This is a genomic window from Bradyrhizobium sp. Arg816, from assembly GCF_029989365.1.
Taxonomy (GTDB): domain Bacteria; phylum Pseudomonadota; class Alphaproteobacteria; order Rhizobiales; family Xanthobacteraceae; genus Bradyrhizobium.
The window spans coordinates 1-55,606 of sequence record NZ_JAPRAQ010000026.1; the positions used below are offsets into that span (position 1 = coordinate 1).

The following is a 55,606-nucleotide window of genomic DNA, read 5'->3' on the forward strand; positions in this document are numbered from 1 at the left end:
TCCCATACAGGCCCGCAGCTCCATCGCTGCATCAGAGGCCGGACAGATGGCAGCATCCGACTACGTGCCAATCTTCCTCAAAAACCGCTTGCATCTGGCGGGGCGTCCACAGATGAGTACACGCCCTGGTTCAAAGGCCCGCACGTCAACGAAGCAATCTGACCTGATGCATTGAAGGTGAGGATCGCGCTCACGACGCCATCGCGCGCGATATAGGAAATGGCTGCTCCATCCTCCGACGGATGGAGATCGTCCAGATGCGAAGCGGGATAATCCCTGAGACGGTCGACCCAATAGGCACGCAGGCCTTGCCGGGTCGAAATCGTCTTCATGCCGCCGCAGGCGCAATGGACGATCGCATCATCGGCATACGTTTTCAAAATGGTTTCGATGTCGCCGGCGCGATAGGCATCAAGCCAGTCAACCGCAGCGGCCATCGGGTCAAAGGACATGTTTCCTACCTACGTGCCGTCAGAGCCCGAGGTTTAGGGCTGGCGACATGAACTCGAGGTGAAGATCACCTTTCGTTTGTTCATGATTTATTTCTATATCCCCGTCGGCGCCTTCGCGGGGTGTCAAAGCAAAGGGCCGCTGTCTTGGACAGCGGCCCCTCATGCTTCCGGGTTTCAATAATTCCGAAATGAAATGCCTCGACCAGCTCCCCGGGTTGCCATCTTTTCCCGGTTAACAAATCCTTACCATAACAAATGTGGACCAGACCGGTGAATTTCCCAGTTTCCTGATCTGCCAGCCATCCGCGGTGAGGAAGGCGGTCAGGCAGGTGGGCAGCGGCTGAAGAAAGTGAAGAAGAGGCTGCGAAGTTGCCGGTCCACTTTAGGAACTTCCAGCTCCAAACTCCATTTGGGATTATGGCCGGCACACCGCCGATCGCCGGCCGGAAATGGCGGCTCCGGCGCCCCCAGCCCCCCGTCCCGCGCCGGGGCCGTTTTCACGAGTTCGGGCTGATCGGACAAACACCGGCAGAACGGCATCATCACCCATCATCGAAAGGTCTGGAGATCGTTTTCGGTCCCGACGAAACACGCCTGAAACATTGCTGAAACCCGATTGTCCTGAACGCCGCGCCCGTTGGCCCCGACCAACGGAGCGTGAAGGAGACAAGTCATGATCCAGGTCGGTTCGAAGGAAGAAATCGCGTTTCTGCTGGCGCTGTTCGGCACGCACACCCAGACGGTCAAGCGACCGAAGCCGAAATCGCAGCAACGCTGAAGGCTGAGCCATGCCCGGTTTGGCCGATTGCCAGAGCCTCTTGCGTCTCTTGATCGCAAGGGGCGATCCGAGGGCCATTCCGCTCGCCAAAGGCGCCATCGATCAATATTTGAACACCGCGCCGGCCAGCCTGCGCGGGCGCGGCCTGCGCGTGCTCCAGCGCGACGCGCTCGACCAGCACGGTGCCGCGGTCGGGGTGCAGCGCTCCTTCGCCGAGACGGTGGACGCCTATATCGAGCGCAAGCTTGCGGAGGAGTGACACCTTCCGGTGCGGCGGCTCAGGTGCGTGGCTGCCGGTCAGGCTGCGACGGGCGGCGTGGCTTGCGTCAACAGCCCGATCTTCCGGTCGAGATGCCAGACCTCGACGTTGCCCCGGCGCGTGAACTGTTGTGCGACGCGAAGCGCGGCCACATCGGAGTCAGCCTCGAACGCTTCGGCGGAGAGAAACACGCCGTTCTCGCCGACCAGATACGCGCGGTATTGCCGGGTCATGTCGGCGGCCTCAGGCCGGGCGAATGCAGCCAGGACTCGATCTGGATGGCCGTCTCGTCCTGTCGCGCCCGGCGCAGCAGGATCTCGCGGCGCCGCCCCGGCGCAAGCGCCTGGGCCTCGTCGCGAAGGCGTGCGGCCTCGTCTGCGAGCCGCTCGTGGAGAGTTTTGGACTGTTTGAAACGACGCCGCCTCAGCATGACGCTGCTCCCTCGTTCGAGTGGGGCGGGAGCGCAACTGGCGTTCTCATCACCGACCGATGCCACGTGCCGCGCGGTGATGGCTGACTGTATGCCTGTCCCCGGCAGGCGTCTGCAACATTTGATACATTCCTCCGGAAATCTCGAGCGTCCGTCGCGGCGAGGTTCTAGTCCCTTGATCCGGGGGCCGTCAGCCCCGACAAGTCGAGCGCGAACACGCTGCCAGGCCGCGAGCTCGCATGCATGGGCTTTCGCACATCGCTCGGAACAGCAAAAGCGTGGAGTACGGGGCGAGCATGCGTTGACATCGTTCTCGTTATGTTCTAGTTGAGGTCAACTCAACCTATGAGCGAGCCGTGATTGATGGTCACGCTTCGAAACTTACCTGAGGCGGCCGAATGAGTAAGTCGTTTCTTGCCTTGGTCTTGTTGGAGACGCCTGCAACTCCGGACATGGCCGCGCTTGCCGAGGCTATTCGGGCGCGACATCCCGAACTGCCGATGGAGGTGGAAGGAGGCGGCGAGGGGAGCGGTCGCCAGGGTTCGCCGCTCCTTCGCTGTGGCAACGAACTCGTTGCGGTCATGTCGATGCCGGCGGCCATTCCAGAAGATCCCGGCCTGTGGTCGCGCGCTTCCGCGACATGGCCGCAGGGCAAGGCGATCGCTGCGCGGCACCGAGGGCATCTGATCGTTTCGGTGCTTGGCCAAAACCAGCGACCTTTGCCCACAGCTCGTCTGACGACTGCAGTCATCGGCGCGTTGATCGCGACCATGCCGCAATGCTGCGCTGTGGTCTGGAATGGCAAGGTCGCGCGACCTGCCGATCTATGGTTGGACTTTTCGACCCGATCGTTTGCGCCGTTTCCCGACTGCCCTTCCTCGCTGTGGGTCGACATATTGCCGTTCCGATCAGACGCAGGCATCGGCGCGGTAACGATGGGGCTGTCGGCATTTGCCGAGCGTGAAATTGAGTTCGAGACTCGCAAGCTGGCGCTTGCCACCTTGATCGAAAAAGTGGATGGCCTAGCCGTCTATCTGGTCGAGCACGGACTTGTGGTCAAAGACGGTGATACGTTTGGTGGCAGCGCGCGTGAGCGCTTCACAGTTCGCTACAAGAACTCCGATCAATTCGGCGGTTTGCCTGTGTTGTTCTGTAGCGACGGTTCGGCACGATAGAGAGAGTTGATACGAAAGGAGTTGCGATCGCGCCGTTTGAGATCGGTCGTTTGACACGTCGGGCAAAACACTGGCAGAATGGCATCATCGAGATGAGTTTGGATCGAGCCCGCGGGGGTACCGCGGGCTTTTTTGTTGGCAGTTGATGGTAGTTCTACGCCGCGTCTCGACGCGCATGATGGTCATGGGTACGAAACGACGACCCAACGCGCGAAAGCAGCGCTACTACGAAGTCGATTGCTTTTGTCTTCCGTACCGACGGTTTGGCGTAATGAGTGTGAGGAGCCGAGCGCATATTCGCAGGGAGGAATGATTCATGGCTGCGTCCCCTACTGAACGACGAAAGCCGAAGGCGCCGAAACTCTATCGTGTCGGGCTGGATTTCAGAATTCACTCGCCCCCCGGTTTGCAAATGGAAAATATCGTGGTCCTGAGCGGAAACCGCCCGCTGATGTCACCGCGAGGCAAACGATGCTTTCCTCCGCTGTCCGAGCCGCCACGATTGCTTATCGATAAATCTCTCGGGCGGCCGCCGGTCGATTGGGAGCTATTTCACGACCTTTGGCTCGTATCAGATCGGATGAAGAGCGTTCTGGAGGCCGTGGATAGAGAGGGTGTGGCGTTCTTGAAGTGCGAAACGCGGTCACTGAATGGAGCTGCGCCGGTTTATTGGCTTGGCGATATCGTGCGCCAACTCGATGTCATCGACGAGGAAAAGTCGAACGTCGAAATCCTGGATGATGGGACAGATTTCAGGCGGTACAGTAACGTGGCGATTTCCAGCTTTGTCTTCAGAGAGGAGGCCATCGGTTCTGCTCATATTTTCCGGCCACGCTTTCTGGAGACGAGGATTATTTGCGACCAAGCAATGAAGGACGCCTGCAAGGCTGCCGGTCTTAGAGGCCTACGCTTCGGAGATCCCTACGGCAATTAAAAGAACCTTCGTCCCTAGTGTCTTCACGTCGAGATTCGTGGAAGATCTGGCTTTGTCTGTTGCTTCGGCCGGAGTGAAGGCGTCGAAGTCCTAGGCGCACCACGCGAGGTCGTTTGACACGTCGGGCAACACACTGGCAGAATGGCATCATCGAGATGAGTTCGGATCAAGCCCGCGGAATCCCGCGGGCTTTGTTTGTATGGCGTCTCTGACGTTCGTGCGCTACGCCACAGCCGGCGGTCCAAACCAGGTCGTCAGGGCGTCCGCAAGTCCGCGTTGGCTCTCATCTCCGACCCACGCCACATGCCCGTCGGGCCGCACGAGCACGGCTTTGGGGGCGGTGACCTGTCCGATGGCCGGAAGCTCCCATGCGCCGTTGTAGTCGGCGTCGACTGTTCCGACGCGATCTGCCCAGGGCGCGATGTTGACGCTGCCGGGCTTGCCAAAATTGAGCAACACAGCCTGTGCGCTGTGCAGCAGCGCGAAGAGTTTTCGGGGGCAGCCATCGACCGTGAGGTCGAGATCGGGGACGCGACGCCCGAGCAGTTCGTGTCCTTCGCCGAGATCATAGCGGATATCGAGTCCGCTCATCATCGCGCCAAAACGTTTGCGCGGCTCGTCCATGGCGAGCAGGTCGGACACCACATCGCGCGCAGCCTTTAGGCCGGCCTCGCCGCGGCGGAGCAGGGCGATTTGCGCCATGGTGTTGCGCAAGACGCATGCGGCGACGGGATGCCGTTCGGCGTGGTAGGTGTCGAGCAGGCCGTCGGGCGAAATGCCCCTGACCACCTGCGCCAGCTTCCAGCCGAGATTGACCGCGTCCTGCACGCCGGTGTTGAGGCCTTGTCCGCCGACGGAGTGATGGATATGCGCGGCATCGCCGGCGAGCAGCACGCGCTCCCGGCGATAGGACACGGCCTGGCGCGCCGCATCGGTGAAGCGGGAGATCCAGGCGGGATTTTGGACCCCGAAGTCGGTGCCATACACGGCGACGAGCGCATCGCTGAGATCGCGCAAGCCGGGTTCGCCGGTGCGGTCGAGCGTCGCTTCCGTCACGACGACCAGCACGCGACCGCTCTCCGCTTTGCTGAGACCATGAAAGCCGATGGCGTCGTGGCGGAGGCCCCACGCCGGCTCGTCGCGCATCTCGACTTCGGCCATGAGATTGCTGAGCGTCGGATCGGAGCCCACGAAATCGATGCCGGCCTTCTTACGCACCAGGCTGCGACCGCCGTCGCAGCCGACGAGATAGCTTGCGCGCAATGTCTTGCCGCCGGAGAGCGCAACGTCGATACCGGTCGCGTCCTGAACGAAGCCCGTTACCTCGGAGTTTCGATAGATCGGCACCGCGAGCTCCTCGACCCAGTCGGCCAAGATGCGCTCGATGTGGCTCTGCCGCAGCGCGAGGCCATAAGCGTGCCGGGTGGGGAGATCGCCGATGTCGAGCCTGGTCCAGGCGAAGCCCGCGAGCTGGGTGACTTGCCCCTCCCGCAGGAAGCGCTCCGCGATGCCGCGCTGATCGAGGATTTCGATGGTACGCGCGTGCAATCCGCCGGCCCGCGTGCCGACGAGCTCCTGATCCGCGCGCCGCTCGACCACCGCGACGTCGACATCCGCCAGCGCCAGCTCGGCGGCCAGCATCAACCCGGTCGGGCCGCCGCCGGCGATCACCACGGCATGGTGGCTCGCGCGGATGGCGCCGGCCCGCTCGGAACGGCCGCGCGGCCGGGACGACGGAAGCAATACAGGCATGTGGACCCCCTCGAGTTGCTGCTTTGGATGGTCATTGGGTCGGGGGTTCTACGGCAGGGCGGGGGGCTTGAAGCAAGCCCCTTGCGCACCACATATCAAAGTGGGAGGGAGGGCTCCTTCTTCCGCGTTCGCCGCGTTGACACGTCGGGCAAAACACCGGCAGAATGGCATCATCGACATGAGTTTGGTTCGACCCGCGCGGGAGCCCCCGCCGCGGGTTTTCTTCTGGGCATCTTGCGTTCAGCGAACGCCGATGGTTCGCTGCATGGTGTCGGCGAGCTCCTCGAACGAAAACGGTTTTCTGATCATTGGCAGGCCCCCGCGCCGCGGTTCGCGCCCCGATAATTGCAGGATATTCAATCCCGGGCGTAGCCGCTTCGCCAGTTCGGCCAGTTCGTGACCATCCATGCCCGGCATATTGATGTCCGTGATGAGGATGGAGATGTTCTCGTTCTGCCCGAGCCGATCGAGCGCATCCCGCCCGCTTTGGGCGCTTGTCACCTCGCAGCCGAGATCTTCCAGCATGCCCACGATGACGTCGAGGACGCCGGGATCGTCGTCAACAACCAGTACGGTGTGGCTCATCGCATGCACGTTCCTTTGACTGAAGGAATAAACGCGCCGCTCTTCGGGTAAGTTCCGGCACGGTGCGGTCGAACGAGGATGTTTGACACGTCGGGCAAAACACTGGCAGAATGGCATCATCGAAAGACGTTTGGTTCGGCCCGCGCGGATCCGCAGCGGGCTTTTTTGTTTCTGTTTGGCGTGACGATCTCACTCAAGACAAGGTTTGACACGTCGGGCAAAACACCGGCAGAATGACATCATCGAGACGAGTTTGGTTCACCCGCGCCGGAAGCATCCGCCGCGGGTTTTTTCGTCTCGATTTCAGATCGGACGGTGGCCGCGCATCCGGCCACGCACTCGCTAGATCACGTTAAGGGAGCGCCGATTGGCGCGCCGCCGTCCGTACCATTGCTGGCCGTGCACGCGCGAACGTGCCGGTCCGCGGCGCCGGGCCTGTTGCTCGCGCCGCTGCGGTCTCCGGACACGGAGATAGGGTTCGCGCCCGAAACGATCGCGGCTTCGTCACGCGATCTGCCGCGCATTTTCTTTTTTCGTGGAGAGACGATGACCGCCCATCTGATATCGCTCGCACTTGGGAGCCGGACAAGTTGATGGGTTACTGCGTCGCTCTCTACTTTGCGAAGCTCCTGATCTTCGACAAGGTTCTCGGCCTCGGAACGACGGACCCTCTGGCGGGATTTGCGGCGATCACGGCCAATCTGGTGGTCTCCTTCTACTTCGCCAAGCGTGGTTTCGAGAACGTTGCAAGGATCATCAAGCGGTGAAGATGCCAGATGAAGAAATCAGGGCGATAGTTGCCGAGACACTGGCAGAGCAACACAGGCTGCAACAGGAGAGTGTCGATGCAATCGTTTTGAAGGCCGTCGCATCGGTGCTGGCTTCCTTCGGAATCGAAGATGACGATCGAAAGGAACTAAGGGCCGATTTCCAGCATCTGCGGAGGTGGCGAAAGAGCGTGGAGCAGGCGCAGAGCTACACCTTCAAGGCCGTTATCACGGTGATCGCGACCGGACTGATGGGCGCCGTCTGGCTAGGCGTTAAGGTCGTACTGGGCAAGTGAGCCGCCACGGCGACGACATGGCTGCACTTGCACTCACGCTATTTCCCGCAAACGGGCCGTCTCATGTACAGAATTCGTATCGTCGATGCATCCGATGACGACCTCGTCGACACGTTGGCTGATCTGCATCAGCTGACGTTCTTCGATGCGGCGGCCATGCCGCAATTCGAGTTGGGAGCGTGGTGGCTTGCCTATCATGGCGATGAGGCGGTCGCCTTTGCCGGCGTCATGCCGTCGACGCACGTTCGAAACGGCGGCTACTTCTCCAGGGTCGGCGTGTTGCAACGGCATTGGGGGCGCGGCCTTCAGCGCAGGTTGATGCGTGTGGTCGAGGCGAGGGGACGGCGTATCGGATGGGACAGCGTCGTCTCTGACACGACGGACAATCCAGTCTCTGCGAATAACTTCATCCAGGCGGGTTATCGTCTCTTCGAACCTGAGGCTCCTTGGGCCTGGGCGCATACGCTTTATTGGCGAAAGTGGCTTCGCTGAGCAGGGTTTCCCGTCGTGCGGAACGTGTTTTAAATGGCCAGCGCTAGACGTCGCACGACCTTGTACATGCGGAATGTCCGACGGCCCGGCAGCTTGACGGCTGCCGGGCCCTTTTTGCGTATTGAAGCGATGCGGCTGAGGCACTTGCGAAGTCGGAGGCGCCGGGCTTTAAGTTTGGTCTTGCAGGAAATTCGGCGACCATAAGCCGATGCAAGGGAGCGCCGTCGATGCCCACCAAGCCTCAATTACCGGAACGTTCGTCGCGGGCGACGGGCGCGCCTACCGCGCTCGACGGTCTCTTGGTCGTCGATTTCACGCGCATAGTGGCGGGGCCGGCCTGCACGCAGACGCTTGCCGATTTCGGTGCACGCGTCATCAAGATCGAGAATCCCGATGGCGGCGACGATACGCGCGCTTATGAACACGCCGAAATCGGCGGCGAAAGCGCCGCTTATCTGAGCTTGAATCGCAACAAGCGCGGTATCGCGCTCGACCTGACCGTGCCGCAGGCCCGCGAGATCGCACTGGACCTGATCAGGAAGGCGGATGTGGTCGTGGAGAATTTTTCGAGCGGGGTCATGAAGAAATTCGGCCTCGACTACGAGGCGGTCGCGCCGCTCAACCCGCGGCTGGTCTATTGCTCGATTTCCGCTTACGGACGCACCGGACCGTTCGCTTCGCGGCCTGGCTTCGATCCCATCACGCAGGCGGAAAGCGGCTTCATGTCGCTCAATGGGTTTGCCGATGGGCCGGCGGTTCGTACCGGCCCGCCGATCGTGGACATGGCGACGGGGATGTCCGCCTGCAACGCCATCCTGCTGGCGCTATTGGCGCGCGATCGGCTCGGCCGTGGGCAGCATGTCGAGGTCGCCCTGTTCGACGTCGCCATGGGCATGACCGGCTTTTACGGCATGGCCTATCTGATCAACGGCGAAAACCCTGGCCGGTTCGGCAATTCGCCGAGCGGGTCCCCCACTGTCGGTGTCTATGAAGCTTCCGATGGGCCGCTTTACATGGCCTGCGCCAATGACCGGCTCTATCGCCGGCTGGTGGTCGAGGTGCTGAACCGGCCCGATTTGATCGCTGATCCGCAGTTCGCGTCACGCAAAGCGCGCTCCGAGAACAAGGAGCTCCTGCGGGCAGCCATTGCAGAGGTCTTCGCGAGCGATACCCTCGAGAATTGGATGGCAAGGATGAAGCTGGCCAATATTCCGGTCGGCTATCTCCGAACGGTCGAAGAGGGGTTCAATGCGCCCGAGGCTCGCCAGCGCCATCGCCTGAACAGAATTCCGCACCGTACGGCAGAGTGGATCCCCAATATCGAACCTCCGATCAATATGAGCCTGACGGGAGCGATTGATCCCGTCGCTGCGCCCCTGTTAGGCGAGCATACCGAAGACGTCCTGCGTGATACGCTCGGTTACGACGAGCGCCGGATTTCGGAGTTCACTCAGAAGGGCGTCTTTGGATCAGGCAAGCCATCGACCTCAGGCTAAGCCTGAGCGGTCGGCTCCGTGGAGCCAGGCATCGCAAAGCTTGCGGAAGGCTGCTTCGAGAAGACGGTATACGCGACATCGCATTCCTGCGGACAGCCGGGGTGCAGAGCGACCACGCAACGTTAATCCTGCCCAGCTTGATTTGGCGAAGTTCCCGCCGCATAACTATGTGAAAGCGAGGGACTCGAATGGCGCCTGGTCAAGAGCCGAGCATGGGCCAGCCGACGGGGCGGGAAGCCGGCGAACATGCCTATGCGGCAATGATCGCGAGGACCCGGGCGCTGGTGCCGCGGCTGCGAGAGCGGGCTGCCCGCACGGAGGAACTGCGGCATCTTCCGACGGAAACCGAGAAGGATCTCCACGACGCCGGCCTGTTCCGCATGCTGCAGCCGAAGCGCATCGGCGGTGCCGAGCTTGACTATGTCGCTCTTGTCGACTGCGCCGAACTGCTGGGAATGGCGGATGCGTCAGTGGCGTGGAATCTCGCTAACCTGGCAAGCCACCATTGGATGCTCGGCATGTTCGCGCAAAAGGCGCAGGATTTAGTCTGGGACCCCGATCCGGACGCGCTGATTGCGTCCTCGTTCATTTTTCCTGCCGGACGCGCCACGAGGGTCGAGGGCGGCTACCGGTTGCACGGCAGCTGGCCGTTCTCCTCCGGCGTTGCCTCCTGCGAATGGAACATGCTTGCAAGCGTCGTTTACTCCGACGACGAGGCGGACGGCATCGAGTATCGAATCTTTCTGCTGCCGAAGGGCGATTACAAGGTGTTGGACACCTGGAATGTCGCGGGCCTGCGCGGGACGGGGTCCTGCGACGTCGAAGTCAGGGACGCTTTCGTGCCCGACTTTATGACGGTCGCGGTTGGCGATCTTGCGGGCGGCCCGACGCCGGGAAGCAAGGTCAATCCCAATCCGCTGTATGCGCTACCCGTGTTCTCGCTGTTTCCCTACGTCCTCTCCGGCGTCGCGCTGGGGAACGCGCAAGTATGCCTCGACGATTATGCGGAGGTCGCGCGTCATCGCATCTCGACCTACAACCGTGCCAAGCTCAGCGACTTTCAAAGCACGCAAATCAAGATCGCGGAGGCTTCGGCCAAGATCGACGCTGCGCGCCTGATCATGCGTTCGGCCTGCGTCAATGCAATGGAGGATGCAAGGCGCGGTCGTATTCCTGATATGGCGACCAAGACCAGATATCGTCGCGATGGAGCATTTTCGGTGAATCTGTGCACCGACGCGGTCTCGATGCTGTTTGCGGCGAGCGGAGCGCGCGGTCTGTTCACGACGGGCGTGCTGCAGCGGCATTTCCGCGATGCGCACGCGATCAACTCGCATCTTGCGTTCAATTTTGATGCGGCCGGAACCAACTACGGACGGGTGGCTTTGGGCCTGCCGTCCGAGAATCTCACGCTGTGAGGCCGGCCGATGAATGATCTGCCGAAGCAGCCGGCCGCTCCCGACCCAGCCAATGAGCTCGCCAGCGACAGCTCGCCGATCGATCCCCGCGATTTTCGCAACGCGCTCGGTACATATGGAACGGGCGTAACGATCATCACAGCCATGGCCCCAGACGGAAAGCCCTATGGCATCACCTGCAATTCGTTCGCGTCAGTCTCTCTGAATCCCCCTCTGGTCCTCTGGAGCCTCGGATTCTATTCCTCAAGCCTCCCCGTGTTTCAGAACGCCAGCCATTTCGCCGTTCACATACTCGGCACGTCGCAGCAGGCGCTTGCGAATAAATTTGCAAAATCGTCCGAGGACAAGTTCGCCGGGATCGACTGGACCCCGGGCCTCGGGAGTGCTCCGGTGCTTGCGGAGAGTGTCGCCAACTTTCAATGCAGATCGGTTAATCGCTATTATGGCGGTGACCACGTGATCTTTCTCGGCGCGGTCGAGGCTTATGCCTACAGCGCCAAGGAGCCCCTGCTGTTTGCGCGCGGGGTGTATGGCCGGTTCCTGGCTGATGATGAACGCAAGAAGTCGCCATAAGGCGATTCAAGGACGCTCGTCGGCTCAGCGGCCTGTGGCCGAGAGCTTGTAGATTTCCAAAGCGTCCGCGTCCGCGCCGCGGGCAGCTTTGGCCAGCCTGAATATCTGTCCCGCGAGGGTCGCCATCGGCACCGGCGTTGACGTCGCCTGGGCGACATCGGCGACCGTGTCGAGATCCTTGAGCATTGTCGCGATATGGCCAAGCGGCGGCGAGTGGATGCCTTGGACCATGCGCGGCACGAAGAGCTGAAGCGGGATGGAATCCGCAAAGCCGCCGGCGAGGGCCTCGGGCAGCCGGCCTGCGTCAATTCCTGCATTCGAGGCAAGGCGCGTTGCTTCCGCCAAAACGGCCATCGCGCATCCGACGATCACCTGGTTGCAGAGTTTTGTGGTTTGGCCAGCCCCGATCGGGCCCATGTGGGTGAACCTGCGTGCCATGTGCAGCACATAGGGCCGTGCCCGCTCGATGTCAGCAGCTTCTCCGCCGGCCATGATGGCGAGCGTGCCTTCCTCTGCGCCCTTGGTGCCGCCGGACACCGGCGCATCTATCCAGCCCGCGCCATTCGCGTCCTTCAGCCGCGCTGCAAGATCGCGCGCGGCGTCGGGATGGATTGACGAGAAGTCGACGACGAGCTTGCCTGCGCCGGAAGCCGCTGCAAGACCTTCGGGTCCGAAGATCACCTTTTCGACGGCGGCGGCATCGGTCACGCACATGAAGACGATATCCGCGTTCGCCAACATGTCGCGGGGCGTGGCTGCGCGCCTGGCGCCGGCCGCGACGATCGGAGCGACCTTGCCCTCCGAACGATTCCAGACAGCGACCTGATGGCCGGCTTTGAGCAGGCGCCGGGTCATCGGCGTTCCCATCAGTCCAAGGCCGAGATAGCCGAGCCTCTCGACGCCCTGCGGGTTTGTCTTGCTCGCATCAGCCATAGGTTGCCTCCTTCTGTCGCAGCGCAAACGCCGCCTTACCATACATTGCGGGTCGGACGGCGAAACCGTCCGGCTCGCATGGCTTGCCTGATTGTTTGAACCATGAAACATTTGAGGCGGTCGGGTTGGGCGGCGCCGGTCGGCGCCGGAGCAGCGGAGTGGGCACGATGCGAACCGTTTCGAAGTGGATCCTGGCTTTGGGAGCGGCCGCGGCTGCGAGCGCGGGGGCAGGCCCGTCATGGGCACAGCAGACCATTCGCGTTGGCTGGACCATCCCGGCCGAGGAATCCAAGTACTGGATGATGCGCAGGCCAGCTGAGTTTCCCAATATCGGCAAGGCCTACAACATCGAATGGACCCAATTTCAGGGCACCGCGCCGATGACGCAGGCATTGGCGGCCGGCGCGCTGGATTGCGCGACGCAAGCGCCGCTGTCGCTCGCCAACGGTGTGGTCGGCGGCAATCTCAAGGCCTACATCGTGGCGCAGCACGTCTTCGAGAAGCCCGGCGGTTTCTCGGTCTATTGGGCGGTGATGGATGACTCGCCTATCAAGACGATCGCCGATCTCAAGGGCAAGACGGTCGGCATTTCCGTGATTGGTGGCGGCACGCAAGGCCCGTTCAACCTGTTGCTCAAGCAGAATGGCGTCGATCCGGCCAAGGATATCAAGCTGGTCGAGGTCGGCTTTGCCGTCTCCGAAGATGCGCTGCGCCAGGGCCGTGTCGACGCGGTCAACATGAACCAGCCGTTTGCCGCACGTGCGGAGGCGAAGGGTGGCACAAGAAAGCTGTTCTCGTTGTCGCAGGCGATGCCGAACATCGTGCACATCCTGGAAGCCTGCCGCGCTGATTTCGTCGACAAGAACCCCGACTTGGTGAAGGCCTACGTGCGTGACATTACCTCAGGCATGAAGAAAGCGCTGGCCAACCGCGAAGAGACGCTAAAGGTCGTCAATGAGGTTCTGAAGGCGCCTATTCCGGTGCTCGAGACCTATCTGCTCAAGGACAACGATTTCGGCCGGGATCCAGGCGCTGCGCCGAACTTCCCCGCGATCCAGAAGATGCTGGACATCTACGCGGAGACCGGAATGCTGCCGAAGCTGGATGCCACGCAGTTCAAGCACGCGACGATCGTCGCGCCGCTGGAATAGGCGCGGGGCGCGAATTATCGAACGACGAGATCGCGGCGCCGCGGATCATCCGGGACGTTGCCTGAAGAAGATGCGCGTATGAAGAAGTTGCGATCACGGGTCACGACTGACGGCCTCGACCGGGCCCCGCACCGCGCTTTCATGCGCGCAATGGGGCTTGACGACGCAGCGATCGCCAAACCGATGGTGGGCGTCGTCAGCATGAAGGGCGAGCAGACGCCCTGTAATATGACCCACGACTTCCAGGTGGCCGCGGCCAAGACGGGAATCGAGGAGGCTGGCGGCACGCCGCGCGAATTCTCGACCGTGTCGGTCTCCGACGGCATCAGCATGAATCACGAGGGAATGAAGTTTTCTCTCTTTTCGCGCGAGCTGATTGCGGATTCGATCGAAGCCGTCGTTCATGGTCTCGCCTATGACGCGCTGATCGGGTACGGCGGATGCGACAAGACGCTTCCCGGAGTGATGATGGGCATGGTTCGTTGCAACGTACCGTCCATTTTCATCTACGGCGGCAGCTCGTTGCCAGGCCGGGTGGACGGACGGACTCTCACGGTGCTCGACTCCTATGAAGCCGTCGGCAGCTTCATGACCGGAGAGATCGACGGCGCCACGCTCGAGCGGATCGAGCGCGCCTGCCTACCGACCATTGGTGCGTGCGCCGGCCAGTTTACCGCGAACACGATGGGGATGGTGTCGGAGGCGATGGGGCTGACCATTCCCAACGTCTCGATGGTGCCCGGTGTCTATGCCGAACGTGCACAGATATCGCGCCGCGCCGGGCGACTGGTGATGGAGATGCTGGAACGTGGCGGCCCGCTGCCGCGAGACCTCGTGACTCGGAAATCCCTCGAGAACGGTGCGGCGATTGTGGCCGCCACGGGCGGCTCGACCAACGCAGCGCTGCATCTGCCGGCGATCGCGAATGAGGCCGGGATCGCATTCACGATCGATGACGTCGGCCAGGTCTTTGCCAGGACGCCGCTGATCGGAAACTTGCGGCCGGGTGGCAAATACACGGCGAAGGATGTCTATGACATCGGCGGCGCGGCCGTCGTGATCCGCGAGCTGATCCAGAGCGGGCACATCGATGGGAGCTGCTTGTCCGTGACCGGGCGCACGCTCGCTGAAGAATATGGCGCGGCCAACGCTCCCGATGGTGAAGTCGTTTACGCGTCTCGCGCGCCGATCATGCCTGATGGTGGCGTGGCGGTTCTGAAGGGCAATCTCTGTCCAGACGGTGCGGTGATCAAGGTCGCAGGTTTGAAGAGTCATCACTTCGAGGGCGTTGCGCGTGTCTTCGAAGATGAGGAGGCATGTGTCAAAGCGGTCCGTGACCGCGCCTACACGGCGGGCGAGGTGCTGGTGATCCGCAATGAAGGGCCAGTCGGCGGCCCGGGCATGCGCGAGATGCTCGGCGTTACCGCGCTGATCTACGGCCAGGGTATGGGCGAGAAGGTGGCCCTGATCACCGATGGACGGTTCTCCGGCGCCACTCGCGGCATGTGCATCGGCTACGTGTCCCCCGAAGCGTTTGTCGGCGGTCCGTTGGCGCTTGTTCGCGACGGCGACAGGATCCGGATCGATGCCGCAAACCGGCGGATGGATATGCTGGTCGACGAGCAGGAACTCACGGCGCGCCGACGCGATTGGAAGCCACGGCCACCCCGCCACCGTGCAGGTGCGCTCGCAAAGTATGCGCGGCTGGTCGGACAGGCGCCGGGCGGAGCCGTCACACATGAGGGCCCTGCAGAATGGCCTTGGTTCGAATGACGCGCCGCTTCCGTGCGAGATTGACCGCCCGTCTGGCAAGTTTCTTGCTAAGCTCGATCAGCTGATGGAGGACATCAGCGGATCGATTGCGTGACGTTCGCGCGTGAGTCAAGCGAGAGACGGGATGAGGGTAGTGCCTTCGAGATCGAGCGAATGGGTGAATCCGGTGACGTCGCAAAGGCCGGCTTCTGCGATCATCGAGATCGACCGCGTCTCCCAGGTTTTCCAGACCTCGGCGCGTAAGGATCATTTGGCGCTATCGGACATCTCGCTGACGATCGAGGAAGGAGCCTTCGTCTCGATCCTTGGTCCGTCCGGCTGTGGCAAGTCGACACTGCTTTATATCGTCGGCGGCTTCGTCAACCCGACCAGCGGCGTGGCGAGGATGAAGGGACAGACGATCACGGGGCCGGGTCCGGATCGCGGACCAGTGTTTCAAGAGTTCGCTCTGTTTCCCTGGAAGACCGTGTTGGGCAATGTGATGTATGGCCTGCGCCAGCAAGGTGTGCCTGCCACCGAGGCCGGAGCACAGAGCCAGGCCTTGATCGAGATGGTCGGCCTCAAAGGCTATGAGAACTTTTATCCCAAGGAGCTCTCGGGTGGCATGAAGCAGCGCGTCGCGCTGGCCCGGACATTGGCTTACCACCCTGAAGTTCTGCTGATGGACGAGCCGTTCGGCGCGCTCGACGCGCACACCCGTACACGTCTCCAGAATGATCTCCTGAACATCTGGGAGCGTGACCGCAAGACGGTGCTGTTTGTGACCCATTCGGTCGACGAGGCCGTCTTCCTGTCGGACAAGGTCGTGATGATGTCGAAATCTCCCGGCCGCATTCGGCAGGTGATCGACATCGATCTGCCTCGGCCGCGTCGCCGCAGCGAGCTGTTGCTCGATCCGCGCTACCAGAAATACGTCGTCGACATCGAGCGGATGTTCGACGAGGTCGACGAGACCGGATCGCCGTCATGACATCTCTGGGTGCCGCCGTCAGACGTGCCGCACCGGTGTTCGCTTGCATCGGGCTGCTGGCGGTGTGGCAGGTCGCGTCGCTCGCGCTGAAGAATGACAGCTTTCCGACGGCGATCGAGGCGATCCGCGCAATCCCGGACATCCTTGGCGACAAGGAGTCCCTGATCAATATCCTGGCCTCGCTTCGCCGCATGGCGATCGGGTTCAGTGTAGCCGTGCTCGTTTCGATCCCGCTGGGTCTGTTGATGGGGCGTAGCCGCGCCGTCGCGGCCTTCTTCAACCCGTTTCTGATGGTGATCTATCCGGTGCCGAAAGCGGCGCTGATGCCGATCATCATGCTTTGGCTGGGCGTCGGCGACATCACGAAGACGCTGGTGATCTTCCTCGGCGTCAGCCTCCCTGTGATCTATCACAGCTTTGAGGGAGCCCAAGCCGTCGAAGAGAAGATGCTGTGGTCGGGCGCTGCGATGGGACTTTCGCCGCTGCAACGGCTGGTGCGGATCGTGCTGCCGGCGGCGCTGCCGGAGATCTTGACCGGATGTCGCACGGGTCTCGTGCTGGCGCTGATCACGATGATCACCAGCGAGATGATCGCCCGCCAGTCCGGCGCAGGCAACATTCTGTTCAACGCTTTGGACATGGGCCAATACGACACCGTCTTCGCGATGATCATCATCGTGGGGGCGATGGGAATTTGCCTCGATGCGATTTTTGAGCGGGTCCGCGCACGGCTGGTGCGCTGGTCCGAACCTCAGTTCGACATGCCGCTGAGCTTCTCATGACATCGCGTATTCTCTCAGCAAACGTCGTTCTAGGGCTCGCGCCAATTGTGCTCGTGATCGCGGTGTGGCAAAGCCTCGTATCGTTCGGCTTTGCGCCTGCGGTCTTGCTGCCGCCGCCGGGATACATCTTCAGCAGGTTGCTCCAGCAACTCGTGACGTGGACGTTTCAGCAGGAGATCGCCGCGACCCTGATCCGGCTGTTTGCCGGCTTTGCGATTGCGGTCGTGCTCGGTGTAAGTATCGGCATTGCCGCGGCCGCCAATCCAGCGATCAACGCCGTGGTTCGGCCAATCGTGCGCGTATTGGCGCCGTTGCCTAAAGTCGCACTCTATCCGGCGCTGTTGCTTCTGCTCGGCTTCGGCCACGGATCGAAAATCACGCTGGTGGCGGCCGACGCACTCTTTCCCATTTTGCTGTCCACCTATTACGGCGCATCAACCGTCGAGCAGAAGCTGATCTGGTCGGCCATGGCGGCGGGAACGCCGCGCTATGGAATCTTGTTCAAGGTGGTCTTGCCGGCAGCGATGCCCTCGATCCTGACCGGCTGCCGGATCGGCCTTGTCATTTCCTGCATCGTGGTGTTTCTGGCCGAGATGATCACGTCGACGGACGGGTTGGGGCATGTGCTGGTGACGGCGGCCCGAACTTTTCAGGCCGTCGACATGTTCGTGCCGCTGATCACGATCTCGCTGCTGGGGTTGATCCTGAACGGCTTGCTGGGCGCCTTGCGATCGTATCTCTTGCGGGGCTTCCCCGAAGCGTGATCTGACTGAACAAAGAAACCAGAAGACCGGGAGTGAACCATGCTGGCGGATCGCATCGAGGCAAAATGGATCGACGCGTTTTGCGAGATCTTTGAGCGCTGCGCTGTCAAGGCCGGCGACACCGCGGCGATCCTCTCGGAAACCCAATCGCGTGCGCTGAACGTTCATTTGGCGGAGCTCGCCCTGCTGCGGATGGGCGCGCGGCCGTTTCATGTGGTGATGCCGACGCCGCGTAACCGGAATATCGTGCCGGTTCGCTCGACCGGGGCAAGCGAGGCAATCCAGCGGCTTGGTCCGGTCATCACCGCACTCCAGCAGGCCGGCTTTGTGGTGGATTGCACCATCGAGGGCTTGATGCATGCGGTGGAAACGCCGGAAATCCTCAAGGCCGGCGCGCGGATATTGGTGATCTCCAACGAACACCCGGAAGCGCTGGAGCGGATGGTGCCGGATCCCGCACTCGAGAAGCGTGTTCGCGCGGCGGCGAAGTTGTTGCGTGGGACGAAGCGGATGCGCGTGACATCGAAAGCCGGCACGACGCTCGACGTTGACATGGTCGGTGCGTCCACGGTCGGCGTGTGGGGCTGGACCGACAAGCCCGGCACGCTGGCGCACTGGCCGGGTGGCATTGTGGTCAGCTTTCCCAAGAGCGGAACGATCAACGGGACGTTGGTGATGGCCCCCGGTGACATCAATCTGACCTTCAAGCGCTACCTGGCGTCCCCGGTGAAAATGACGCTGAAGGACGATTATGTTGTCGAGCTGGAGGGCGAGGGCACGGATGCGGCGATGATGCGCGCCTATCTCGCGGCGTGGGGCGATCGCGAGGCCTATGCGGTCTCGCATGTCGGTTTCGGCATGAATCCGGGGGCCCGCTACGAAGCCCTCTCGATGTATGACCAGCGCGACACCAACGGCACTGAAATTCGTGCCGTCTCCGGCAATTTCCTTTTCTCGACCGGCGCGAACGAATTTGCCGGCCGCTACACGGCGGGCCACTTTGATTTGCCGATGATGGGAACGACGATCGAACTCGACGGCGTCGCGGTCGTTCGTGAAGGCGTGCTGCAGGACGTCTTCGGCTAGCTGCGGTCGAGGACCGGTGGGCGCGCCAGGCCGAAATGCCGGAGCAGGTCGACCATGGCCTGAAGCCGCTTCACGCGATAGGCATCGACGTCCATGCCTGAATAATCGAGGAAGCCGGCACCCGTTCGCAAGCCGATGCGGCCCTCTCGCATATTGCGGGAAATGACGTCCGGCGCGCGATAGCGGTCGCTGCCGAGCGCGCCTTCGAGATACCGGCTGGCATAGTACAAGATATCGCCGCCGCCCCAGTCGATGAACTCGAGCAGTCCGAGCACGGCATAGCGGAAGCCAAAGCCGTAACGGATCGCTTTGTCGATCTCCTCGGCGCTGGCGACGCCTTCCTCGACCATGCGTGCGGCCTCGTTCATCGCCAGCGCCTGGATGCGCGGGACGATGAAGCCAGGCGTCGCCGCGCACATCACGGGGACCTTTCCGATGGCTTCGAGCAGCGCCTTGACCTCATCGATGATGGCGAGATCGGTGGCTTTGCCGGGTGAAACCTCGACCAGCGGGATCAGATAGGCTGGATTGAGCCAGTGCACATTGAGGAAGCGGCGAGGGTTCACGATCGCCCCAGCGAGATCGTCGACGAGGATGGTCGACGTGGTCGAAGCGATGATCGTATCCGGGCCGACTTGCTTTGAGGCCGCCCCCAGCACCTCGCGCTTGAGCTCGACGACCTCGGGAACGCCCTCGAAGACCATCCCGGCTTCGGCCAGCGCTGCGCTGCTTCGGCTGGCCGGCACCACCGAAACCCGTGCGATAAGCGGATCGACATCTGCCTCGGTCAGCAGTCCCAGCTTCGACAGGCTGGCAAAGGTCTTCCCGACTTCGTCGAGCGCGTCCGCCTCCAGCCTGGCGAAATCGTCCGCGGAACGGCCCTTGATATCGATCATCGTGACCGTATGCCCTGCGTAGGCGAACGCGACGGCGATGCCGCGCCCCATGCGGCCGGCCCCGAGGCAGACAATGTTGGCGCGGCGGGTCATCGGTTAAAACCCCGTACGGAGAATCGTCTGTAGTTCGGCCTTGCCGAGATTGCCTAGTCCGAGCGTCTCGAGCGTTCGGCCGCCTTGCGCAAAATCCTCACCGCACACAGCGCCGCCGATGGAGAGGAATGCTCTGGCCAGCGGCGTGGATACACCCGCGATGCCGGCAACGGAGACCAGCAGCGATAGCCCAAGCCGCAAATCCTCGCGCATATAGCGGTGCTCGGTCAGCACGATCCGCTCACGCCAGTCGCCGGAATCGGTCAGCCGGTCGTGCGAGCCACGGCCATACATCCAGATCTCGCCTTCTTTGGCGTAGTGGTGGGCCAGCGGGAAATGCGGAGCGCCATAGCCAAGCGCTTCGCGTACGGCGATCCGTTCTGCGTCGAGCGCGTCGGTCACCCGGCGGATCGCGGCTTGCGTTCCTTCCTTGTGGATGTCCCATCGTTCGAAATGCTCGATCGGGCCGGCGTTCATCACGATCAGCGGCGGGTGAATGATGGGCCCAGCATTCATCAGCGCGCCGGAGAGCGCATCGCCGCAGGGCTCGATCGCATCAGGGAAAGCGCGTCCGATCACTTCGAGTGCATGCGCGGCCTGATCGAGCGGAAACACGCCGACCGGCAGCCGCTTGGCACGGATGGTGATTGCGACCTCGAACGGCCCGTGCTTGCGGGTCAGCCAAGGCAGCGTGCCGGTCTCGGCAAAGCTTGCCTTGGCGTGGTTTCCGGCATCCCGCGCGGCTTGGGCGAAGATCATCGAGCCGAACGTGGCGGGCGGCAGGAACACGACCTGGCCGTCCCGCAAATGCGGAGCGAGCAAACGAGCAATGTCCGGCTGCGCGAAGGCAGGGGCGGGGCACAGAATCAGCTCGGTGCCATCAATTGCTTGGGCGATGTCGGTCGTCACCAGCGCGAGCTTCACATCGTGCCGGCCATTATGATCCTTGACCAGGATGTGCGAGCCGGCCGCGCGATGCTCCGTCACCTGATCGGTGTCGCGGCGCCAGAGCCGGACCTCATGCCCCGACAGCGCAAAATCGCCCGCGGCCGCGAAAGAGCCGTTTCCCCCACCCAGAACTGCAATCTTCAAGATGCTTCTCCTTGCGCGCGCGACTGCGCATCAAGCTGCTTCAGCAGGAAATGCTGGACCTTGCCAAGCGCCGTGCGCGGCAGGTCGTTGACGAAGACGATGTCGCGCGGAACCTTGTAACGGGCGAGCTGCGTCTGAAGATGCGCTCTCAGCTCCTCCGCTTCGAGCCGGCAGCCGGACCGCCCGATGACGTAGGCGATCGGCACCTCGTCCCAGCGCGGGTCCGGCCGGCCGATCACGGCGCATTCGCTGACATCGGGATGTTCGAGCAGGACGCGCTCGACCTCGGCCGGATAGACGTTCTCGCCGCCGGAAATGATCACATTCTTCTTGCGGTCGCGGACCCAGAAATACCCGTCGGCATCGCACAGGCCGATATCGCCGGTGCGATACCAACCGTCGTGCAGCGCATCGTGCGTGGCATCCGCATTGCCCCAATATTCGAAGAACACGTTGGGCCCTCGTACGGCGATTTCGCCCGGCGCACCCGCAGGGACCTCATTGCCGGCCTGATCGATCACCTTCGCTTCGCAGCACAGGCCGGCAAGTCCGGTCGATCCCGCGCGCGAAAGATCGCCGCCAAGCCGGGTGTAGACTGCGATGGGGCAGGTTTCCGTCGATCCATAGACCTGAAGCACCGGAACATCGCGCGCCACGAAGCGGTCGATCAGGTGCGGTGGCACGATGGTCGAGCCGGTCGAGACGGCTTTGAGCGACGAGAGATCAGTCGTTGTCCAGGCGGGATGCTCGCTCACGGCCTGGAGGATTGCAGGCACCATCACTGTCAGGGTCGGTCGTTCCCGTTCAATGGCCGCGAGCGCAGTATCCGGCATGAAGCGGGCGTGGATCGTGACGGTCGCGCCAAGCTGCAGCGCCGGCGTGGTCTGGATGTTGAGGCCGCCGACATGGAAGAACGGCAGTACCGTCAGCACGTGATCACCCGAGACCATGTTGTGCATGTGCTGGCTCATGACGCCGTTCCAGAACAAGGCTTCTTGCCGCAGAACAGCGCCCTTCGGCCGTCCCGTCGTTCCAGACGTGTAGACGACGAGCAGCGGGCAGGAGAGATCGGTGTGCGAATTGCGGCCGCTGCCTTCGCTGCGAGCCAGCAGGTCTTCGAATGTCACGCCCCGCGACGGCGCGAAATCGAGGCCGATGACGGCCGTCCCCGGCGCAAGCTCCGGGAGAACTCCCGCAAATGCCTGCTCGAGCACCAGGACCTTTGCGCCCGCATCGGTGAGAATGAAGCGCTGCTCGGCAACCGCCAGCCGCCAGTTCAGCGGCACCAGCATCGCACCCAGTCGCGCGCATGCGTAGAGCAGAACCAGGTAGTCCGGCCGGTTCAGGCTCAGGATTGCGACGCGGTCGCCTCGGCCGACGCCGAGCTCCTGCTTCAACGCCGTGGCGGTGCGCTCGATGCGCGCGGCGAGGGAGGCGTAGCTCAGCCGCTCACCTTCGAAGGCGATCGCCGTCTTGTCTGGCGCGAACGCCGCGTTGCGATCGATCAGACTACAGAGGTCCACGGTCAGTCGTCCGTTTCACCGGCCTCGTACAGCGCCTCGCGCCCGATGCGGTCGAGGCAGAGCTCGGCTGTCCAGGGCAGCATCAGCGAGCCGCAGCGGCTGTCGCGATAGATGCGCTCCAGCGGGAGCGAGCGGAGCATGGCCTGACCGCCGCAGGTGCGGATCGCGAGCGCGGCGAGCTCATTGGCGCCCTCCATCACCGAATATTGCGCGGCATAGGCGCGCAGCACCTGCTCCTTGCTTGGATTGGCGTGGGCCTCGGTGACCGCCTGGAACCAGATCGCCTTGATCTGCTCGAGCTTGATCTGCATCTGCGCGACCGCGATCTGCTTGGTCGGGTACATCCGGCGCTTGACCGGCGGCATGCCCGGCACCTCGCCGCGAAGATAGCGCACGGTGAAATCATAGGCGGCTTGCGCCAGGCCCATATAGGTCGGCGACAGCGTCAGGAACATATGAGGCCAGCGCATCGCCGCCTGGAAATAAACGCCGCGCGGCATCAGCGCGGATTCCTCAGGGACGAACACATCCTTGAACAGCAGCGTGCGAGAGACTGTGCCGCGCATGCCGAGCGGATCCCAGTCGCCGACCACCGAGACACCGTCCGATTTCGCGGCGATCGCGAGGTAAAGGGTGTTGCGGCGCGAGGCTTTTTCGCCCTCCTCGATCTCGGTGCAGAGCACGCCGTAGTAGTCGGCATGACCGGACAGCGATGCAAAGATCTTCTTGCCGTTGACGATCCAACCGCCCTTCACGGGCTTTGCTTCTGTGCCGAACGCGACGCCGCCCGCCGCGGCCGCTCCGCCCTCGGAAAAGGGCTGCGAGTAGATCGCGCCATCCTCGACGATACGCTTGTAATGAACCGCGCGCCTTCGTTCGTGCTCGGCGCGGGTCTCCGCATCCATGTCGAGATCGTCGGCGAGCGGACCTGACCACAGGGTCGAGCAGACGTGCATGTTCCAGGTGAGGGCGGTCGCGCCGCAATAGCGGCCGATTTCGGCTGCCGCCAGCGCGTAGGTTTGATAGTTCGCGCCGAGCCCGCCATGCTTCTTGGGAACCGCGATGCCGAGCAGGCCGACGCGATGCAGGTCGCGATAGTTCTCAGTCGGGAAGATCGCTTCGCGATCGTAAGTCGCCGCGCGACCAGCGAACACGCTCTGGCCGATCTCGCGGGCGCGCGCGATGATGCCGGCCTGCTCGTCGCTCAGGCGGAATGCGACGGGATCGAAGATCGGAGCATCCAGCGCGACCTTGTCGGTTGCGCCGATGTTCTTTCTGACTTGCATGGTCATTGCGCAGCCACCCTACGTTTTGGTCGCGACGGAATTCAGGAACCGGCCGAGCGCTTCGTCGAACGCGTCAGGGCGTTCAAGGTTGGCGAGATGGCCGACACCAGCCAGCTCGACATATTCGGCGGTGGGAATGAATGTTGCCGTCTTTGCCATCATGGGGGCAGGCGCGTTGTTGTCCTTGGAGCCGGACAACAACAGCGTCGGGACGGAAATGTCCTTGAGCGTGCTGCGTTGATCGAAACCCATCAAAGCCAGCATCATGGCGCGATAGCTCGCCTCGGGCACGCTTGCCATGCACTCGCGCGCAAGCTCCATTCCCTTCGGATCAGGATCGTCGCCGACAAGCTCCTTCACCAGGGAGGGAGCCAGCGACTTCATGGTCTCGCCGCGATCGAGCGGCCAAAGCCGCGCCGCGATGAACGATTGCTGCCAATCGCCATCGGCCTTGCCGAAGGCCGGGCTGGTCTGCGCGAGGACGATCGCGCGGGCCAGTTTCGGAGATTGCGCCAGCCATTTCTGCACGATCATGCCACCGATCGAATGGCCGACCAGAATTGGCGTTGTCGCACCAAGCTGCTCAATGAATTGCTGGAGCGCATCGGCAAGGGCCGCAATGCTGACGCTGGCGAGCGGAGCCGATCTGCCGTAGCCCGGCATGTCCCATGCAATTGCGCGGAACTGGGTGCTGAATCTGGTAAGCTGCTGCCGCCAAGCCCGTGCCGCGCCGCCAATGCCATGCAGGAAGATCAGGGGTGTCGCGTCCGGATCGCCCGCGGCTTCATAGGCGAAGCGGCCGTCTTTTGTTATCATTGGCGCAGGCTGCGACACGCGACATCCTTTTGCTCGGCCGGGCGATGCTAACAGGCCTGTGGGGGATGGGAAGCGATAATTTTATACTTAAAGCAATTTTCGGGCCGGTCTCTCGTGCGAAGGCGTTCGCGGCGCTACGGCAGCTTCGTTGCAAAAACTTGAAGGTTAAAATATATCGAGGAACGATCAGCAGAGCCAAGGAGCCAGCGCATGTCCGGATTACCGCACTCGCCGCACGCGCTCGTGACCGGTGGCGGTCGCGGCATCGGCCGCGCCATCGCAGCCTCTCTTGTCGGGGCAGGCGCAACCGTGACGGTGCTCGGCCGGAACGCCGCTGTTCTAGAAGAGGCGGTCAGCGCAGGTGCCGCGCATTTTGCTGCGATCGCCGACGTCTCGAACGAATTATCACTGAAAGCCGCTATCGCTGAAGCGAGCGCGCGAAAGCCGATCGACATCCTGATCGCCAACGCGGGAAGTGCAGAAACCGCGCCGTTCGCGAAATCGGACGCTGCCCTGTTTGCGCGCATGATGGACGTCAATTTCATGGGCGTCGTCCATGCCATCCAGGGCGTTCTGCCGGGCATGAAGGAGCGCCCCTATGGCCGCATTGTCGCAATTGCATCGACGGCCGGGCTCAAGGGCTATGCTTATGTCAGTGCCTACACGGCCGCCAAGCACGCCGTGGTCGGTCTCGTACGTTCGCTTGCGCTCGAGATGGCCGGAAGCAACGTGACCGTCAACGCGGTCTGCCCGGGGTTCACCGATACCGATCTTGTCGCCGGCAGCATCGAGAACATCATCAAGAAGACCGGGAGAAGCCGCGAGCAGGCGATCGCCGAACTCGCGAAGCACAATCCGCAAGGGCGGCTGATCACGCCTCAAGAGGTGGCTGACGCAGTGCTTTGGTTGTGCGGCGAAGGCGCTGGTGCGATCACCGGGCAGGCGATTGCAGTCGCAGGCGGCGAAATCTAGTAGCGCGGAACAAACATAGTTAGGAGATCGCATGAGCAGACCAGCTAATCCTGTGACCGTGCCGCTCGCGGATTATTCGCCGCAGCACTTCCTGCTGGCGGTGGTCGACGGCGTTGCCACGGTGACGCTCAACCGTCCCGAGCGGAAGAATCCACTGACCTTCGAGAGCTATCGGGAACTGACGGATTTCTTCCGCGCCTGCGCTTTCGATGATGCAGTCAAGGCCATCATCGTCACCGGCGCCGGCGGTAACTTCTCGTCCGGCGGCGATGTGTTCGAGATCATCGGCCCGCTCGTGAAGATGGACACCAAGGGGCTGACCGCTTTCACGCGGATGACCGGCGACCTCGTCAAAGCGATGCGGGCCTGCCCTCAACCCATCGTGGCAGCGGTCGAGGGCATCTGCGCTGGCGCCGGCGCGATCATCGCGATGGCATCGGATATGCGGCTCGCGGCGAGCGGTGCGAAGGTCGCGTTCCTCTTCAATAAGGTCGGCCTTGGCGGCTGCGACATGGGCGCCTGCGCGATCCTGCCGCGGATCATCGGACAGTCCCGCGCCTCCGAGCTGCTCTACACCGGCCGGTTCATGACGGCGGAAGAGGGCGAGCGCTGGGGCTTTTTCAGCCGCATCGTCACGCCCGAGCAGGTGCTGCCCCAGGCGCAGTTGCTGGCCAAGCAGGTCGCGGAAGGGCCGACCTTCGGCAACACCATGACCAAGCGGATGCTGGCGATGGAATGGGCGATGTCGATTGAAGAGGCGATCGAAGCGGAAGCCGTTGCCCAGGCGCTGTGCATGACCACGGCGGATTTCGAGCGCGCCTTCGAAGCGTTCGCCAACAAGGTCAAGCCGGTCTTCAGGGGCGACTGAGCCCCGGACTTGCTGCGGGAGGCTAGCAATGGGGATTTGCGCCGCAGTACTTGCACAGAACAGATCAGATTTTCCGCAACAACGTGCGCGACCGGCGGGATCTCGAGGAGCTGAGAATTAAGGCTAAGCCCAAGACCCGGGCCGAGCTCAAGGCGGAGGCGACAAAGCCGCTTGCGGCGGAGTGACCGCCCGTGCGACTTTAGCCCCATTGCCTGGCGTATTTTCGAGTGGAGTAAGGGCGATGAAGGCGATTATCGTCGGTGGCGGTATCGGTGGTCTCACCACGGCATTGATGCTGCGCTCGCGCGGCATCGGGTGCGAGATTTTCGAGCAGGCCGACACGATCCGCGAGCTCGGCGTCGGCATCAACACGCTGCCGCATGCGATGCGGGAGCTTGCCGGTCTCGGTCTCCTCCAGCAGCTCGACGACGTCGCGATCCGCACCGACCAGCTCTATTACCTCAATCGCCACGGCCAGGAGGTCTGGCGCGAAGCCCGCGGCATCGACGCCGGCCATGACGTGCCGCAATTCTCGATTCACCGCGGCCGCCTTCAGGGCGTCATCCATCGCGCCGTCGAGGAGCGGCTCGGACCGGAGGCAATTCACACCGGCTGCCGCCTCGGCGCCTTCACGCAGGACGAGGGCGGCGTCACCGCTTATTTCTTCGACCGCTCGGGCGCGCACATTCATACTGCGCGCGGCGATATCCTGATCGGCGCTGACGGCATCCATTCACGCGTTCGCGACACGCTGTTCCCGAACGAGGGGCCGCCGTGCTGGAACGGCCTGATGCTATGGCGCGGTGCACGCGATTGGCCGCTGTTCCTCACCGGCAAGTCGATGATCGTGGCCGGCGGCCTCAACGCCAAGGTGGTGATCTATCCGATCGCAGAGGGATCGAGCCCGGCGAGCCGTCTCACCAACTGGGCGGTGCTGGTGAAGGTCGGCGAAGGCAATGCCCCGCCGCCCCGGAAGGAAGACTGGTCGCGGCCCGGCCGGCGCGAGGAGTTGATGCCGCATGTCGCGCGCTTCTCGGTGCCCTATATCGACGTCAAGAGCCTGATCTCGGCAACGCCGGAATTCTACGAATATCCGACCTGCGACCGCGATCCCTTGCCTTACTGGTCGTCCGGGCGCGTTACGCTGCTCGGCGATGCCGCGCATCCCATGTATCCGGTCGGCTCCAACGGCGCATCTCAGGCGATCCTCGACGCGCGCTGCCTTGCCGATGCGCTGGTGCGCGCCGAGCATCCGCGTCAGGCTTTGCTTGAATATGAGAAGAAGCGGCTGCCGATGACCGCTGACATCGTCCGCTCCAACCGGCGCGGCGGCCCCGAGGGCGTCATCGACGCCGTCGAGCAGCTTGCGCCCGATGGCTTCGACAACGTCGACAACGTGCTGAGCTATTCCCAGCGCGAGGCGATCGTGCGCGGCTACGCCACCAAGGCCGGCTTCGCCGCCGTGCCGGGACTTGCGGCGGTGCGCGCTTGAGACTCGCTGCTAGCCGCCGGGCGGCGGCGGCGGCAGGAAGTGGATGTTGAACTCGGCGGCCATCGCCACCACGTCCTCGGGCTTCTGTTCCTTCATGTTGTGAAGGCCCCAGAACAAGTCGAACAGCTTTCGGGTCGGCGACACCCAGAACAGCACCTTTGCAGTCTGCTCCGACTTGTTGAAGATGCCGTGCGGCACGCCCATGCCGAGGCGGATCAGATCGCCCGCGGTCGCCTGCGACTCCGAATTGCCGAGCACGAAGTCGAGCTTGCCCTCGAGCATGTAGAGATACTCATCTTGGTCGGGATGGATGTGCGGCGGCACGAATGTGCCCGGCGGCAATGTCGCGTGCCAGGAGAAGCTGTGCTCGGTATTGCTCTTCGGCACATAGGTCTGGCCGAGGATGTTCCAGGAAATGCCCTGGATCCCTTCATTGGCCCGTGTGATGCCGGTGATCTCGCTCTTCATTGCAGTCCTCCCGTAACGCGATGCAGCTTAGTTTGCCGCCTTGCAGTCCTTGGCATAGCGGTCGCCATAGTTCTCGAAGACCTTCTCAACGATCTCGGTCTGGAACTTGCCGTCCGCACGCTTGGCGACCTTGGTCAGATAGAAATCCTGGATCGGATAGCCGTTGGTGTTGAACTTGAACGCGCCGCGCAGAGAGGTGAAGTCGGCCTTCTTCAGCGCAGCCCCAACCGCATCCTTGTTCGAGAGATCGCCTTTCACGGCCTTGACTGCGCTGTCGATCAGCATCGCGGCGTCATAGGCCTGGAAAGCGTAGGTGCCGGGCACGACGTTGTAGGCGGCTTCATAGGCCGCGACGAACTTCTTGTTCTGGGGATTGTCGAGATTGGGCGCCCAGTTCGCGCCGCCGAACATGCCGACGGCCGCATCCTGCTGCGCCGGCAAGGTCGATTCATCCACCGTGAAAGCCGAGAGCACCGGAATGCTGTCGGCAAGGCCGGCCTGCCGGTATTGCTTGACGAGATTGACGCCGAGGCCGCCCGGCATGAACGTGAACAGCGCATCGGGCTTCTGCGACGAGATCTTGGAAATTTCCGGCTGGAAGTCCAGCGTGTTCAGCGGCATGTAGGATTCTTCGACGATCTCGCCCTTGTAGTCGAGCTTGAAGCCCGCCACTGAATCCTTGCCGGCCTGATAGTTCGGCACCATCAGATACATGCGCTTGTAGCCGCGATCCTGCGCGACCTTGCCGAGGATCTCGTGGACCTGGTCGTTCTGGTACGATGTCACATAGAAGAACGGGTTGCAGTCCTTGCCGGCGAAGGTCGATGGGCCGGCGTTGGGGCTGATCAGGAACGTCTTGGACTCCGTAATGGGGCGGTGGATCGCCTGGAGGATGTTGGAGAAGATCGGGCCGACCACGAAGTCGACCTTGTCGCGCTCCAGTAGGCCCTTGACCTTCGTGACCGCCGCGTCGGGCTTCAACTCGTCATCGGCGACGATCACCTCGACATCTCGGCCGCCCATCTTGCCGCCGAGATCTTTCACGGCGAGCGCAAAGCCGTCGCGGACCTGCTGGCCAAGCGCGGCGGCGGGGCCCGACAGGGTCACGACCACGCCCAGCTTGATCTTCTCCTGGGCGAGGGAAGGGCTCACCGCGGTGCCGAGCAGCAGGGCGGCAGCGGCAAAGGTCATTTGCGTCTTCATGATGTGTCCCCCGTGACGATCGGGCTTGCGCAGCAAGCCGCGTATTCCAATCCAAGCTTATGCCGATGATGGCGGCCGCGGCAAGCAAGCTCAAGGCGTGGCCATCCTGCGGGCAGTGGCGTATGCAAGCGGCGCGCCAGTTATTTGAAGCCTAAAGAAATTCGGTGCGGTCGATTGTTGCAGCTTTGGGCTTGCAGCCGGGGCCGATTTATTTGAAGCTCAAAACGTTGGGGAATCCGTGCTGGCGCCAAGGCCGGCCATGAGTGACTGCATCGAGATGCTCGATTCCGAGACCAAGGCCGTCGAGACGCCGGAGGACCACGCCGAAGAGCTTCGGCTGTGGCTGCGTCTGCTCACCTGCACGACGCTGATCGAAGGTGAAGTCCGCGGCCGCCTGCGGCAGCGCTTCGACGTCACGCTGCCCCGGTTCGACCTGATGGCGCAGCTCGACAAGGCGCCCGACGGCATGACGCTGTCCGACGTCTCCAAGCGCATGATGGTGTCCAACGGCAACGTCACCGGCCTCGTCGAACGGCTGGTGGAATCGGGCCATCTCGACCGGCGCACCTCGGAGACGGACCGCCGCGTCCAGGTGATCCGCCTCACAAAGCTGGGCCGCGCCGAGTTTCGCAGGATGGCTGCTGAGCACGAGACCTGGATTGCCGATCTGTTCGCCGACCTGACCCCGAAGGATGTCCGCGAATTGATGCGGCTCCTGGCCAAGACAAAGGCATCGGCGCAGAAATCGGCCGGTCGCCGCCGGCCGTAGTCCGCCAGTCCCACCTTGCCGCAGGAAAATGCATGGGATGCCCAAAATCCGCTATTGCGCCGAATTGTTTTAAGCCTAAAATGTTTTCCAGATGATGCTGCCGGGTGCTTTCCATGCTGAAAGGAGCGTGCGATGGCCAACGCCGCTAAGGCTCAAGAGTCGGGTTCGTATGACGGCAACGCCGCGACGGCCCACGTCGATACATTCGCACGGCAGCATCTGCCGCCGCGAGAGTTCTGGCCCGAATTCATCTTCACGCGGCCGGAGCTGCACTATCCGCCGCGATTGAACTGCGTCAGCTATTTTCTCGACCGCTGGGTCGAGCAGGGCCACGGTGACGCGTCCTGCGTCATCAGTCCGGCCGTCAGCTACACCTATCGCGAGCTGCAAGCGCTCGTGAACCGCATCGCCAACGTGCTGGTTCGCAAGCTTGGTCTCGTAACCGGCGGACGCGTGCTGCTGCGCTCCGCCAACAACCCGATGATGGTTGCGACCTATCTCGCTGTGATCAAGGCTGGCGGCATCGTCGTGGCGACTATGCCTCTGCTGCGCGCCAAGGAACTATCTTATCCGATTCAGAAGGCGGAGATTGCACTCGCGCTCTGCGACGGAAAACTCTCGGAGGAGATGGAGAAGGCGAAAGCGGCAGCGCCCGGCCTCAAGCACGTGGTCTATTGGGGCAACGGCGCGTCGGACTCGCTCGAGGCGCTGATTGCTGATGCGAGCCCGGAGTTCAAGGCGGCCGATACCGCCGCCGATGACATCTGCCTGATTGCCTTCACGTCGGGCACGACGGGCGATCCCAAGGGCACCATGCATTTCCATCGGGATATGCTGGCGGTCTGCGACGGTTATGCGCACAACATCTTGAGGGCGGAGCAGAAGGATCGCTTCGTCGGTTCAGCGCCGCTCGCCTTTACCTTCGGCTTCGGCGGCGTGTTGTTTCCGATGCATATCGGCGCTTCCTTCGTCGTGCTGGACAAGACGACGCCGGACGACATGCTAACGGCGATCGAGCAATACAAGACCTCGGTCTGCTTCACCGCGCCGACCGCCTATCGCGCCATGATCGGCAAGCTCGCGGGTCGCGACATCTCTTCGCTGCGCAAGTGCATTTCTGCCGGCGAGACCCTTCCCAAGCCGACATTCGATGCCTGGCTCAAGGCCACCGGCATCAAGCTGATGGACGGCATCGGTTCGACCGAGCTGCTGCACATCTTCATCAGCGCGACCGAGGACGAGATCCGTCCCGGCGCAACCGGCAAACCCGTGCCGGGTTACGAAGCAAAAATCGTCGATGACGACGGCAATGACCTGCCGCCGGGCACGATGGGGCGGCTCGCGGTGCGCGGCCCGACCGGCTGCCGCTATCTCGCCGACGAGCGGCAGCGCAAATACGTCCAGAACGGCTGGAATATCACCGGCGATACCTATCTGATGGATAGCGACGGCTACTTCTGGTACCAGTCGCGCTCCGACGACATGATCGTGTCGGCCGGGTACAACATCGCGGGCACGGATGTGGAGGCGGCGCTGCTGACGCATCCATCCGTAGCCGAGTGCGGCGTCGTCGGTGCGCCGGACGAGGCGCGTGGCATGATCGTAAAGGCTTATATCATCGCCGCCTCCGGTGTGACGCCGGACGCTCAACTCGCAGCGGAGTTGCAGGAGCATGTCAAACGTGAGATTGCGCCTTATAAGTATCCGCGCGCGATCGAGTTCGTGGCGCAACTGCCGAAGACCGAGACCGGCAAGTTGAAGCGATTTGCCCTGCGGCAGTTGGCGCAGGCTGCAGCGACGTCCTCTGGCGTTGCGGCGGAATAAGAGAAGGATGAAGAATTGTCCGTGACGACGCCGAAAGGCCCGCACCTCGCGGTGCTGCCGACAGCAGCCGAGGGCGAAACCGGCTCCAGGGCGCAGGTGCTCCAACCGTCCGGCTGGCCGCTACCGAAAGGCTATGCCAACGGCATGGCCGCCGAGGGACGCATCGTCGTCACCGGCGGCGTGATCGGTTGGGACGCCGAAGAGCGTCTCGCGGACGGCTTTGTCGCACAGGTGCGCCAAGCCCTGAGCAACGTCGCCGAGATATTAGCCGAGGCGGGTGCGCGGCCCGAGCACCTCGTGCGGCTGACCTGGTACGTCGTCGACATGGACGAATACCTGGCGAACCTGAGGGAGCTCGGCAAGAGCTACCGTGCCACCTTCGGTGCGCACTATCCTGCGATGGCGCTGGTGCAGGTCGTCCGCCTCGTCGAGAAGGCGGCGCGCGTCGAGATCGAAGCCACCGCCGTCATTCCCCGCTAAGCGCCTAGCTGGCCCTGGCGAGATCGTCGTCCTCGGGCGAATTCAGATAGACGCCCGATACGGTGTCGACCCAGCACAGATGGTCGTGCACCTTCTTGACGCCCTCGACGTTCTCCGCCGCAACGACGGCAGCCTGACGCGCGCGTTCCTCAGTGATGACACCGCTGAGATGAACGATGCCGTCCCGGACGATGACGTTCAGTCCGAACGGGCACCAGTCATTTTTCTCCATGGTGTCGATGATGCGGCCGCGAATGTGATCGTCGTCGGCCGTCGGATCCGGTACCTCGCGGGCGAGCCCCGCCACCGCCTGCAATAGATTGGCGCGCGAGACGATGCCGACGACCTTGTCGCCGCGCACCACCGGCAGCCGCTTCACGTTGTTCCGTTCCATGAGATCGACGATCTCCGCGAGCGCCGTATCCTCGGTGATGGTCACGACCGAGGCGGTCATCACCTCCGAGACCTTGCGGCCATGCTCGTGGACGAAATCGCTGGCGGAGTTACCGGGGCCGAGGATGAACCGCAGCCAGCGGCCTCGCTTGCGCCCGGTGCCGATTTCGCTGCGGCGGACGAAATCCCCCTCTGAGACCACGCCGACCAGCTTGCCGGCATCGTCGACCACGGTGAGGCCGCTGACGTGCCGCTTCAGCATGATGTTTGCCGCCTCGACGATGCTGGTGTGGGGGGCAACCGAGATGACCGAGCGGGTCATGATCTGGTGGGCGCGCATGGGGAAGCTCCGCAAGTTCACACGATATCGATGTGTGGAGCTTAGGTCACCGGCAGGAAGCTGATTTGACTTAAGTCAAGCTGGTCCGCACCTAATCCTCGGGCTCTGCATTCGGGGCGAGGTCGGAGGAGCGGAACGGCTTGGCCTTGTCCAGTTTCCGGTAGGCGTTCGAGGCGGTCCGCAACAGTTTCTTTTGCCGCTTCCGGTTGAGGAAGCGAATGCCCGCCTCGGGGACGGCCTCGTTCAGTGACGCTGCCAGGGTTTGCCCTCGCGCATCGTCGTTCAATCGCCCGAGGGACCTCTGCGCCTTGCGCAATTGCTTGAGGATCGACTTCTGCTTCGTCAGCGATTCGTCCGCAAACAAATCCTCCAGCGACTCGATCGAATAGGTCAGCCGCTTGTTGAGGAGCCGCAGCTTGTGCCGTTTTTCGACGTCGAGCTTGCGGAGTTTCCGCGCCTTCCTGAGCAGCGTCGTTTCCCATTCCGTGAGCTGCGCCGTCGCGTGGTCGGCGAGCGGGCAGCGGCGCAATCGGATGGCCTCCTTGCTGCGCCGGGTCGACCAAGGACCGCTCTCGATCCAGGCCCAGGTCTGCTCGACAAGACGGCGATACCGCGCCGATTGCAGCGCGCGCGCCAGCAGGCGGTGGCTCTCGGCGCGCTTCTCGTCCCAATGCTGAAGCTCGGCAATCACGTCAAGCTCGCCTCCGCTCTCGGCGATAACCCGCTCGATCGCCACGTCGAGGTCGCGCACCATGCCGAGCTGGCTGTTCAGCCATTTCAGTTCGGCCCAGACATTCGGCCGCAGGGCATCGTCGACCATGGGCGAGAAGAAGCGGATGGCGGTGCGCAGATGCGTCAGTGCGATCCGGATCTGATGCAGCGCCTCCGGATCGCCGTGGCAGGTGCCATCGTGCTGGGCGAGGACGGCATCGAGGTGACGGCGGGCGATGATCCGGAACGCGGTGTCGCAGGCCATGCCGGGGCTGAGGCGGCCGGGCAGAACATTGCGTCGCGCCGCAGACTTGGCGCGAGCGGTCGCCATCGAACTCGTGGTGGGTCGCGCCATCCTAGCCCGCGCCAATCAGATTGCCTTATTTGCCCTCAGCGATTACGTCCCGGCAGTTCTGGAGCGTCTGCGCTTGTGTCCCGGATGCATCGATGGTCGCCCAACCGACATGGCCGATATTATAGTGCTCTTGCTGCGCGGCAACCTCTTGCGTGGCGTCGGACGCGTCGCCCCGGCGGCTACCGATTCGCGCCTGGCGGGTGGCGAGGTCGGAGACGAGGAATAGTCCATTGAGCGGTACGCCGCACTCGCGTGCCAGGGCGGCCACCTCGTCTCGCTCGGACTCGCGCGCAAAGACGGCGTCGACGATCGCCGAATGGCCTTGCGCCAGAACCTGCCGGGCGCGCTGCATCAGCACCTCGTAGACGCGCGCCGTCACGTCAGGCCGGTACGTGGACGGCGGTAGCCGTTCGGTGTGTCCCACCTGAAACAGCTGCTTGCGAATGACGTCGCTGCGCAGCACGACGGCGCCGGGCTGTGGCGTCACGGTGGGCGCCAGCGTGCGGGCGAGCACGGATTTGCCGGTGCCCGACAGTCCGCCAACCGCGATCAGGCGAGGGGCGGGTTGATGAATCAAAGCCTGGGCGAGCTCGAAATAGCGGCGCGCCTCGTCGAGAGTGCCGGGGCCGTCGGCATCAGGCCGCCTCAGCCGCGCCAGCGCCACCTGCGCACGGATCGCCGCGCGAATGGACATGAACAGTGGCAGCGCAGCCAGGGCGTCCAGCGTTTCGTCGGGCGCCGTCATCAGATACTGGTTCAGGACGGCATTGGCCGTGGCCGGCTGGTCATGGCGCAGCAGGTCCATCAGCGCGAATGCAAGATCGTAGAGCACGTCCACAGTCGCCATCTGCGTGTCGAATTCGAGCGCGTCGAACAGGACAGGCTGCCGATCGATCAGCACGATATTGGCAAGATGCAAGTCGCCGTGACAGCGGCGCACGAAGCCGTGGCGCGCGCGTTCTTCCAGTGTAGCGCGGACGCGCAGAAATGCCTGGTGTGAGGCTTTGTCGAGCTGATCAACCTCTGTTGCCTCGAAATGGTCACCGCTGAGCAGCCCGGTGCTGTTGCCATCGATCAGCGCAGGAATGGAGGCAATCCATGCGGTGCCGTCCGCGACGGGCGCTCTCGCATGCGACGCCGTGATCGCATCCGCGATGGCCGGGGCAAGCTCTGCATCCAGCGGGCCGGCTTTTGCCACATGGTCCAGCGTCCGGTTTTCGTCGAAGCGGGACATGTCGACTGCATACTCGACCGGCCGGCCGCGACCGTCGATCTTGATCGATCCATCCGGCTCCTCCGTGATCGCCACGACGCGGTGATAGATTTGCGGCGCGAGCGGTCGGTTGATCCTGATCTCCTCTTCGCAGGCCGCCTCGCGCTTTTCGAGCGTCGAATAGTCGAGAAATGGAAACTTGACTGCTCGCTTGATCTTCAGCGCGCGTGTCCCGTCCAGAAGCACCGAGGCTGCGTGCGTGTCGATCCGCTTCACACCAGGACGCGCGCTCAGCGCTTGGAAGACCCGTTCCTGAGTTGCAAAATCGTCCGTCATCTCTGCGAGCAAATCCAGATGCACCGGCGGTGAGGCCGCAGGCTAACTCCTAGAGGTGGATCGAAGCCAGTCCTTGACATCGGTCAAAGCCTGTCGTCGGTTGGCTGCGCGGTGTTCCCACCTTGAGGAGGATCAAGCTTCCCGGCGAAAGGTGGCTTATCCTAACCGGTAAGGAGAATCCCGATGCCCATCAAGGATGTCTTTCTGCCCCTTGTCGGTCAACCGCGCGGGCCGGCCCTCGCTGCGATCGCGACATGCGTGGCTGTCGCCGCAGACCTCGGCGCCAGGATCACCGCGCTCGCGCTCGAGGAAGACGATTTCGTGCGGCCGAAGGTCATCATCCCTGGTGATCTCGATTCCGCGGAGGCGAGCGGTTCGCGTGAGGTAAGCGACGTGCAGCAACTCCTCGACGCCTTCACCAAGGCAGCCTCCCGCGCCAACATTCGCGCCCAAAGCCGATCGGCCAGGGTACCGGCGGACCAGATCGCGTCGATCCTGGCCGAGCATGCGCGCTTCAGCGATCTGACGCTGGTCCCCGTGAGGCCGCATGACAGTCGCACCGAGCACATCATCGAGACCTTCCTGTTCGAATCCGGCCGGCCGTTGCTGCTGTGTCCGGAACAGCATGTGGACGAGCTGCGACCGGAGTTCGAGAACGTCATGATCGCCTGGGATCACTCTGCCCGTGCCGCGCGGGCGGTCGGCGACGCGCTGCCCATTCTTCAGGCTGCGGCATCCGTCCGGGTGGTCACGGTGGCGGACGACAAGACCGATGCGATCGTGCAATCCGGAACCGCGCTCGTCGACCATCTGAGGGAACACGGGGTCTACGCCTCGTTCGAAACCACGAAGGGCGACGGCAGCTCGATCGGCAAGGTGCTCGGAAGCTGGGCGAATTCCCATGCCATGGATGCGATCGTGATGGGCGCGTACCATCATTCACGCCTGAACGAGATCGTCTGGGGTGGTGTGACAAAGACCGTCATTGGCCAGCCACCGTGCTGGGTTATGATCTCGCACTAAAGCATGATCCGGAAAAGTGCGTAGCGGTTTTCCGAAAAGATCATGCTCAAACAACAACCTAAAGCGCGATGACGATTCATCTCAATCTCATCGCGCTTTAGGCGCATCGCCAGTTTATCGGCCTGATCGCCAACCATCGAAACCGCCACCGACCGCGCGAATTTGCTTTCATGTCAACCTATCGCTTGAAGAATCTGCTGTCGCCGCGTTCGGTAGCGCTTGTCGGAGCGAGCGCCCGCCCGGTCTCCGTCGGCCGCGCCGTTCTCGAGAACATTCACAAGGCCGAATTCAAGGGGCGGTTCGGCCTCGTCAATCCGCGGCATGCCGAGATCGGCGGCATCACTGCGGTGGGCAATCTGGACAGGCTGGACTTCGTGCCCGAGCTCGTGGTCATCACCGCTCCGGCGCGAGAGGTCCCCGGCATCATTGACCAGGCCGGACGTCGCGGCTCGGCCGGCGCGCTGATCGTTTCGGCGGGCCTCGGTCACGGACCAGGATCCCTGCACGAGGCCGCAATCGCTGCGGCGCGCAAATACGGCATGCGGCTGATTGGGCCGAACTGCCTCGGCATCATGATGCCCGGCGCCAGCCTCAATGCCAGCTTTGCCGCGCACATGCCGGGGGCGGGCAACCTCGCGCTGATCTCGCAATCCGGCGCGATCGCGGCCGGAATGGTGGATTGGGCTGCGCAGCGCGGCGTCGGGTTCTCCGGCATTGTCACGATCGGCGATCAGATCGATGTTGATATTGCCGACTTGCTCGATCATTTCGCGATGGACCACAAGACCCGCGCGATCCTGCTCTACATCGAAGCCATCAAGGACGCGCGCAAGTTCATGTCGGCGGCGAGGGCCGCGGCGCGCGTGAAGCCGGTAGTCGTGGTGAAGTCCGGCCGCATGACGCAGGGTGCCAAAGCGGCGGCAACCCATACGGGCGCGCTCGCCGGCGCCGACGCCGTCTATGATGCCGCGTTCCGCCGTGCGGGCGTCCTGCGGGTCTCCGATCTGCGCGAGCTGTTCGATTGCGCCGAGACGCTCGGTCGCGTCGAACCGCCGGCGGGAAAGCGTCTCGCCATCCTCACCAATGGCGGCGGCATCGGTGTCCTGGCCGTGGATCGGTTGGTGGACCTTGGTGGAATCCCGGCGTCCATCTCGGCTGAGACGCGCAAGAGCCTCGATGCAGTGCTGCCGCCGACCTGGTCCGGTGCAAATCCCGTCGACATTGTTGGTGATGCCGATGCATCGCGCTACGCGGCGGCGCTGGAGGTGCTGCTCGCCGATCCTGATAATGATGCCGTCCTTGTCCTCAACGTGCAGACCGCGATCGCCCCGGCGGCCGGCATCGCCGCGACAGTGACGGAGCTCGTCGGCAAATATCGCGAGCAGCAGCGCCGATTGGCGAAGCCCGTGCTGGCGGCTTGGGTCGGAGCCGATCAGAACATCGTTCAGGCGCTCTCCGGTGCGGGCATTCCGAATTATCCGACCGAAGATGATGCGGTGCGCGGCTTCATGCATCTCGTGAGGCATCGCGAGGTCGTGGAGGAGCTGAGCCAGGTTCCTCCCGCGATGCCCGACACGTTCGTGCCTGACGCCCGGGCTGCCAGGCAGATCGTCGCCGCTGCGATCGCGGACGGCCGCAAATGGCTCGAGCCCATCGAGATCAAGCACCTGCTCGGGGCCTATGACATCGCGATGGTGCCGACCCGTGCTGCTGATGATGTCGAGCAGGCCGTCGCCTACGCCAGCGAGATGTTCGCGCAAGGCGTCACAGTCGTGCTGAAGATCATGTCGCGCGACATCGTCCACAAGTCGGACGTCGGCGGCGTCGTCCTCAATCTGACCACGCCGGAGGCCGTGCGTGCGGCTGCCACCGACATTCTCGCGCGGGCGAGAAAGCTCCGTCCCGAAGCCCGCATCGAGGGCGTCATCGTGCAGGCGATGGTCGTCAAGGCGAAGGCGCGTGAGCTGATCCTGGGTCTTGCCGACGATCCCACCTTTGGCACCGTCGTCGTCTTCGGCCGGGGCGGGACGGCGGTCGAGATCATCAACGACAAGGCACTGGCGCTCCCGCCGCTCGATCTGCAACTCGCCCGCGACCTGATCGGCCGCACGCGCGTATCACGGCTGCTGAAGGCCTATCGCGACGTACCCGCGGTCGAGCAGGACGCCGTCGCGATGGTGTTGGTCAAGCTCGCCCAGATGGCCGCCGACATTCCCGAGATCCGTGAATTCGACATCAACCCGTTGCTTGCGGACGAGACCGGCGTGACCGCGGTCGACGCCCGCGTCGCGGTGGGGCCGCCGCAGCGTAAATTCGCCGGCTCCGGTCCGGCCAACTTCGCCGTCCGGGCCTATCCGTCGCAGTGGGAGCGGCGCCTGGCGCTCAAGGACGACTGGCGCATCTTCGTACGGCCCTTGCGTCCCGAGGACGAGCCGACCATCCACGAATTCCTGCGTCACGTTACGGCGCACGACCTCCGCCTGCGCTTCTTCGCGCCGATGAAGGAGTTCACCCACGAGTTCATCGCGCGCCTGACCCAGCTCGACTATGCGCGCGCAATGGCCTTCATCGCATTCGACGAAGCGACCGGCGAGATGGTCGGCGTGGTCCGGCTGCATTCGGACTCGGTCTATGAGAGCGGCGAATATGCGATCCTGCTGCGGTCCGACCTCAAGGGCAGGGGGCTCGGATGGGCGTTGATGCAGTTGATCATCGCCTATGCGAGGTCGGAGGGTCTGAAGACCATCTCGGGTGATGTTCTCAGGGAGAACACCACAATGCTTGAGATGTGCCGCCAGCTCGGCTTCGACGTTAAGCCGGATTCGACCGAGCCCGACCTCTGTGACGTCAGGCTCAAGCTCTGATCGTTCCGATCACGAGTGCGCTTCGCGCGATGCGGCGGGTTCCGTGGCCGTTTTCCGCAGACTCTTGACGATGATCGCGATCAGCGGCACCAGCACCGGCACAATCGTGCTGAGCGGATGATGGACCGCGCCTGACACCTAGCCCGGCGACCCGGCGCCCTTGATTTGCGTCAAGGGACGGCGCGCGGTCCTGGTCTTGAGACAGGTCAAACCGGCCGCCACATGCTGGCCTAGAAGTGGCGCCTGAATGGGGACCGATTGTCCCGATGAGGTGGAAGCGTGAACTCCGAACCGCTGTTGCTGGCAACGCCCTCCGGCGATGTGCTGAAATTGCGCCCGGAAGGGCCGTGGACGGCAGCCAACGTGTCGGTGCTCGAAACGCTGTCCCGATCGGTCGGAGCGGATGTCGATCGATCCAGTGCCGTGACGCTGGACATGTCCGGCGTCAGCGCGCTCGACACGCTCGGAGCCTGGATCCTGGAGAAGTTGTCGCGCAGGGCCGCATCTTCCGGCAGATCGGCCGAATTCGTCGGCGTTGCCGATCATTTCAGCGGCCTGATGGCTGAGGTGCGTCAGGTCAACCGCCGCACCCCAACGCCTGCGACCGCACCAAACCCGGTTCTGCTCAGGCTCGGCGATCTCGGCAAAGCCACGGTTGGCGCGCGCGAAGACGTTACGATCTTTCTTCAAATGCTGGGCGCATTGTTCGTCGCCCTGATCGGCGTGCTGCGCCGGCCACGCTCGCTGCGGCTGACATCGCTTGTCTATCAGCTCTACCGGATCGGCTGGCAGGCCATTCCGATTGTCGTTCTCATTACCTTCCTGATCGGTGCCATCATTGCCCAGCAGGGGTTCTTTCATTTCCGCAGGTTCGGCGCGGAGTCCTACACCGTCGACATGGTCGGCATCCTGGTGCTGCGCGAGCTGGGTGTGCTGATCGTCGCCATCATGGTCGCCGGTCGGTCGGGGAGCGCGTACACCGCCGAGCTCGGCTCGATGAAGATGCGCGAGGAGATCGACGCGCTCTCGACCATGGGCCTCGATCCCGTCCATGTCCTGATACTGCCGCGCGTTGCGGCCCTCGTCATCGCGCTGCCGATCCTCGCGTTCATTGGGGCGGTTGCGGCGCTCTATGGCGGAGGACTGGTCGCGCAATTCTACGGCGGCATGGCACCGGCGATCTACATCGCGCGGCTGCATGAGGCCATCTCCGTCACCCATTTCGAGGTCGGCATCCTGAAAGCGCCCTTCATGGCGCTGGTGATCGGGATCGTCGCCTGCAGCGAAGGATTGCGCGTGAAGGGCAGCGCGGAATCGCTCGGGCGGCAGACGACTACGTCGGTGGTGAAGTCGATCTTCCTGGTGATCGTGCTCGACGGCCTGTTCGCGATCTTCTTTGCTTCGATCGGAATGTGACGATGGACGAATCGCAAGAGGTATCCGCGATCCGCGTTCGCGACCTCGTGGTCGGCTTCGGCCGCCAGACCGTGCTCGACCATCTGTCGCTCGATGTCCGTCGGGGCGAGATCCTCGGGCTGGTGGGCGCGTCCGGCGGCGGCAAGTCGGTGTTGATGCGCACCATCATCGGCCTCATCCCGCGCCAGGGCCGGAGCATCGAGGTCATGGGACAGCCGATCGGTGGCCGCACCGAAGGCGCGGCCACGACGTGGGGCATTTTGTTCCAGCAAGGCGCGCTGTTCTCCTCGCTGACGGTTCGTCAAAACGTGCAGTTTCCGCTCCGCGAAAATCTCGTGCTGTCCCAGGAGCTGATGGACGAGATCGCGATCGCCAAGCTTGAGATGGTCGGGTTGCGGGCGCAGGACGCCGACAAATATCCGTCGGAGCTCTCGGGCGGCATGACCAAACGCGTGTCGCTGGCCCGCGCACTCGCGCTCGATCCGCCGATCCTGTTCCTGGACGAGCCGACCTCCGGCCTCGATCCGATCGCCGCCGGTGATTTTGACGCGCTGATCCGGACCCTGCAGAAGACCCTCGGCCTCACCGTATTCATGGTCACCCATGACCTCGCGAGCCTCACCACGGTCTGCGACCGCGTCGCCGCGCTCGCCGACGGAAAGATCGTGGCGATCGGCCCGATGCGCGAATTGCTGCAATCCGAGCATCCCTGGGTGCGCGCCTATTTCCACGGCAAGCGCTCGCAGATGCTGCAACACCAGATGAGATGAGACATGGAAACCCGCGCTCCCTATGTGCTGATCGGCAGCTTCGTCCTGGCCGCTATCCTCGCGGTGTTCGGCTTCGTCTATTGGCTGAACAACACGGGCGGCATCGGGCCGCGCGCGAACTATCATGTGCAATTCCAGGGTCCGGTGCCGGGTCTGCTGGTTGGTGCCGGCGTGCTGTTCAACGGCATCCGCGTCGGCGAGGTGACGCAGATCGACCTCGCGCCGGATAATCCGCGCTTCGTCAATGCGACGATCTCGGTTGCCTCGACGACACCCGTGCGTACCGACACCAAGGTCGGGCTCGATTTTCAGGGGCTGACCGGCGTGCCGGTGGTGACGCTGGAGGGCGGCATGATCGTTGCCAAGGCCGGCGAGCGCGTGACCCTGATCGCCGAGGCCGGTGCAGGCCAGAGCATGACGCAGGCTGCGCGCGATGCGCTGCGACGGGTCGACACCGTGCTGGAGGACAATTCCGGTCCGCTGAAGGACACCATCGCGAACCTCAAGACGTTCTCCGACGGCCTCGCGCGCAACACCGGAAAAATCAACGGTATTCTGGCGGGCCTCGAAAAGATGACCGGCGGCGGGACGCCGGCTCAGAAGATCACCTACGACCTGCGCACGCCGCAGAATCTTGGGCCGGCCGGCAAGACGCTTTCGGCGTCCCTGGCGATTCCCGAGCCGACCGCGGTCGCGATGCTTCAGACCCAGCGGATGCAGTTTGCACCCAGCGGGGACAATCCGGGTTTTGCGGAATTCCTCTGGGCCGATAGCATTCCAAAACTGGTGCAGGCGCGGCTGATCGACAGCTTTGAGAATTACGACATCGCTCACGCGCCGTTGCGCACGACAGATCTCGGCCAGGCGGACTACCAGCTCCTGATCGACATCAGGCGCTTCCGGATCGCCACGGAAGGCGAGGCTCGGGTCGAGATCGGACTATCGGCACGCATCGTCGACAAGAACGGCAAAGTGGTCGCGTCGCGCCTCGTCGAGACCAGCGAGAAGCTTGACAAGGTCGAGCCGGCCGCAGCGGTCGCAGCGTTCGACACAGCGTTCGCCCGCATTGCAAAGGAGCTGATCGGCTGGACAGTTCAGGCGGTCTAGCGCCGTTTGCGCTCTGCAACGGGGCAAAACGGCCATGCCCGCCAAAATTGATCTAGGTCAATCGGCTTTGGCGCAGTGCAGTAAAATGCAGCCCGTGCGGTGGGCTCGGCCTGATGCGGGGCAGCCGGTGCGTGGAGCGGTGGATGAAGCCTTCCGTGGTGACGACCGAGCCGAACGGGCATTTCTGTCGCGATTGTGCGGTCCGCGACTTCTCGGTGTGCTCGTCGCTGGACCCGGCCGAGCTCAAGGAATTCGAGCATCTGGGGCGTCGCGTCCTCTTTGACGGGGGCGAGACCGTCTTCTCCGAGGAGGACACCACGACCTCGTTCTACAATCTCCTCGACGGCGTCATGCGGCTCTACAAGCTGTTGCCCGACGGTCGGCGGCAGATCGTGGGATTTGCGTTACCACGCGATTTCCTGGGGATGAATATTTCCGGCCGTCACAATTTTTCGGCCGATGCGATCGGTGGCGTCACCGTGTGCCAGTTCGCGAAGGTGCCCTTCGGCCGTTTCGTCGAGAGCCGGCCGCATCTGCTCAGGCGGATCAACGAGCTGGCGATTCGCGAGTTGAGCCAGGCGCGCGACCATATGGTCCTGCTCGGCCGCCGATCGGCGGATGAGAAGGTCGCGACGTTTCTGCTCGCCTGGCGCGAGCGGCTGGTCTCCCTGAAGGGTGCCTCGGACACGGTTCCGCTTCCGATGAGCCGTCAGGACATCGCCGATTATCTCGGCCTGACCATCGAGACCGTCAGCCGCACCTTCACCAAGCTCGAGCGGCACGGGGTGATCGAGATCATTCACGGCGGCGTCAGTCTGCTCGATCCGGCGAAGGTCGAGGCCTTGGCTGCGGCCTGATTCGGCGTTCGACAATTTTTGATCCCGATCAATGACGGCGGCTGTGCGCCGTCAATAATGCCCCAAACAACGGGGGAGGGGCATCATGCCGACTGACGCGCTGCTGATGACGATCGCTGTCGTGGCCGTATTTGTCACGTTCGCCGGGGCTCTGGCCTGGGCAGACCGGCAAACCAGCACAGGTCGGCTCGATTCGGACGCCAAGCATTGACGCTCCTGAGATCACAATCGCGTTTCACCGCGCTTACCGCGGAGCCTCCCACGGCCAGTTCGCGGCCGTTCGGCAGCGCCTCAACGCAATGCAGAGCTCAAGAGCTGCAACTTTGCATCGACCGGGACGCGTTGGCTCATCCTTCGGATGCCACCTTTGTGCCCGACCGCGGCATTTTCGCCGTATTTGCCTCAAACCGTGCACATGCTTTCCGGTTGAAAAGCCGGGCAACACTGACTACGCAGGAACTCCAGTGCCTCGCAGTCTTAGGAGCCCAGCGGCGTGCCTCAGGACAAGACCGGCGACCCCCGACAAGCTGCGGGCAACAAATTATCGGTCCTGCGCAAGCACCCGATCTTCGCGGATCTGGAGCCGGACGCGCTCGATCAGCTCTGCCGCTACGCCAAGCACACCACGGTGAAGCGCGGCGCGACGATCGCCGCCAAGGGCGATCCCGGCAACAACCTGTTCGCGGTGATCACGGGGACAGTGAAGATTTCCTCTTCATCACCGGATGGAAGGAACGCTATTCTCAATCTGATCGGTCCTGGAGAAATCTTTGGCGAGATCGCGGTTCTCGATGGCGCGCCACGCTCGGCCGACGCGACCGCCAACACCAATTGCGAGCTCTACATCATCGACCGCCGCGACTTCCTGCCATTCGTGAAGAGCCAGCCGGCGCTGGCGATGAAGTTCATCGAGCTGCTTTGCGCGCGCCTGCGCTGGACCAGCCAGCAGGTCGAGCAGGTGATCCTGCAAAATCTGCCGGGCCGGCTTGCGAGCGCGCTGCTCGGTCTCACCGAAGAGCGCAAGTTCGACTCCGGCAGCGGCACGCTCGCCATCACGCAGCAGGAGATCAGCGAGATGGTGGGGATGACGCGCGAGAGCATCAACAAGCAATTGCGCGCCTGGGCCGGCCGCAACTGGGTTCGTCTCGAGCACGGCGCCATCGTCGTGCTGGATACCGATGCGCTGCGCGACCTCGCCGAGAGCGGTCTCGACGACGAGTGAGGCCTCAGACCTGACTGTCGACGATGGCGACCGCTCGGGTCCAGCCCGCTGACGCTCGCTCGATCTTCACCGGGAAGCATGAGATCGTGAATCCGGTCGACGGCAGCTTGTCGAGATTGTGCAGCTTCTCGAGATGGCAATAGCCGATGTGTCGTCCCGCCTTGTGACCTTCCCAGATCAGGCCGGCATCTTTTGTTTCTGCATATTTCTTCGCGGTGTAGACGAACGGCGCGTCCCAGCTCCAGCCGTCGGTGCCGGTCAACCGCACGCCGCGTTCAAGCAGGTACATGGTGGCCTCATAGCCCATGCCGCAGCCGGAGTTGACGTAATCGGCCTGGCCAAATTTGGCGCCGGCGCTGGTGTTGACGACCACGATCTCCAGCGGCGACAGCGTGTGCCCGATCCGTTTCAGCTCCTTCTCAACATCGTCGGCAGTCACCACGTACCCATCGGCCAGGTGGCGGAAGTCGAGCTTCACGCCGGGCTGCAGGCACCATTCGAGCGGCACCTCGTCGATCGTCCATGACCGCTCGCCGCGGTTCATGGTCGGGTGGAAGTGCCAGGGCGCGTCGAGATGCGTGCCGTTGTGGGTGGACAGCGAGACCTGCTCGACCGCCCAGCCCTGGCCATCCGGCAAATCCTCCGCCTTGAGGCCGTCGAAGAACTGCAGCATGCGGGGCAGGCCCTGCTGGTGATCAATATACTGGATCGTCGGGTGATTGCCCGGCGGATCGGCCGTCACGTCGTTTCTGAGCGGCACGGAAATATCGATCAGCTTCCGCGGCATGGGCATTTCCTCGCGATGTTTCGTTTCGGCGCATCTTGGGCGGGCTCTACCTGTGGCGTCAAGTAACGCCCCGGTGCAGGCGATTTCGGAAAAACGGGGCCATTCGCCGATCGTGCCCTCGAAGTGATGCATGATCGATCGATGCAACTCCAGCATTGATCGATGCCGGATTTGGCTTGGACTCAGAATGCCGCCCGCCCTAGGGACGACGTTGGCGACATCGCGCTGATCAGCGCGCATCGCACAAGGATGGGGCGACCGTCACGTCTGCACCTCCAAGCCGCAACCAATAGCGGTCGATTCTAAAACCAGAGGAACGTCCATGGATATGACGAGCATCGTCACCTCGCGTGCGGTATTGGCCGACGGCGAGGCGGGATTGAAGGGAAGCCGGCATCTGCCGCGCAAGTCCCCGCCGGAGAGGGCGCGATGAAGCTCGCACCTTTCCTCGCCATGATCATCCACCAGTCAAATCCGCTCGACTCCGCCGCGCAATCCTACCAAGGTGGTGTGTTTGCAACGCTTGACTTTACACCTGAAGTGGAGCGACCCAAGGCGGCCTGCAGCATCGGCCCAACGACAACATAATCAACTCAGGAGGAAGCCCAGATGAAGACACTCACCGGTATCATCGCAGCCGCCGTACTGGCGGTCTCAGCTCCGCTGGCGACCGCACGCGATTTCCGTTCGGCCGACATCCACCCCGCCGATTATCCGACCGTCGAAGCCGTCAAGTTCATGGGCAAGCAGCTCGCGACGGCGAGCGGCGGCAAGCTCGGTGTGAAGGTGTTTCCCAATGGAGCCCTGGGCTCCGAGAAGGACACCATCGAGCAGCTGAAGATCGGCGCCCTCGACATGATGCGGATCAACGCATCGCCGTTGAACAACTTCGTGCCTGAAACCATCGCGTTGTGCCTGCCCTTCGTCTTCCGCGACACGCAGCACATGCGCACCGTCCTTGACGGACCGATCGGCGACGAGATCCTCGCAGCCATGGAGCCCGCCGGCCTGGTCGGGCTTGCCTATTACGACAGCGGCGCCCGCTCCATCTACACCGTCAAGGCGCCGGTCAAGTCGCTCGCCGACCTCAAGGGCCTGAAGATCCGCGTCCAGCAGTCCGACCTCTGGGTCGGCATGATCCAGAGCCTTGGCGCCAATCCGACGCCGATGCCGTATGGCGAAGTCTACACAGCCCTCAAGACGGGCCTCGTGGACGCTGCCGAGAACAACTGGCCTTCCTACGAGTCCTCGCGCCACTTCGAGGCCGCCAAGTTCTACAACGTCACCGAGCACTCGCTCGCGCCCGAAGTTCTCGTGATGTCCAAGAAGGTCTGGGACACGCTGAGCAAGGAGGATCAGGCGATGATCCGCAAGGCGGCCAAGGAATCGGTGCCCGTCATGCGCAAGCTCTGGGACGAGCGTGAGCAGGCCTCGCGCAAGACCGTCGAGGCCGCCGGCGTTCAGGTTGTCACGATCGCCAACAAGGCGGAATTCGTCGACGCGATGAAGCCGGTGTACGACAAGTTCGCCGGTGACGAAAAGCTGAAGGGCCTCGTCAAGCGGATCCAGGACACAAAGTAAGACCACAGCGTCGGGTCCGGCGTCGCCGCGAGGCGGGCGCCGGACCCTCGCGAAGGGGACGCGCAGGGAGACGCCGATGACAGACCCACATGTCGCAAGCCACGAGCAGGAGGTAACCGGCCGACCGTCGACCGGCCTGCTGTCGCGGATCAATGCCGTCGTTGCTCGCCTCGGCATGTATCTGTCCGTGACCGGCCTGCTCGTCATCGTCACCATCGTGTTCTACCAGGTGTTCGGACGTTACGTGCTCAATTCGAGCCCGACCTGGACGGAGAACCTTGCGCTGGTCCTGATCCTGTATGTCACGCTGATCGGCGCCGCCGTCGGTGTGCGCGATGCCGGACACATCGGCATGGACAGTCTGCTGGTGATGCTGCCGGATCATCTGCGCGAGAAGATCGAGCTCGTGATCCACGTTCTCGTCGCCCTGTTCGGCGTTGCGATGGCCTACAACGGCTGGATCCTCGGGGCATCGGTCGGAACCGTGAAAATCCCCAATCTCGGGCTCCCCGAGGTCATCCGCTACGTCCCGCTGATCGCCTCCGGCGTCCTGATCGTCTCCTTTTCAATTGAGCACATCATTGCGCTCCTGCGCGGCGAAGAGGTCGTCCCCTCATGGAACTGATCATTCTCGGCGCGACCTTCTTCGGCTTCCTGATCCTCGGCGTACCCGTCGCCTTCGCGATCGGCCTCTCGGCGATTTGCACCATCCTCTACGAAGGCCTGCCGGTTGCCGTCATCTTTCAGCAGATGATGTCGGGGATGAACATCTTCTCCTTCCTCGCCATCCCGTTCTTCGTCTTCAGCGGTGAGCTGATGCTGCATGGCGGGGTCGCCGACAAGATCGTGCAGCTCGCCAAGAATCTCGTCGGACACATCCGCGGCGGGCTCGGCATGTCGAACGTGGTCGCCTGCACGCTGTTCGGCGGCGTCTCCGGCTCGCCCGTGGCCGACGTGTCGGCGATGGGCGCGGTGATGATCCCGATGATGAAAAAGGAAGGGTTCGATACCGACTACGCCGTCAACGTCACCACCCATGCCTCCCTGGTGGGCGCGCTCATGCCGACCAGCCACAACATGATCATCTATGCGCTCGCCGCCGGCGGCAAGGTCTCGATCGGGGCGCTGATCGCGGCCGGCCTCCTGCCGGCGCTTGTGCTGATGGTATGCATGCTGGTTGCCGCCTACGCGGTCGCGGTGAAGCGCGGCTATCCGGCCGGCAAGTTCCCGGGCTGGGCCGAGGTGTTCCGCTCGTTCGCGGCCGCGCTGCCCGGCCTGCTGATCGTCGGCATCATCCTGGCGGGCATCCTGTCCGGCGTCTTCACGGCAACTGAATCCGCAGCCGTCGCGGTCACCTACACGATCCTGCTGACGTTCTTCATCTACCGCACCATGACCTTGCCGAACTTCCTGCGGGCTGCCGCCAAGGCCGTGAAGACGACGGGCGTGGTGCTGCTGCTGATCGGTGTCTCCACCATGTTCCAGTACCTGATGGGACTCTACGAAGTCGCCGACTTCGCCGGTGACTTGATGAGCAAGGTGTCCTCGCAACCCTGGGTCATCTTCCTGCTCATCAACGTCATCCTGTTCGTGCTCGGCACGTTCATGGACATGGCGGCGACCATCCTGATCTGCACCCCGATCTTCCTGCCGATCGCGATGAAGGCGGGCATGGATCCGGTGCAGTTCGGCATGCTGATGCTGATCAACTGTGCGCTGGGGCTGAACACCCCGCCGGTCGGAACGACGCAGTTCGTCGGTTGCGCCATCGGCGGCATCTCGGTGGGCGCGGTGATGCGCACCATTCTGCCGTTCTATGCTGCCCTGATCGCAGCTCTGATGTTCGTGACCTACGTCCCCGCGTTCTCGCTGTGGCTGCCCCGCCTGCTGATGGGCTACAAGGGATAGCAGCAACGCAGGAGAATCCGTTCGTGACTGATTATCGCAAGCTCTTCGATCTCACCGGCAAGACGGCCGTGGTGCTCGGCGCCGCATCGGGCATCGGCAAATCGTCGGCCGAGGCGCTGGCCGGGCTCGGCGCCCGCGTCGTTTTGCGCAGATCGTGCGCTTGACGCCGCGGAAGCGACCGCCGCCGGCATTCGCGACAAGGGCGGCTGGGCGGAAGCAGCTGGCTGCGACGCCGCGAGCGCTGCGGACGTCAATGCGCTCGCCAAGATCGTGATGCAGAAATTCTCGCGGCTCGACATCGCCGTGACGACGCCCGGGCTCAACATCCGCAAGACCATCCTCGACTACACCGAGGAGGATCTCGACCGCGTCCTGAACCTCAACGTCAAGGGCACGGTCTGGTTCTTCCAGGCCTTCGGCCGCATCATGGTCGAGCAGAAGGGCGGCAGCATCATCGCCTGCTCCTCGGTTCGCGCGGTGACCATCGAGCCGGGCCTTGGCGTCTACGGCTCGACCAAGGCGGCGATCGGCCTCCTGGTGAAGGGTTTTGCTTCGGAGGTCGGCCACGCTGGCGTCCGCGTCAACGCGATCGCGCCGAGCATTGCCGAGACCGCGCTGACCGGCCCGTTCAAGCAGCGGCCCGATATCTACAATCTCTATGCCGGCCACACCGTGTTCAACCGCTGGAGCAGCGCCGACGAGGTCGCGACCGCGGTCGCCTATCTTGCGTCGGATGCCGCGAGCTATGTCAGCGGCAGCACGCTGTTCGTCGACGGCGGCTGGACCGCGGTCGATGGGCCGCCGACCGGTCTCACCCAGTTGCACAAATAGGGCGGCCGTCGGCACCTAGCCGGTAAAGCCCATGCTCCGGCGCAGCTCCTTCTGGTCTGCGCCGGTCAGCAGCGCGATCAGCGCGGCCGCCTCCTTCGGGTGTGCGGCCCGCGCGGTCACGCCGGCCGTGTACATTGTCACGAGCTCGCAGCCCGGCGGCAGCGACCCCGACAGTGCGATGCCGTCGGTTGCGATGATCTCGGTCGCCTGGGTGCATCCGATCGGCCGAGTTGCGGTGGATGCAGCAAGCTCGCGCATCGCGGTCGCGCCGTTCGGAAAGATCTTGAGACGCGATGCGACCTCATAGGCGATGCCGAGCTGATCCAGCACTTTTGCGACATACTGTCCCGCGGTCGAGGCTTTGGTGTCCGGAACGTAGATGGCGTCCGCGGATCGCAGCACCTCGCGGAGATCGGCCTCAGTCTTCACCGTGACTTTCGGATCGCGGTTGCGGACCGCCAGCGCGGTCTCGACCCGGCCGATATCTGCGATCGAGGAGGAGACGACGAGCTTCTCCGCGGCGAGCTTCGCAAGGAGCGCCTGCGTCAGGATCACGAGATCTGCCGGCGTGCTGGCGCGCAGCTTGTCGGCCATGAGACCAACCGCACCGAACTGGCCATCGATGCCGAATCCGGTCTGCGTCTTGAAGGGCTCGCTGAGGCCGCGCACCAGGCCTTGCGCCGCGCCGCCGCTCAAAATGGTCACTGTCGTCACGATGCAAGCTCCATGGCTGCGATGATCTTGTCGCGCGTGATCGGCAGGTCGCGTACGCGGACGCCGAGGCAATCGTAGACCGCATTGGCGATCGCCGCCGTCACGGGACCGTGCGCGGCCTCGCCGGCGCCGACCGGCTCGATCTCCGGCCGCTGGATGATCTCGACATCCACCGCCGGCACCTCGCTGAAAGTCAGGATCGGATAGTCCGTCCATGACGTTGAGGTGATGCGCGAGCGGTCGAAGCGCACGCGTTCCTTCAGCACCCAGCTCGTGGCCTGGATCGCACCGCCCTCGATCTGGTTGATGACGCCGTCCGGATTGATGGCCTCGCCGACGTCGACCGCAAGCGTCAACCGCCTGACGCGGATGTCGTCGGTGCCTTCGATCTCCGCGATCGCGGCGCAATAGGCGCCCGTGTTCTTGTAGCGGGCGAAGCCGACGCCATGGCCGATACCGGTTCGCTTCTGCGGCTTCCACTGAGCGCGCCGCGCCACAGCGCGGATGACGTCCTTCGCTCGCTCGTCTTGCAGATGACGCAGGCGGAATGTAATCGGGTCCTCGCCGCGCAAGGCGGCGATCTCGTCGAGCAGGGATTCGATGGCGAACACATTGCCTTGCCCGCCCAGGGTCCGCAGTGCCGACGTGCGCACCGGCATCGTCAGCAGCCGGTGGCTCATGACGGTCCAGGCCGGAAGGTCGTAGAGTGGGACGGAGTTGCGGTCGCCGCCCCCGCCATTGGCGGCTGGTGGATTCGTCGAGATCATGCGCGGGTAGCGGTTCGCGATCTCGGTCGCCGCAAGCAGCGCCGGCTGCGCCGCGCGTCCCGGGCGCGCGGCGTGGCCGTTGCTCCAGATCGCATGGCGCCAGCCGACGATCTCGCTGTCCGCATCGAGCTCGGCCTCGATCTCGATGGCCATCGCTGCGCCAAACGGCGCATGAGACATCTCGTCATGGCGCGACCATTGCACCCGCACCGGGCGGTCGCCGGCGACTTTCGCCAGCAACACGGCATCGAGCGCGACGTCGTCGGCCGCATTGTGTCCGTAGCAGCCGGCGCCCTCCATATGCTCGACGACGATGTTTTCGGCCGGCAGCTTGAGCACGATCGCAAGATCGGCGCGCAGCAGATAGACGCCCTGGCTGTGTGTCCAGACATGGAGACGATCGCCGTCCCATCGCGCCATGGCGCAAGATGGCGCGATCGAGGCATGTGCGATGTAGGGACGGGTGTATTGCCGGCGAAGGGTGCGCGCAGCTCTCTTCGTCGTTGCCGCTGCTCTGGTGTCGATGACGGTGGTTTCGACCGGCTGGCTCTTCAGAAAGCCCGCGAGATCGTCTTCGTCGGGCAACGGCTCGCCGCCCGACCAGGTTGCACCCTTGCGCAAGGCTTTTAGTGCGGCTTCCGCCGCAGCCTCGCTATCGGCAACCACGCCGGCAAAGCCGCCGTCGCGGACGATCGCGACGACGCCGGGAACGGCGCGCGCCGCCGTCTCGTCGAGCGCGATCAGTCTGGCACCCGAGAGGTTAGGCCGCAGCACGCGGCCGTGCACCAGGTCCGGCAGTGCACAATCGTGAATGAAGCGCGGTCGCGCGAACACCTTGTCGGGAATGTCGACCCGCTGGACCGAATGTCCGGCGACACCGCGTGTGGCAGCGGGCTTCGCCACGGCGCCCGCGGTGGCGTCGCGGTCGAGCGAGACGTCGCCAGCCAGCTCCCAATAGCTGGTCCTGACATTGCCGGGACCCGAGATCGTTCCGTCATCGACATCGAGCAGCGCCGCATCGACGCCGAGACGTTCTGATGCGGCCGCGAGGAAGCGCTGGCGGACCTCGGCGCAGACGTGTCGCAGCGCGCGGCCGGATTGCTGGACCGAAAGGCTGCCCGAGGTGACACCCTCGTTCGGGCTGGCCGCCGTCGAGGCGCGGATCAGCTCGATCCTGCCGATGTCGACGTCGAGCTCGTCCGCGGCGATCTGCGCCAGCGCCGTGACGATGCCCTGGCCGATCTCGACCTTGCCGGGCGAGATTGCGACACCGCCTTCGCAGCTGAACCGCACCCAGGACGACAGCTTTGGATTGGCCGCGAGGCTAACCGGCAGTTTCGGGACGGGGGAGGGCATAGTCATGACGTCGCCGTCTCCGCTGCCGCGCGCAGCACGGCGCGGACCATGCGATTATGCGATCCGCAGCGGCACAGATTGCGATCGAGCGCGGCTCTGACCTCGGTCTCTGTCGGCGAGGGATTGCGCTTCAGCAGCGCCGCCGCGCTGATCAGGATTCCCGAGACGCAATAGCCGCATTGCATCGCCTGCTCGGAGACGAAGGCGCGTTGCAGCGGATGCGGCTGCTCGGCCGTGCCGAGGCCCTCCACCGTGACGACGACCTTGTCCACCACCGACCACATCGGCATGTCGCAGGAGGCCATCGCGCGGCCATCGACCATGACGTGACAGGCCCCGCACTCACCGGCTCCGCAGCCGAAATGCGGACCGGTGACGCCGAGCCGGCCGCGCAGCACATCGAGCAGCGTCTGGTCGGGATCGGCCTCCACGGTCATTGCCGCGCCGTTGAGCTGAAATTGAATGGTCGGCATGATCGCTCTACGGCCTCAGGATTTGTCGAACTTCTTGACGACATCGGCCCATTTCTCGATATCGCCGCGTAGGAATTTTTCGAATTTCTCCGGCGTCATGGACATGGGTACGGCACCCTGCTCGGTCCAGAGTTTGACGATGTCCGGTCGCTTCACCATTGCGTTCACGGCGGCATTGAGCTTGTCGATGACAGGCTTTGGCGTGCCGGCCGGGGCCATCAGGCCAAGCCAGATCGTCGCCTCATAGCCTGCGACGCCGGCTTCGCCCGCGGTCGGCACGTTCGGCAGCGCGGCCGAGCGCTGCTCGCCGGTGGTCGCGAGCGCGCGGACCTGGTTCTCGCCGATATTCGGCGCCATCGCCGGCACGGCGTCGATCATCATCTGCACCTGTCCGCCGATCACGCCGCTGCGCGCCTCGCCGCTGTTGCGGTAGGGCACGTGGACCACATCGATGCCGGCCATGGCTTTGAACAGCTCGCCGGCCATGTGATAGGGCGTGCCCTGGCCGGAGGAGGCGTAGTTCAGCTTGCCAGGCTGCGATTTGGCGAGCGCGATGAACTCCTGCAGCGTCTTCGCCGCAACCTGCGGGTTCACCACGATGACGAGATCGGAGTAGTTCACCGGCGCGATCGGCGCGAGGTCGCGCATCAGCTCGTATTTGCGCTTGTCCGGCGTCAATAGCGATTCATTCGCGGTCTGGGTGTTGGACATCATCAGCAGCGTGTAGCCGTCGGCCGGCGACTTCGCCGCTTCGACCGTGCCGATGACGCCGCCCGCGCCGGTGCGGTTCTCGACCACGAAGGGCTGGCCAAAGCTCTCCTGGAGCACGTTGCTGATCAGCCGGGCCGCGACGTCCGCCGGCCCGCCGGCGCCAAAGGGCACCACGATCCGGACGGCGTGGGTCGGGTAATCCTGTGCGAATGAGGGGGCCGCGGCGAATGCACCGAGCAGAGCGGCGAGCGCCAGCATCAACCTTCGGGCCGTCATGCCCACCTCCCTGTTGTCGTTCTTGTTGGCTGGCAATGTAGCGGCAGGAGATGCGGACTGTCGACGGCTCACAAAGCCGATCGAGCCGGGAATATCGGTCCGTTTTTGGTGTGACCGCGCCGCTCTTCGCGGTCGCGGCAGGAACCGGCAGCGCACGTGATCTGAGCAAATCGCATGGGCATTGCCGGATAAATGCCCTCGGCTGGGTGCTATTTTGGTGTTACCAACTGGGACATGAACCAGCACGCCAAGATCGAAATCCGCCATTCGACCTGTCCGCACGACTGCCCCTCGGCCTGCGCGCTCGATATCGAGGTGGTCGAAGGCCGCAGCATTGGCCGCGTCCGAGGTTCGAAAAAGCAGACCTACACGGCTGGCGTCGTCTGCGCCAAGGTCGCTCGTTACGCCGAGCGCATCCATCACCCCGAGCGACTGATGTATCCGATGCGCCGAACGGGTGCGAAGGGCTCCGGGCAGTTCGCGCGGATCTCCTGGGACGAGGCGCTGGACGAGATCGCGGATCGCTTCAACCAGGCCGAGCGCGAGTATGGCGCGGAATCGATCTGGCCTTATTACTACGCCGGCACGATGGGGCTGGTGATGCGCGACGGTCTCAATCGCCTCACGCATGTGAAGAAATATTCGCGCTTCTATCAGACCATCTGCGCCAATGTCGGGCGCATCGGGTTTGCGATTGGCACCGGCAAGATCGCCGGCGTCGATCCGCGCGAGATGGCGCTCTCCGACCTCGTCGTGATCTGGGGCACCAACCCGGTCAACACGCAGGTCAACGTGATGACGCATGCCGCGCGTGCGCGGAAGGAACGTGGCGCCAAGATCGCTGCGGTCGATATCTACGACAACGAGACCATGAAGCAGGCTGACATCAAGATCATCCTGCAGCCCGGCACCGACGGCGCTTTCGCGTGCGGCGTGATGCATGTCCT

General features: G+C 63.4%; 56 protein-coding genes and 3 pseudogenes (1 of these 59 cut by a window edge). 36 read left to right on the forward strand and 23 right to left on the reverse strand.

Features of this window, described 5'->3' with window-relative positions; translation table 11 throughout:
• Positions 1-77: 77 nt before the first annotated feature.
• Positions 78-452: a nuclear transport factor 2 family protein gene (locus OWC48_RS37960; protein WP_282524578.1), complete on the reverse strand. Its 375-nt coding sequence runs from the start codon at positions 450-452 to the stop codon at positions 78-80.
• Between the two features lie 788 nt (positions 453-1,240).
• On the opposite strand from OWC48_RS37960, the gene OWC48_RS37965 reads away from it, so the two are divergent.
• Positions 1,241-1,489, forward strand: a complete 249-nt coding sequence (locus tag OWC48_RS37965) for a hypothetical protein (RefSeq protein ID WP_014493719.1) — start codon at positions 1,241-1,243, stop codon at positions 1,487-1,489.
• 38 nt (positions 1,490-1,527) lie between these two features.
• On the opposite strand, the gene OWC48_RS37970 is transcribed toward OWC48_RS37965, so the two are convergent.
• Positions 1,528-1,722, reverse strand: a complete 195-nt coding sequence (locus OWC48_RS37970; RefSeq protein ID WP_282524579.1) for a hypothetical protein — start codon at positions 1,720-1,722, stop codon at positions 1,528-1,530.
• Complete coding sequence (locus OWC48_RS37975) at positions 1,719-1,919, reverse strand: hypothetical protein (protein ID WP_282524580.1); 201 nt, start codon at positions 1,917-1,919, stop codon at positions 1,719-1,721. Before OWC48_RS37975 ends, OWC48_RS37970 begins: the two co-directional genes overlap by 4 nt.
• 398 nt (positions 1,920-2,317) lie before the next feature.
• On the opposite strand from OWC48_RS37975, the gene OWC48_RS37980 reads away from it, so the two are divergent.
• Both OWC48_RS37980 and OWC48_RS37985 read left to right on the forward strand, forming a co-directional pair.
• Positions 2,318-3,094 carry a DUF4261 domain-containing protein gene (locus tag OWC48_RS37980; RefSeq protein ID WP_282524581.1) on the forward strand — a complete coding sequence of 259 codons (777 nt, stop codon included), beginning with the start codon at positions 2,318-2,320 and terminating at the stop codon, positions 3,092-3,094.
• Positions 3,095-3,410: 316 nt separating this feature from the next.
• Positions 3,411-4,028, forward strand: a complete 618-nt coding sequence (locus OWC48_RS37985) for an imm11 family protein (RefSeq protein WP_282524582.1) — start codon at positions 3,411-3,413, stop codon at positions 4,026-4,028.
• 222 nt (positions 4,029-4,250) lie between these two features.
• Here OWC48_RS37985 and OWC48_RS37990 read toward each other — a convergent pair whose 3' ends face one another.
• Together OWC48_RS37990 and OWC48_RS37995 are read right to left on the reverse strand one after the other, a co-directional pair.
• Positions 4,251-5,780 (reverse strand): FAD-dependent monooxygenase, encoded by a 1,530-nt coding sequence (locus OWC48_RS37990; protein ID WP_282524583.1) that lies wholly within the window; start codon positions 5,778-5,780, stop codon positions 4,251-4,253.
• 240 nt (positions 5,781-6,020) lie between these two features.
• Positions 6,021-6,365 (reverse strand): response regulator, encoded by a 345-nt coding sequence (locus OWC48_RS37995; RefSeq protein ID WP_282524584.1) that lies wholly within the window; start codon positions 6,363-6,365, stop codon positions 6,021-6,023.
• A 78-nt stretch (positions 6,366-6,443) separates the two neighbouring features.
• Between OWC48_RS37995 and OWC48_RS38000 the strand changes: the two genes are divergently transcribed.
• From OWC48_RS38000 to OWC48_RS38030, 7 genes and pseudogenes are all read left to right on the forward strand, one after another.
• Positions 6,444-6,602 carry a hypothetical protein gene (locus OWC48_RS38000; RefSeq protein WP_282524585.1) on the forward strand — a complete coding sequence of 53 codons (159 nt, stop codon included), beginning with the start codon at positions 6,444-6,446 and terminating at the stop codon, positions 6,600-6,602.
• 335 nt (positions 6,603-6,937) lie between these two features.
• Positions 6,938-7,132 (forward strand): annotated as a pseudogene (locus tag OWC48_RS38005) (hypothetical protein); the annotation flags it as partial.
• Positions 7,129-7,428, forward strand: a complete 300-nt coding sequence (locus OWC48_RS38010; protein WP_282524586.1) for a hypothetical protein — start codon at positions 7,129-7,131, stop codon at positions 7,426-7,428. The pseudogene OWC48_RS38005 and the gene OWC48_RS38010, both read left to right, overlap by 4 nt.
• Positions 7,429-7,491: 63 nt before the next feature.
• Entirely contained in the window at positions 7,492-7,920 is a 429-nt protein-coding gene (locus tag OWC48_RS38015) for a GNAT family N-acetyltransferase (RefSeq protein WP_282524677.1), read from the forward strand.
• Between the two features lie 227 nt (positions 7,921-8,147).
• On the forward strand, positions 8,148-9,416 hold the full coding sequence (locus tag OWC48_RS38020) for a CaiB/BaiF CoA-transferase family protein (protein ID WP_282524587.1): 1,269 nt from the start codon (positions 8,148-8,150) through the stop codon (positions 9,414-9,416).
• A 188-nt stretch (positions 9,417-9,604) separates the two neighbouring features.
• Positions 9,605-10,834 carry an acyl-CoA dehydrogenase family protein gene (locus OWC48_RS38025; protein WP_282524588.1) on the forward strand — a complete coding sequence of 410 codons (1,230 nt, stop codon included), beginning with the start codon at positions 9,605-9,607 and terminating at the stop codon, positions 10,832-10,834.
• A 9-nt stretch (positions 10,835-10,843) separates the two neighbouring features.
• Positions 10,844-11,407, forward strand: coding sequence for a flavin reductase family protein (locus tag OWC48_RS38030; protein WP_282524589.1), 564 nt, complete (start codon positions 10,844-10,846; stop codon positions 11,405-11,407).
• A 24-nt stretch (positions 11,408-11,431) separates the two neighbouring features.
• On the opposite strand, the gene OWC48_RS38035 is transcribed toward OWC48_RS38030, so the two are convergent.
• On the reverse strand, positions 11,432-12,340 hold the full coding sequence (locus OWC48_RS38035) for an NAD(P)-dependent oxidoreductase (RefSeq protein ID WP_282524590.1): 909 nt from the start codon (positions 12,338-12,340) through the stop codon (positions 11,432-11,434).
• Between the two features lie 167 nt (positions 12,341-12,507).
• On the opposite strand from OWC48_RS38035, the gene OWC48_RS38040 reads away from it, so the two are divergent.
• The 6 genes from OWC48_RS38040 to OWC48_RS38065 all read left to right on the forward strand — a co-directional run bounded on the left by OWC48_RS38040 (position 12,508) and on the right by OWC48_RS38065 (position 18,866).
• Entirely contained in the window at positions 12,508-13,491 is a 984-nt protein-coding gene (locus tag OWC48_RS38040; protein WP_282524591.1) for an ABC transporter substrate-binding protein, read from the forward strand.
• A gap of 78 nt (positions 13,492-13,569) precedes the next feature.
• Positions 13,570-15,264 carry a dihydroxy-acid dehydratase gene (ilvD, locus tag OWC48_RS38045; RefSeq protein WP_282524592.1) on the forward strand — a complete coding sequence of 565 codons (1,695 nt, stop codon included), beginning with the start codon at positions 13,570-13,572 and terminating at the stop codon, positions 15,262-15,264.
• A 124-nt stretch (positions 15,265-15,388) separates the two neighbouring features.
• Positions 15,389-16,234, forward strand: coding sequence for an ABC transporter ATP-binding protein (locus OWC48_RS38050; RefSeq protein ID WP_282524593.1), 846 nt, complete (start codon positions 15,389-15,391; stop codon positions 16,232-16,234).
• Complete coding sequence (locus tag OWC48_RS38055) at positions 16,231-17,016, forward strand: ABC transporter permease (RefSeq protein WP_282524594.1); 786 nt, start codon at positions 16,231-16,233, stop codon at positions 17,014-17,016. Before OWC48_RS38050 ends, OWC48_RS38055 begins: the two co-directional genes overlap by 4 nt.
• Positions 17,013-17,780, forward strand: coding sequence for an ABC transporter permease (locus OWC48_RS38060; protein WP_282524595.1), 768 nt, complete (start codon positions 17,013-17,015; stop codon positions 17,778-17,780). The genes OWC48_RS38055 and OWC48_RS38060 overlap by 4 nt, the downstream gene beginning before the upstream one ends.
• Positions 17,781-17,819: 39 nt before the next feature.
• A complete protein-coding gene (locus tag OWC48_RS38065) occupies positions 17,820-18,866 on the forward strand; it encodes a peptidase M29 (RefSeq protein WP_282524596.1) in 1,047 nt (348 codons plus the stop codon).
• On the opposite strand, the gene OWC48_RS38070 is transcribed toward OWC48_RS38065, so the two are convergent.
• From OWC48_RS38070 to OWC48_RS38090, 5 genes are read right to left on the reverse strand one after another with little or no spacing between them, the layout of a single operon-like run.
• Positions 18,863-19,855, reverse strand: coding sequence for a 3-hydroxybutyryl-CoA dehydrogenase (locus tag OWC48_RS38070; protein ID WP_282524597.1), 993 nt, complete (start codon positions 19,853-19,855; stop codon positions 18,863-18,865). The genes OWC48_RS38065 and OWC48_RS38070 overlap by 4 nt on opposite strands.
• A 3-nt stretch (positions 19,856-19,858) precedes the next feature.
• Positions 19,859-20,947, reverse strand: coding sequence for an NAD/NADP-dependent octopine/nopaline dehydrogenase family protein (locus tag OWC48_RS38075; RefSeq protein WP_282524598.1), 1,089 nt, complete (start codon positions 20,945-20,947; stop codon positions 19,859-19,861).
• The gene (locus tag OWC48_RS38080; protein ID WP_282524599.1) at positions 20,944-22,470 is read right to left on the reverse strand and encodes a long-chain fatty acid--CoA ligase; all 1,527 of its coding nucleotides are present in this window, start codon (positions 22,468-22,470) and stop codon (positions 20,944-20,946) included. The genes OWC48_RS38075 and OWC48_RS38080 overlap by 4 nt, the downstream gene beginning before the upstream one ends.
• A 2-nt stretch (positions 22,471-22,472) precedes the next feature.
• Positions 22,473-23,762 carry an acyl-CoA dehydrogenase family protein gene (locus OWC48_RS38085; RefSeq protein ID WP_282524600.1) on the reverse strand — a complete coding sequence of 430 codons (1,290 nt, stop codon included), beginning with the start codon at positions 23,760-23,762 and terminating at the stop codon, positions 22,473-22,475.
• Between the two features lie 12 nt (positions 23,763-23,774).
• On the reverse strand, positions 23,775-24,572 hold the full coding sequence (locus OWC48_RS38090) for an alpha/beta fold hydrolase (RefSeq protein WP_282524601.1): 798 nt from the start codon (positions 24,570-24,572) through the stop codon (positions 23,775-23,777).
• Positions 24,573-24,782: 210 nt separating this feature from the next.
• On the opposite strand from OWC48_RS38090, the gene OWC48_RS38095 reads away from it, so the two are divergent.
• The 3 genes from OWC48_RS38095 to OWC48_RS38105 all read left to right on the forward strand — a co-directional run bounded on the left by OWC48_RS38095 (position 24,783) and on the right by OWC48_RS38105 (position 27,904).
• Positions 24,783-25,544, forward strand: a complete 762-nt coding sequence (locus OWC48_RS38095; protein WP_282524602.1) for an SDR family NAD(P)-dependent oxidoreductase — start codon at positions 24,783-24,785, stop codon at positions 25,542-25,544.
• A gap of 31 nt (positions 25,545-25,575) precedes the next feature.
• On the forward strand, positions 25,576-26,412 hold the full coding sequence (locus OWC48_RS38100) for an enoyl-CoA hydratase family protein (RefSeq protein WP_028156623.1): 837 nt from the start codon (positions 25,576-25,578) through the stop codon (positions 26,410-26,412).
• Between the two features lie 241 nt (positions 26,413-26,653).
• On the forward strand, positions 26,654-27,904 hold the full coding sequence (locus OWC48_RS38105; protein ID WP_028156622.1) for a flavin-dependent oxidoreductase: 1,251 nt from the start codon (positions 26,654-26,656) through the stop codon (positions 27,902-27,904).
• A gap of 9 nt (positions 27,905-27,913) precedes the next feature.
• Here OWC48_RS38105 and OWC48_RS38110 read toward each other — a convergent pair whose 3' ends face one another.
• Together OWC48_RS38110 and OWC48_RS38115 are read right to left on the reverse strand one after the other, a co-directional pair.
• Positions 27,914-28,372: a cupin domain-containing protein gene (locus tag OWC48_RS38110; RefSeq protein WP_282524603.1), complete on the reverse strand. Its 459-nt coding sequence runs from the start codon at positions 28,370-28,372 to the stop codon at positions 27,914-27,916.
• Positions 28,373-28,399: 27 nt separating this feature from the next.
• Positions 28,400-29,575, reverse strand: a complete 1,176-nt coding sequence (locus OWC48_RS38115) for an ABC transporter substrate-binding protein (protein WP_282524604.1) — start codon at positions 29,573-29,575, stop codon at positions 28,400-28,402.
• A 259-nt stretch (positions 29,576-29,834) separates the two neighbouring features.
• Between OWC48_RS38115 and OWC48_RS38120 the strand changes: the two genes are divergently transcribed.
• The 3 genes from OWC48_RS38120 (at position 29,835) to OWC48_RS38130 (ending at position 32,648) form a co-directional block, all read left to right on the forward strand.
• Positions 29,835-30,344, forward strand: coding sequence for a MarR family winged helix-turn-helix transcriptional regulator (locus tag OWC48_RS38120; RefSeq protein ID WP_014493760.1), 510 nt, complete (start codon positions 29,835-29,837; stop codon positions 30,342-30,344).
• A gap of 132 nt (positions 30,345-30,476) precedes the next feature.
• Positions 30,477-32,168: a benzoate-CoA ligase family protein gene (locus OWC48_RS38125; RefSeq protein WP_282524605.1), complete on the forward strand. Its 1,692-nt coding sequence runs from the start codon at positions 30,477-30,479 to the stop codon at positions 32,166-32,168.
• Between the two features lie 21 nt (positions 32,169-32,189).
• Positions 32,190-32,648, forward strand: a complete 459-nt coding sequence (locus tag OWC48_RS38130) for a RidA family protein (RefSeq protein ID WP_404979872.1) — start codon at positions 32,190-32,192, stop codon at positions 32,646-32,648.
• A 4-nt stretch (positions 32,649-32,652) separates the two neighbouring features.
• Here OWC48_RS38130 and OWC48_RS38135 read toward each other — a convergent pair whose 3' ends face one another.
• The 3 genes from OWC48_RS38135 to OWC48_RS38145 form a co-directional block, all read right to left on the reverse strand.
• Positions 32,653-33,381 carry a CBS domain-containing protein gene (locus tag OWC48_RS38135; RefSeq protein ID WP_038958576.1) on the reverse strand — a complete coding sequence of 243 codons (729 nt, stop codon included), beginning with the start codon at positions 33,379-33,381 and terminating at the stop codon, positions 32,653-32,655.
• A 91-nt stretch (positions 33,382-33,472) separates the two neighbouring features.
• A complete protein-coding gene (locus OWC48_RS38140; protein ID WP_282524607.1) occupies positions 33,473-34,447 on the reverse strand; it encodes a CHAD domain-containing protein in 975 nt (324 codons plus the stop codon).
• Positions 34,448-34,472: 25 nt separating this feature from the next.
• Positions 34,473-35,996: a bifunctional aminoglycoside phosphotransferase/ATP-binding protein gene (locus tag OWC48_RS38145; protein ID WP_282524608.1), complete on the reverse strand. Its 1,524-nt coding sequence runs from the start codon at positions 35,994-35,996 to the stop codon at positions 34,473-34,475.
• Between the two features lie 183 nt (positions 35,997-36,179).
• Between OWC48_RS38145 and OWC48_RS38150 the strand changes: the two genes are divergently transcribed.
• The gene (locus OWC48_RS38150; protein ID WP_282524609.1) at positions 36,180-37,019 is read left to right on the forward strand and encodes a universal stress protein; all 840 of its coding nucleotides are present in this window, start codon (positions 36,180-36,182) and stop codon (positions 37,017-37,019) included.
• Here the strand turns inward: OWC48_RS38150 and OWC48_RS38155 are convergent.
• Positions 37,016-37,156 (reverse strand): hypothetical protein, encoded by a 141-nt coding sequence (locus tag OWC48_RS38155; protein WP_282524610.1) that lies wholly within the window; start codon positions 37,154-37,156, stop codon positions 37,016-37,018. The genes OWC48_RS38150 and OWC48_RS38155 overlap by 4 nt on opposite strands.
• Positions 37,157-37,189: 33 nt before the next feature.
• Here OWC48_RS38155 and OWC48_RS38160 point away from each other — a divergent pair, with 33 nt between their 5' ends.
• A complete protein-coding gene (locus OWC48_RS38160; protein ID WP_282524611.1) occupies positions 37,190-39,883 on the forward strand; it encodes a bifunctional acetate--CoA ligase family protein/GNAT family N-acetyltransferase in 2,694 nt (897 codons plus the stop codon).
• A 9-nt stretch (positions 39,884-39,892) separates the two neighbouring features.
• Here OWC48_RS38160 and OWC48_RS46985 read toward each other — a convergent pair.
• Positions 39,893-40,021 (reverse strand): annotated as a pseudogene (locus OWC48_RS46985) (phage holin family protein); the annotation flags it as partial.
• Between the two features lie 141 nt (positions 40,022-40,162).
• Here OWC48_RS46985 and OWC48_RS38165 point away from each other — a divergent pair.
• The 6 genes from OWC48_RS38165 (at position 40,163) to OWC48_RS38190 (ending at position 45,255) form a co-directional block, all read left to right on the forward strand.
• Positions 40,163-41,299 (forward strand): ABC transporter permease, encoded by a 1,137-nt coding sequence (locus OWC48_RS38165; RefSeq protein WP_282524612.1) that lies wholly within the window; start codon positions 40,163-40,165, stop codon positions 41,297-41,299.
• A 2-nt stretch (positions 41,300-41,301) separates the two neighbouring features.
• Positions 41,302-42,069, forward strand: a complete 768-nt coding sequence (locus OWC48_RS38170) for an ABC transporter ATP-binding protein (RefSeq protein ID WP_282524613.1) — start codon at positions 41,302-41,304, stop codon at positions 42,067-42,069.
• Between the two features lie 3 nt (positions 42,070-42,072).
• Positions 42,073-43,176, forward strand: coding sequence for an ABC-type transport auxiliary lipoprotein family protein (locus OWC48_RS38175; RefSeq protein ID WP_282524614.1), 1,104 nt, complete (start codon positions 42,073-42,075; stop codon positions 43,174-43,176).
• A 143-nt stretch (positions 43,177-43,319) separates the two neighbouring features.
• Entirely contained in the window at positions 43,320-44,033 is a 714-nt protein-coding gene (locus OWC48_RS38180; protein WP_282524615.1) for a helix-turn-helix domain-containing protein, read from the forward strand.
• Between the two features lie 85 nt (positions 44,034-44,118).
• Positions 44,119-44,244 carry a hypothetical protein gene (locus OWC48_RS38185; protein ID WP_282524616.1) on the forward strand — a complete coding sequence of 42 codons (126 nt, stop codon included), beginning with the start codon at positions 44,119-44,121 and terminating at the stop codon, positions 44,242-44,244.
• Positions 44,245-44,526: 282 nt separating this feature from the next.
• Positions 44,527-45,255 (forward strand): Crp/Fnr family transcriptional regulator, encoded by a 729-nt coding sequence (locus tag OWC48_RS38190; RefSeq protein WP_282524617.1) that lies wholly within the window; start codon positions 44,527-44,529, stop codon positions 45,253-45,255.
• A gap of 4 nt (positions 45,256-45,259) precedes the next feature.
• On the opposite strand, the gene OWC48_RS38195 is transcribed toward OWC48_RS38190, so the two are convergent.
• Positions 45,260-46,042: a cyclase family protein gene (locus OWC48_RS38195; protein WP_282524618.1), complete on the reverse strand. Its 783-nt coding sequence runs from the start codon at positions 46,040-46,042 to the stop codon at positions 45,260-45,262.
• A 429-nt stretch (positions 46,043-46,471) separates the two neighbouring features.
• Here OWC48_RS38195 and OWC48_RS38200 point away from each other — a divergent pair, with 429 nt between their 5' ends.
• From OWC48_RS38200 to OWC48_RS38225, 5 genes and pseudogenes are all read left to right on the forward strand, one after another.
• A complete protein-coding gene (locus OWC48_RS38200; protein ID WP_282524619.1) occupies positions 46,472-46,630 on the forward strand; it encodes a hypothetical protein in 159 nt (52 codons plus the stop codon).
• A 21-nt stretch (positions 46,631-46,651) separates the two neighbouring features.
• Positions 46,652-47,623: a TRAP transporter substrate-binding protein gene (locus OWC48_RS38205; RefSeq protein WP_282524620.1), complete on the forward strand. Its 972-nt coding sequence runs from the start codon at positions 46,652-46,654 to the stop codon at positions 47,621-47,623.
• 76 nt (positions 47,624-47,699) lie between these two features.
• Positions 47,700-48,248, forward strand: a complete 549-nt coding sequence (locus OWC48_RS38210) for a TRAP transporter small permease (protein ID WP_282524621.1) — start codon at positions 47,700-47,702, stop codon at positions 48,246-48,248.
• On the forward strand, positions 48,239-49,531 hold the full coding sequence (locus OWC48_RS38215) for a TRAP transporter large permease (RefSeq protein WP_014493780.1): 1,293 nt from the start codon (positions 48,239-48,241) through the stop codon (positions 49,529-49,531). The genes OWC48_RS38210 and OWC48_RS38215 overlap by 10 nt, the downstream gene beginning before the upstream one ends.
• A 23-nt stretch (positions 49,532-49,554) precedes the next feature.
• Positions 49,555-50,362, forward strand: a pseudogene (locus OWC48_RS38225) (SDR family NAD(P)-dependent oxidoreductase).
• 15 nt (positions 50,363-50,377) lie between these two features.
• Here OWC48_RS38225 and OWC48_RS38230 read toward each other — a convergent pair.
• The 4 genes from OWC48_RS38230 to OWC48_RS38245 are packed head-to-tail and all read right to left on the reverse strand — an operon-like array spanning position 50,378 to position 54,659.
• On the reverse strand, positions 50,378-51,076 hold the full coding sequence (locus OWC48_RS38230) for a substrate-binding domain-containing protein (protein WP_282524623.1): 699 nt from the start codon (positions 51,074-51,076) through the stop codon (positions 50,378-50,380).
• A complete protein-coding gene (locus OWC48_RS38235) occupies positions 51,073-53,199 on the reverse strand; it encodes a molybdopterin cofactor-binding domain-containing protein (RefSeq protein ID WP_282524679.1) in 2,127 nt (708 codons plus the stop codon). The genes OWC48_RS38230 and OWC48_RS38235 overlap by 4 nt, the downstream gene beginning before the upstream one ends.
• A 2-nt stretch (positions 53,200-53,201) precedes the next feature.
• On the reverse strand, positions 53,202-53,672 hold the full coding sequence (locus tag OWC48_RS38240; protein ID WP_282524624.1) for a (2Fe-2S)-binding protein: 471 nt from the start codon (positions 53,670-53,672) through the stop codon (positions 53,202-53,204).
• Positions 53,673-53,687: 15 nt separating this feature from the next.
• Positions 53,688-54,659: a tripartite tricarboxylate transporter substrate binding protein gene (locus OWC48_RS38245; RefSeq protein ID WP_282524625.1), complete on the reverse strand. Its 972-nt coding sequence runs from the start codon at positions 54,657-54,659 to the stop codon at positions 53,688-53,690.
• Positions 54,660-54,893: 234 nt separating this feature from the next.
• On the opposite strand from OWC48_RS38245, the gene OWC48_RS38250 reads away from it, so the two are divergent.
• Positions 54,894-55,606, forward strand: partial view of a molybdopterin oxidoreductase family protein gene (locus OWC48_RS38250; RefSeq protein ID WP_282524626.1) — the beginning only. It continues 1,378 nt past the right edge of the window; only the first 713 of its 2,091 coding nucleotides appear in the window; the start codon lies at positions 54,894-54,896; the stop codon falls past the right edge of the window.

Coding starts and splice junctions, on each gene's coding strand:
- OWC48_RS38185 (WP_282524616.1), top strand. CDS start 44,119: ATGCCGACTGACGCGCTGCTGATGACGATCGCTGTCGTGGCCGTATTT.
- OWC48_RS38065 (WP_282524596.1), top strand. CDS start 17,820: ATGCTGGCGGATCGCATCGAGGCAAAATGGATCGACGCGTTTTGCGAG.
- OWC48_RS38000 (WP_282524585.1), top strand. CDS start 6,444: ATGTTTGACACGTCGGGCAAAACACTGGCAGAATGGCATCATCGAAAG.
- OWC48_RS38120 (WP_014493760.1), top strand. CDS start 29,835: ATGAGTGACTGCATCGAGATGCTCGATTCCGAGACCAAGGCCGTCGAG.
- OWC48_RS38115 (WP_282524604.1), bottom strand. CDS start 29,575: ATGAAGACGCAAATGACCTTTGCCGCTGCCGCCCTGCTGCTCGGCACC.
- OWC48_RS38175 (WP_282524614.1), top strand. CDS start 42,073: ATGGAAACCCGCGCTCCCTATGTGCTGATCGGCAGCTTCGTCCTGGCC.
- OWC48_RS38240 (WP_282524624.1), bottom strand. CDS start 53,672: ATGCCGACCATTCAATTTCAGCTCAACGGCGCGGCAATGACCGTGGAG.
- OWC48_RS38200 (WP_282524619.1), top strand. CDS start 46,472: ATGAAGCTCGCACCTTTCCTCGCCATGATCATCCACCAGTCAAATCCG.
- OWC48_RS38070 (WP_282524597.1), bottom strand. CDS start 19,855: ATGACCCGCCGCGCCAACATTGTCTGCCTCGGGGCCGGCCGCATGGGG.
- OWC48_RS38135 (WP_038958576.1), bottom strand. CDS start 33,381: ATGCGCGCCCACCAGATCATGACCCGCTCGGTCATCTCGGTTGCCCCC.
- OWC48_RS38150 (WP_282524609.1), top strand. CDS start 36,180: ATGCCCATCAAGGATGTCTTTCTGCCCCTTGTCGGTCAACCGCGCGGG.
- OWC48_RS38160 (WP_282524611.1), top strand. CDS start 37,190: ATGTCAACCTATCGCTTGAAGAATCTGCTGTCGCCGCGTTCGGTAGCG.
- OWC48_RS37965 (WP_014493719.1), top strand. CDS start 1,241: ATGCCCGGTTTGGCCGATTGCCAGAGCCTCTTGCGTCTCTTGATCGCA.
- OWC48_RS38210 (WP_282524621.1), top strand. CDS start 47,700: ATGACAGACCCACATGTCGCAAGCCACGAGCAGGAGGTAACCGGCCGA.
- OWC48_RS38020 (WP_282524587.1), top strand. CDS start 8,148: ATGCCCACCAAGCCTCAATTACCGGAACGTTCGTCGCGGGCGACGGGC.
- OWC48_RS38100 (WP_028156623.1), top strand. CDS start 25,576: ATGAGCAGACCAGCTAATCCTGTGACCGTGCCGCTCGCGGATTATTCG.
- OWC48_RS38205 (WP_282524620.1), top strand. CDS start 46,652: ATGAAGACACTCACCGGTATCATCGCAGCCGCCGTACTGGCGGTCTCA.
- OWC48_RS37985 (WP_282524582.1), top strand. CDS start 3,411: ATGGCTGCGTCCCCTACTGAACGACGAAAGCCGAAGGCGCCGAAACTC.
- OWC48_RS38025 (WP_282524588.1), top strand. CDS start 9,605: ATGGCGCCTGGTCAAGAGCCGAGCATGGGCCAGCCGACGGGGCGGGAA.
- OWC48_RS38035 (WP_282524590.1), bottom strand. CDS start 12,340: ATGGCTGATGCGAGCAAGACAAACCCGCAGGGCGTCGAGAGGCTCGGC.
- OWC48_RS37980 (WP_282524581.1), top strand. CDS start 2,318: ATGAGTAAGTCGTTTCTTGCCTTGGTCTTGTTGGAGACGCCTGCAACT.
- OWC48_RS37970 (WP_282524579.1), bottom strand. CDS start 1,722: ATGACCCGGCAATACCGCGCGTATCTGGTCGGCGAGAACGGCGTGTTT.
- OWC48_RS38145 (WP_282524608.1), bottom strand. CDS start 35,996: ATGACGGACGATTTTGCAACTCAGGAACGGGTCTTCCAAGCGCTGAGC.
- OWC48_RS37975 (WP_282524580.1), bottom strand. CDS start 1,919: ATGCTGAGGCGGCGTCGTTTCAAACAGTCCAAAACTCTCCACGAGCGG.
- OWC48_RS37990 (WP_282524583.1), bottom strand. CDS start 5,780: ATGCCTGTATTGCTTCCGTCGTCCCGGCCGCGCGGCCGTTCCGAGCGG.
- OWC48_RS38180 (WP_282524615.1), top strand. CDS start 43,320: ATGAAGCCTTCCGTGGTGACGACCGAGCCGAACGGGCATTTCTGTCGC.
- OWC48_RS38015 (WP_282524677.1), top strand. CDS start 7,492: ATGTACAGAATTCGTATCGTCGATGCATCCGATGACGACCTCGTCGAC.
- OWC48_RS37995 (WP_282524584.1), bottom strand. CDS start 6,365: ATGAGCCACACCGTACTGGTTGTTGACGACGATCCCGGCGTCCTCGAC.
- OWC48_RS38195 (WP_282524618.1), bottom strand. CDS start 46,042: ATGCCGCGGAAGCTGATCGATATTTCCGTGCCGCTCAGAAACGACGTG.
- OWC48_RS38105 (WP_028156622.1), top strand. CDS start 26,654: ATGAAGGCGATTATCGTCGGTGGCGGTATCGGTGGTCTCACCACGGCA.
- OWC48_RS38030 (WP_282524589.1), top strand. CDS start 10,844: ATGAATGATCTGCCGAAGCAGCCGGCCGCTCCCGACCCAGCCAATGAG.
- OWC48_RS38235 (WP_282524679.1), bottom strand. CDS start 53,199: ATGCCCTCCCCCGTCCCGAAACTGCCGGTTAGCCTCGCGGCCAATCCA.
- ilvD (WP_282524592.1), top strand. CDS start 13,570: ATGAAGAAGTTGCGATCACGGGTCACGACTGACGGCCTCGACCGGGCC.
- OWC48_RS38050 (WP_282524593.1), top strand. CDS start 15,389: ATGAGGGTAGTGCCTTCGAGATCGAGCGAATGGGTGAATCCGGTGACG.
- OWC48_RS38245 (WP_282524625.1), bottom strand. CDS start 54,659: ATGACGGCCCGAAGGTTGATGCTGGCGCTCGCCGCTCTGCTCGGTGCA.
- OWC48_RS38055 (WP_282524594.1), top strand. CDS start 16,231: ATGACATCTCTGGGTGCCGCCGTCAGACGTGCCGCACCGGTGTTCGCT.
- OWC48_RS38215 (WP_014493780.1), top strand. CDS start 48,239: ATGGAACTGATCATTCTCGGCGCGACCTTCTTCGGCTTCCTGATCCTC.
- OWC48_RS38155 (WP_282524610.1), bottom strand. CDS start 37,156: ATGGTTGGCGATCAGGCCGATAAACTGGCGATGCGCCTAAAGCGCGAT.
- OWC48_RS38090 (WP_282524601.1), bottom strand. CDS start 24,572: ATGATAACAAAAGACGGCCGCTTCGCCTATGAAGCCGCGGGCGATCCG.
- OWC48_RS38040 (WP_282524591.1), top strand. CDS start 12,508: ATGCGAACCGTTTCGAAGTGGATCCTGGCTTTGGGAGCGGCCGCGGCT.
- OWC48_RS37960 (WP_282524578.1), bottom strand. CDS start 452: ATGTCCTTTGACCCGATGGCCGCTGCGGTTGACTGGCTTGATGCCTAT.
- OWC48_RS38095 (WP_282524602.1), top strand. CDS start 24,783: ATGTCCGGATTACCGCACTCGCCGCACGCGCTCGTGACCGGTGGCGGT.
- OWC48_RS38060 (WP_282524595.1), top strand. CDS start 17,013: ATGACATCGCGTATTCTCTCAGCAAACGTCGTTCTAGGGCTCGCGCCA.
- OWC48_RS38110 (WP_282524603.1), bottom strand. CDS start 28,372: ATGAAGAGCGAGATCACCGGCATCACACGGGCCAATGAAGGGATCCAG.
- OWC48_RS38125 (WP_282524605.1), top strand. CDS start 30,477: ATGGCCAACGCCGCTAAGGCTCAAGAGTCGGGTTCGTATGACGGCAAC.
- OWC48_RS38140 (WP_282524607.1), bottom strand. CDS start 34,447: ATGGCGCGACCCACCACGAGTTCGATGGCGACCGCTCGCGCCAAGTCT.
- OWC48_RS38085 (WP_282524600.1), bottom strand. CDS start 23,762: ATGACCATGCAAGTCAGAAAGAACATCGGCGCAACCGACAAGGTCGCG.
- OWC48_RS38170 (WP_282524613.1), top strand. CDS start 41,302: ATGGACGAATCGCAAGAGGTATCCGCGATCCGCGTTCGCGACCTCGTG.